53 protein-coding genes (2 of these 53 cut by a window edge) are annotated in these 56,804 nt (G+C 70.6%); 27 read left to right on the plus strand and 26 right to left on the minus strand.

Annotated features, from left to right (window positions below):
- The 4 genes from Vau01_RS27485 to Vau01_RS27500 all read left to right on the plus strand — a co-directional run.
- A protein-coding gene (locus Vau01_RS27485; protein WP_203998060.1) for an MFS transporter crosses the window boundary here: on the plus strand, window positions 1-63 show its 3' end. Its footprint begins 1,140 nt before the window's first position; only the last 63 of its 1,203 coding nucleotides appear in the window; the start codon falls outside the window, past its left edge; it ends in the stop codon at window positions 61-63.
- Window positions 64-79: 16 nt separating this feature from the next.
- Window positions 80-2,368 (plus strand): Hsp70 family protein, encoded by a 2,289-nt coding sequence (locus tag Vau01_RS27490; RefSeq protein ID WP_203998063.1) that lies wholly within the window; start codon window positions 80-82, stop codon window positions 2,366-2,368.
- 87 nt (window positions 2,369-2,455) lie between these two features.
- Window positions 2,456-3,913: an amino acid permease gene (locus Vau01_RS27495; RefSeq protein WP_239151883.1), complete on the plus strand. Its 1,458-nt coding sequence runs from the start codon at window positions 2,456-2,458 to the stop codon at window positions 3,911-3,913.
- On the plus strand, window positions 3,910-4,803 hold the full coding sequence (locus Vau01_RS27500; RefSeq protein WP_203998067.1) for a universal stress protein: 894 nt from the start codon (window positions 3,910-3,912) through the stop codon (window positions 4,801-4,803). Before Vau01_RS27495 ends, Vau01_RS27500 begins: the two co-directional genes overlap by 4 nt.
- A gap of 5 nt (window positions 4,804-4,808) precedes the next feature.
- Here Vau01_RS27500 and Vau01_RS27505 read toward each other — a convergent pair whose 3' ends face one another.
- Both Vau01_RS27505 and Vau01_RS27510 read right to left on the minus strand, forming a co-directional pair.
- On the minus strand, window positions 4,809-5,234 hold the full coding sequence (locus Vau01_RS27505; protein WP_203998069.1) for a hypothetical protein: 426 nt from the start codon (window positions 5,232-5,234) through the stop codon (window positions 4,809-4,811).
- Between the two features lie 270 nt (window positions 5,235-5,504).
- Window positions 5,505-6,362, minus strand: coding sequence for an alpha/beta hydrolase family protein (locus Vau01_RS27510; protein ID WP_308440485.1), 858 nt, complete (start codon window positions 6,360-6,362; stop codon window positions 5,505-5,507).
- Between the two features lie 180 nt (window positions 6,363-6,542).
- Between Vau01_RS27510 and lon the strand changes: the two genes are divergently transcribed.
- Window positions 6,543-8,876, plus strand: a complete 2,334-nt coding sequence (lon, locus tag Vau01_RS27515) for an endopeptidase La (protein ID WP_203998075.1) — start codon at window positions 6,543-6,545, stop codon at window positions 8,874-8,876.
- 20 nt (window positions 8,877-8,896) lie between these two features.
- Here the strand turns inward: lon and Vau01_RS27520 are convergent, their stop codons facing one another.
- Complete coding sequence (locus Vau01_RS27520; protein ID WP_506019077.1) at window positions 8,897-9,790, minus strand: Sco1979 family transcriptional regulator; 894 nt, start codon at window positions 9,788-9,790, stop codon at window positions 8,897-8,899.
- 132 nt (window positions 9,791-9,922) lie between these two features.
- Here Vau01_RS27520 and Vau01_RS27525 point away from each other — a divergent pair, with 132 nt between their 5' ends.
- Window positions 9,923-10,828, plus strand: coding sequence for a TIGR03619 family F420-dependent LLM class oxidoreductase (locus Vau01_RS27525; protein WP_203998078.1), 906 nt, complete (start codon window positions 9,923-9,925; stop codon window positions 10,826-10,828).
- Between the two features lie 174 nt (window positions 10,829-11,002).
- Window positions 11,003-12,184, plus strand: a complete 1,182-nt coding sequence (locus tag Vau01_RS27530; RefSeq protein WP_203998081.1) for an alanine--tRNA ligase-related protein — start codon at window positions 11,003-11,005, stop codon at window positions 12,182-12,184.
- Here Vau01_RS27530 and aroA read toward each other — a convergent pair.
- A complete protein-coding gene (aroA, locus tag Vau01_RS27535; protein ID WP_373320325.1) occupies window positions 12,181-13,416 on the minus strand; it encodes a 3-phosphoshikimate 1-carboxyvinyltransferase in 1,236 nt (411 codons plus the stop codon). The genes Vau01_RS27530 and aroA overlap by 4 nt on opposite strands.
- Before the next feature lie 87 nt (window positions 13,417-13,503).
- Window positions 13,504-15,072, minus strand: a complete 1,569-nt coding sequence (locus tag Vau01_RS27540; protein ID WP_239151885.1) for an MFS transporter — start codon at window positions 15,070-15,072, stop codon at window positions 13,504-13,506.
- A 114-nt stretch (window positions 15,073-15,186) separates the two neighbouring features.
- Here Vau01_RS27540 and Vau01_RS27545 point away from each other — a divergent pair, with 114 nt between their 5' ends.
- Together Vau01_RS27545 and Vau01_RS27550 are read left to right on the plus strand one after the other, a co-directional pair.
- Window positions 15,187-15,798, plus strand: a complete 612-nt coding sequence (locus Vau01_RS27545) for a TetR/AcrR family transcriptional regulator (protein ID WP_203998087.1) — start codon at window positions 15,187-15,189, stop codon at window positions 15,796-15,798.
- Complete coding sequence (locus tag Vau01_RS27550; RefSeq protein WP_203998089.1) at window positions 15,795-16,304, plus strand: GNAT family N-acetyltransferase; 510 nt, start codon at window positions 15,795-15,797, stop codon at window positions 16,302-16,304. Before Vau01_RS27545 ends, Vau01_RS27550 begins: the two co-directional genes overlap by 4 nt.
- Here the strand turns inward: Vau01_RS27550 and Vau01_RS27555 are convergent.
- Both Vau01_RS27555 and dinB read right to left on the minus strand, forming a co-directional pair.
- Window positions 16,301-17,536, minus strand: a complete 1,236-nt coding sequence (locus tag Vau01_RS27555; protein WP_239151886.1) for a winged helix-turn-helix domain-containing protein — start codon at window positions 17,534-17,536, stop codon at window positions 16,301-16,303. The two genes, Vau01_RS27550 and Vau01_RS27555, sit on opposite strands and share 4 nt — an antisense overlap.
- Before the next feature lie 4 nt (window positions 17,537-17,540).
- Window positions 17,541-18,746, minus strand: coding sequence for a DNA polymerase IV (gene dinB, locus Vau01_RS27560; protein ID WP_373320321.1), 1,206 nt, complete (start codon window positions 18,744-18,746; stop codon window positions 17,541-17,543).
- 144 nt (window positions 18,747-18,890) lie between these two features.
- On the opposite strand from dinB, the gene Vau01_RS27565 reads away from it, so the two are divergent.
- From Vau01_RS27565 to Vau01_RS27575, 3 genes are all read left to right on the plus strand, one after another.
- Window positions 18,891-19,895, plus strand: coding sequence for a pectate lyase family protein (locus Vau01_RS27565; RefSeq protein ID WP_203998091.1), 1,005 nt, complete (start codon window positions 18,891-18,893; stop codon window positions 19,893-19,895).
- A 1-nt stretch (window position 19,896) separates the two neighbouring features.
- Window positions 19,897-20,856, plus strand: a complete 960-nt coding sequence (locus Vau01_RS27570) for a pectate lyase family protein (RefSeq protein WP_203998093.1) — start codon at window positions 19,897-19,899, stop codon at window positions 20,854-20,856.
- 70 nt (window positions 20,857-20,926) lie between these two features.
- Complete coding sequence (locus Vau01_RS27575; RefSeq protein WP_203998313.1) at window positions 20,927-21,370, plus strand: GNAT family N-acetyltransferase; 444 nt, start codon at window positions 20,927-20,929, stop codon at window positions 21,368-21,370.
- On the opposite strand, the gene Vau01_RS27580 is transcribed toward Vau01_RS27575, so the two are convergent.
- The gene (locus Vau01_RS27580; RefSeq protein ID WP_239151887.1) at window positions 21,361-22,944 is read right to left on the minus strand and encodes a pectate lyase family protein; all 1,584 of its coding nucleotides are present in this window, start codon (window positions 22,942-22,944) and stop codon (window positions 21,361-21,363) included. The genes Vau01_RS27575 and Vau01_RS27580 overlap by 10 nt on opposite strands.
- Window positions 22,945-23,155: 211 nt before the next feature.
- Between Vau01_RS27580 and Vau01_RS27585 the strand changes: the two genes are divergently transcribed.
- A complete protein-coding gene (locus Vau01_RS27585; protein WP_239151888.1) occupies window positions 23,156-24,136 on the plus strand; it encodes a pectate lyase family protein in 981 nt (326 codons plus the stop codon).
- Here Vau01_RS27585 and Vau01_RS27590 read toward each other — a convergent pair.
- Window positions 24,133-25,956 carry a bifunctional sugar phosphate isomerase/epimerase/4-hydroxyphenylpyruvate dioxygenase family protein gene (locus Vau01_RS27590; RefSeq protein WP_203998098.1) on the minus strand — a complete coding sequence of 608 codons (1,824 nt, stop codon included), beginning with the start codon at window positions 25,954-25,956 and terminating at the stop codon, window positions 24,133-24,135. The genes Vau01_RS27585 and Vau01_RS27590 overlap by 4 nt on opposite strands.
- Window positions 25,953-26,621 (minus strand): TetR/AcrR family transcriptional regulator, encoded by a 669-nt coding sequence (locus Vau01_RS27595; protein WP_239151889.1) that lies wholly within the window; start codon window positions 26,619-26,621, stop codon window positions 25,953-25,955. The genes Vau01_RS27590 and Vau01_RS27595 overlap by 4 nt, the downstream gene beginning before the upstream one ends.
- A gap of 109 nt (window positions 26,622-26,730) precedes the next feature.
- Between Vau01_RS27595 and Vau01_RS27600 the strand changes: the two genes are divergently transcribed.
- Both Vau01_RS27600 and Vau01_RS27605 read left to right on the plus strand, forming a co-directional pair.
- The gene (locus tag Vau01_RS27600) at window positions 26,731-27,594 is read left to right on the plus strand and encodes a shikimate dehydrogenase (protein ID WP_203998101.1); all 864 of its coding nucleotides are present in this window, start codon (window positions 26,731-26,733) and stop codon (window positions 27,592-27,594) included.
- Window positions 27,594-28,988, plus strand: a complete 1,395-nt coding sequence (locus Vau01_RS27605; protein WP_203998104.1) for an Nramp family divalent metal transporter — start codon at window positions 27,594-27,596, stop codon at window positions 28,986-28,988. The genes Vau01_RS27600 and Vau01_RS27605 overlap by 1 nt, the downstream gene beginning before the upstream one ends.
- Here the strand turns inward: Vau01_RS27605 and Vau01_RS27610 are convergent.
- From Vau01_RS27610 to Vau01_RS27620, 3 genes are read right to left on the minus strand one after another with little or no spacing between them, the layout of a single operon-like run.
- Window positions 28,983-31,217, minus strand: a complete 2,235-nt coding sequence (locus tag Vau01_RS27610; protein WP_203998107.1) for a heavy metal translocating P-type ATPase — start codon at window positions 31,215-31,217, stop codon at window positions 28,983-28,985. The two genes, Vau01_RS27605 and Vau01_RS27610, sit on opposite strands and share 6 nt — an antisense overlap.
- The gene (locus tag Vau01_RS27615) at window positions 31,214-32,080 is read right to left on the minus strand and encodes a DUF8832 domain-containing protein (RefSeq protein ID WP_203998110.1); all 867 of its coding nucleotides are present in this window, start codon (window positions 32,078-32,080) and stop codon (window positions 31,214-31,216) included. The genes Vau01_RS27610 and Vau01_RS27615 overlap by 4 nt, the downstream gene beginning before the upstream one ends.
- Window positions 32,077-32,286, minus strand: a complete 210-nt coding sequence (locus tag Vau01_RS27620) for a heavy-metal-associated domain-containing protein (RefSeq protein ID WP_203998113.1) — start codon at window positions 32,284-32,286, stop codon at window positions 32,077-32,079. The genes Vau01_RS27615 and Vau01_RS27620 overlap by 4 nt, the downstream gene beginning before the upstream one ends.
- A gap of 127 nt (window positions 32,287-32,413) precedes the next feature.
- On the opposite strand from Vau01_RS27620, the gene Vau01_RS27625 reads away from it, so the two are divergent.
- The gene (locus tag Vau01_RS27625; protein WP_203998115.1) at window positions 32,414-32,704 is read left to right on the plus strand and encodes a metal-sensitive transcriptional regulator; all 291 of its coding nucleotides are present in this window, start codon (window positions 32,414-32,416) and stop codon (window positions 32,702-32,704) included.
- Here the strand turns inward: Vau01_RS27625 and Vau01_RS27630 are convergent.
- On the minus strand, window positions 32,688-33,707 hold the full coding sequence (locus Vau01_RS27630) for a lysylphosphatidylglycerol synthase transmembrane domain-containing protein (protein WP_203998118.1): 1,020 nt from the start codon (window positions 33,705-33,707) through the stop codon (window positions 32,688-32,690). The two genes, Vau01_RS27625 and Vau01_RS27630, sit on opposite strands and share 17 nt — an antisense overlap.
- 26 nt (window positions 33,708-33,733) lie before the next feature.
- Window positions 33,734-34,534 (minus strand): endonuclease/exonuclease/phosphatase family protein, encoded by an 801-nt coding sequence (locus Vau01_RS27635; RefSeq protein WP_203998121.1) that lies wholly within the window; start codon window positions 34,532-34,534, stop codon window positions 33,734-33,736.
- Window positions 34,535-34,713: 179 nt separating this feature from the next.
- On the opposite strand from Vau01_RS27635, the gene Vau01_RS27640 reads away from it, so the two are divergent.
- Window positions 34,714-36,258, plus strand: a complete 1,545-nt coding sequence (locus Vau01_RS27640; protein ID WP_203998322.1) for a cellulase family glycosylhydrolase — start codon at window positions 34,714-34,716, stop codon at window positions 36,256-36,258.
- Between the two features lie 96 nt (window positions 36,259-36,354).
- On the opposite strand, the gene Vau01_RS27645 is transcribed toward Vau01_RS27640, so the two are convergent.
- Entirely contained in the window at window positions 36,355-36,627 is a 273-nt protein-coding gene (locus Vau01_RS27645) for a hypothetical protein (protein ID WP_203998124.1), read from the minus strand.
- Window positions 36,628-36,768: 141 nt separating this feature from the next.
- Between Vau01_RS27645 and Vau01_RS27650 the strand changes: the two genes are divergently transcribed.
- From Vau01_RS27650 to Vau01_RS27660, 3 genes are all read left to right on the plus strand, one after another.
- Entirely contained in the window at window positions 36,769-39,309 is a 2,541-nt protein-coding gene (locus Vau01_RS27650) for a tetratricopeptide repeat protein (protein WP_203998127.1), read from the plus strand.
- Between the two features lie 53 nt (window positions 39,310-39,362).
- Window positions 39,363-41,051: a lysine--tRNA ligase gene (gene lysS, locus Vau01_RS27655; RefSeq protein ID WP_203998130.1), complete on the plus strand. Its 1,689-nt coding sequence runs from the start codon at window positions 39,363-39,365 to the stop codon at window positions 41,049-41,051.
- 85 nt (window positions 41,052-41,136) lie between these two features.
- Window positions 41,137-42,042 (plus strand): hypothetical protein, encoded by a 906-nt coding sequence (locus Vau01_RS27660; protein WP_203998133.1) that lies wholly within the window; start codon window positions 41,137-41,139, stop codon window positions 42,040-42,042.
- Here Vau01_RS27660 and Vau01_RS27665 read toward each other — a convergent pair.
- From Vau01_RS27665 to Vau01_RS27685, 5 genes are all read right to left on the minus strand, one after another.
- Window positions 42,039-42,413 (minus strand): PPOX class F420-dependent oxidoreductase, encoded by a 375-nt coding sequence (locus Vau01_RS27665; protein ID WP_203998136.1) that lies wholly within the window; start codon window positions 42,411-42,413, stop codon window positions 42,039-42,041. The two genes, Vau01_RS27660 and Vau01_RS27665, sit on opposite strands and share 4 nt — an antisense overlap.
- A gap of 5 nt (window positions 42,414-42,418) precedes the next feature.
- Window positions 42,419-43,630: a DUF1501 domain-containing protein gene (locus tag Vau01_RS27670; RefSeq protein WP_203998139.1), complete on the minus strand. Its 1,212-nt coding sequence runs from the start codon at window positions 43,628-43,630 to the stop codon at window positions 42,419-42,421.
- Window positions 43,631-43,632: 2 nt separating this feature from the next.
- Window positions 43,633-45,213, minus strand: a complete 1,581-nt coding sequence (locus Vau01_RS27675) for a DUF1800 domain-containing protein (RefSeq protein ID WP_239151892.1) — start codon at window positions 45,211-45,213, stop codon at window positions 43,633-43,635.
- A gap of 82 nt (window positions 45,214-45,295) precedes the next feature.
- Window positions 45,296-45,541 (minus strand): DUF2630 family protein, encoded by a 246-nt coding sequence (locus Vau01_RS27680; protein ID WP_203998141.1) that lies wholly within the window; start codon window positions 45,539-45,541, stop codon window positions 45,296-45,298.
- Between the two features lie 10 nt (window positions 45,542-45,551).
- Window positions 45,552-45,992 (minus strand): MarR family winged helix-turn-helix transcriptional regulator, encoded by a 441-nt coding sequence (locus Vau01_RS27685; protein WP_203998144.1) that lies wholly within the window; start codon window positions 45,990-45,992, stop codon window positions 45,552-45,554.
- Between the two features lie 49 nt (window positions 45,993-46,041).
- Here Vau01_RS27685 and Vau01_RS27690 point away from each other — a divergent pair, with 49 nt between their 5' ends.
- Window positions 46,042-46,518 (plus strand): hypothetical protein, encoded by a 477-nt coding sequence (locus Vau01_RS27690; RefSeq protein ID WP_203998148.1) that lies wholly within the window; start codon window positions 46,042-46,044, stop codon window positions 46,516-46,518.
- Between the two features lie 22 nt (window positions 46,519-46,540).
- Here Vau01_RS27690 and acnA read toward each other — a convergent pair whose 3' ends face one another.
- Window positions 46,541-49,300, minus strand: a complete 2,760-nt coding sequence (acnA, locus tag Vau01_RS27695; RefSeq protein ID WP_203998151.1) for an aconitate hydratase AcnA — start codon at window positions 49,298-49,300, stop codon at window positions 46,541-46,543.
- 257 nt (window positions 49,301-49,557) lie between these two features.
- Between acnA and Vau01_RS27700 the strand changes: the two genes are divergently transcribed.
- From Vau01_RS27700 to Vau01_RS27715, 4 genes are all read left to right on the plus strand, one after another.
- Window positions 49,558-50,637, plus strand: a complete 1,080-nt coding sequence (locus Vau01_RS27700; protein ID WP_203998154.1) for a hypothetical protein — start codon at window positions 49,558-49,560, stop codon at window positions 50,635-50,637.
- 1,629 nt (window positions 50,638-52,266) lie between these two features.
- On the plus strand, window positions 52,267-52,668 hold the full coding sequence (locus Vau01_RS27705; RefSeq protein WP_203998157.1) for a hypothetical protein: 402 nt from the start codon (window positions 52,267-52,269) through the stop codon (window positions 52,666-52,668).
- A 74-nt stretch (window positions 52,669-52,742) separates the two neighbouring features.
- Window positions 52,743-53,318, plus strand: coding sequence for a hypothetical protein (locus tag Vau01_RS27710; RefSeq protein WP_203998160.1), 576 nt, complete (start codon window positions 52,743-52,745; stop codon window positions 53,316-53,318).
- A gap of 43 nt (window positions 53,319-53,361) precedes the next feature.
- Complete coding sequence (locus tag Vau01_RS27715) at window positions 53,362-53,583, plus strand: hypothetical protein (protein ID WP_203998163.1); 222 nt, start codon at window positions 53,362-53,364, stop codon at window positions 53,581-53,583.
- Here the strand turns inward: Vau01_RS27715 and Vau01_RS27720 are convergent.
- Both Vau01_RS27720 and Vau01_RS27725 read right to left on the minus strand, forming a co-directional pair.
- Window positions 53,565-54,059 carry a YbaK/EbsC family protein gene (locus tag Vau01_RS27720; RefSeq protein WP_239151894.1) on the minus strand — a complete coding sequence of 165 codons (495 nt, stop codon included), beginning with the start codon at window positions 54,057-54,059 and terminating at the stop codon, window positions 53,565-53,567. The two genes, Vau01_RS27715 and Vau01_RS27720, sit on opposite strands and share 19 nt — an antisense overlap.
- Window position 54,060: 1 nt before the next feature.
- The gene (locus tag Vau01_RS27725) at window positions 54,061-54,363 is read right to left on the minus strand and encodes an ArsR/SmtB family transcription factor (protein ID WP_203998165.1); all 303 of its coding nucleotides are present in this window, start codon (window positions 54,361-54,363) and stop codon (window positions 54,061-54,063) included.
- A gap of 115 nt (window positions 54,364-54,478) precedes the next feature.
- Here Vau01_RS27725 and Vau01_RS27730 point away from each other — a divergent pair, with 115 nt between their 5' ends.
- Together Vau01_RS27730 and Vau01_RS27735 are read left to right on the plus strand one after the other, a co-directional pair.
- Window positions 54,479-55,240: a metallophosphoesterase family protein gene (locus Vau01_RS27730; protein WP_239151895.1), complete on the plus strand. Its 762-nt coding sequence runs from the start codon at window positions 54,479-54,481 to the stop codon at window positions 55,238-55,240.
- Window positions 55,237-55,563, plus strand: a complete 327-nt coding sequence (locus Vau01_RS27735; protein WP_239151896.1) for a hypothetical protein — start codon at window positions 55,237-55,239, stop codon at window positions 55,561-55,563. The genes Vau01_RS27730 and Vau01_RS27735 overlap by 4 nt, the downstream gene beginning before the upstream one ends.
- Here Vau01_RS27735 and mug read toward each other — a convergent pair.
- Window positions 55,530-56,087: a G/U mismatch-specific DNA glycosylase gene (gene mug / locus Vau01_RS27740; protein ID WP_203998173.1), complete on the minus strand. Its 558-nt coding sequence runs from the start codon at window positions 56,085-56,087 to the stop codon at window positions 55,530-55,532. The genes Vau01_RS27735 and mug overlap by 34 nt on opposite strands.
- 1 nt (window position 56,088) lies before the next feature.
- A protein-coding gene (locus Vau01_RS27745; protein ID WP_203998176.1) for a class I SAM-dependent methyltransferase crosses the window boundary here: on the minus strand, window positions 56,089-56,804 show its 3' portion. Its footprint extends 88 nt past the window's final position; the window shows 716 of its 804 coding nt (coding positions 89-804); its start codon lies beyond the right edge, outside the window; the stop codon is at window positions 56,089-56,091.

Below are 56,804 nucleotides of genomic sequence, written 5' to 3' on the forward strand. Positions count from 1 at the left end.
TTCCTTTTGGGCCGGTCAACCTCCTCTCCTTACCGGGTCGGCCGATCGGACGTGACCTTGTGATCCGTATCCTGGCGCTGTGAACGCGCCTGGTTACCGCCTCGGGATCGACTTCGGAACCTCGAACACGGTCGCGATGCTGGCCTGGCCCGACGGTCAGGTGCGTCCCCTGCTCTTCGACGGTTCGCCGGCGCTGCCCTCGGCCGTCTACGCCGACGCGAGTTCGGGCCTCCTGATCGGCCGCGACGCCGCGCACGCCGCCCGGGTGAGCCCGGAGCGCTACGAGCCGAACCCGAAGCGGCGCATCGACGAGCCCGCCGTGCTGCTCGGCGACGTCGAGGTCAGCACCGTCGACCTGATCGCCGCCGTGCTCGGCCGGGTCACGACCGAGGCGCGGCGGGTGGCCGGCGGCTCGGTCGGCGGCGGCCCGGTCGCCGCCACGATCACGTTCCCGGCGGCGTGGGCGCAGACGCGGCGCGGCATCCTGGTCGCGGCCGCCGAGCGGGCAGGACTGGGCCCGGTGACGCTGGTGCCCGAACCGGTGGCGGCGGCGAGCGTATTCGTGGGCCTCAACTCCCTTTCCGCCGGCGCCTTCGTGGTCTACGACCTGGGCGCCGGCACGTTCGACGCCACGGTGGTGCGGCGGACGCCGAACGGCGGCTTCGACGTCCTGGCCACCGAGGGCCTGCCCCAGAGCGGCGGCCTGGACATCGACGCGGCGATCGTCGGCTACCTGGGCGCCGTGTACTCGACCCGCGACCCGAACCTGTGGGCCCGCCTGCTGCGCCCCACCACCAGCGCCGAGCGGCGGGCCAACCGCCTGCTGTGGGAGGACGTACGGTCGGCGAAGGAGATGCTGTCGCGGTCCGCGTCCACCATGATCCACATCCCCATGGCCGACGAGGACGCCCCACTGGGCCGCGACCAGTTCGAGCAACTGGCCCGCCCCATCCTCGACGCGACCGTCACCGCCACGAGGGCCGCGATCGCGGCGGCCGGCCTTCCCGCCGGTGGCCTCGGCGGCGTGTTCCTGGTCGGCGGCGGCAGCCGGATCCCCCTGGTGGCGACGCTGCTCCACCAGGCGTTCGGCGTGGCGCCCACGGTGGTGGAGCAGCCGGAACTGGTGGTCGCCCAGGGCAGCCTTGGCGCGGCGGCCGCCACCCCACCACCGTCCGGCGGCCCGGCGTCGGCGCCCGTCTCCGGCGGGTTCCCGGCACCCGTGTCCGCGGCACCCGTCTCGGGGGGATTCGCCAACCCCGCGTCGCCGGTGTCGGGTGGCTTCGCCAACCCCGCGTCGCCGGTGTCGGGCGGATTCGCCAACCCCGCGTCGCCGGTGTCGGGCGGTTTCACCAACCCCGCGTCGCCGGTGTCGGGGACGGCCTCCGCCTCGATGCCGGTGTCCGGCGTTCCCGCCGCCGGCCCCTACCCGCCCGCTTTCGGCCCGGCCGGCCAGGTCTCGGCTCCGCCCGGATCGGTCTACGGCGCGGCATCGGTGTCGGCGCCGCCCGGGGCGGTATCCGGTCCGCCCGCGTCCGGTCCGCCCGGTCTTGCGTCCGGTCCGCCCGCGCCGGCGTCCGGTCCGCCGGCGTCCGGTCAGGCCGGCTTTGCGTCCGGTCCGGCTTCCGGTCCGCCCGGCTTTGGGTCCGGTCCGCCGGCGTCCGGTCCGCCGGGCCCCGGGTCCGGTCCGGCCGGTTTTGCGTCCGGTCCGCCCGGGGCGGTGTACGGCGGGGGACCGGCGCCCGGCCGTGCCTCCGTGCCCGCCGGCCATCCTGGCGCGGGGCATTCGGGCGCGGGGCATCCTGGCGCGGGCGGCGGTCGGCCGGCGGGGCGTTCGCCGAAGGTCGGGATTCTCGTGGCCGTCGCGGTCGTGGCGGCGCTGGTGCTCGGCATCGGCGGGTACGCGATCGCCCAGCTCACCAACGATGACGGCAAGAAGACGGCGCAGAACGGCGGCGACACCGGCGGTGGCGAAACCACCGACAGCGGCAGCGGCTCCGACAGCGGCTCCGACAGCGGCGGCACCAACAGTGGCGGCGGGGCCGAGCGGCCGGCATCGGCCGATTTCTACCACGACGACGCGGACTGGAGCACCACCGCCGAGGAGCACAACGACGATATCGGCAAGACAGTCGCCTACAAGTGTCCGGCCGGCGGGTCGCCGAACACGGTGTGGGGGTCGGAGCCGTTCACGTCGGACTCGTCGGTGTGCACGGCGGCCGTGCATGCGGGGTGGATCAGCCTGGCCGACGGTGGCTGGGTGAAACTCCAGATGCAGGCCGGTGTCGACTCCTACCAGGGTACGGAGCAGTACGGCATCAGCACCACCGACTACGGCCCGTTCCGGTGGGCCTTCTCGTTCACCGGCTGAACCGCGGCTCCGCGTCATCTGGCGCGTCATCGAGGGATCTCCTAGTCTCGATGAACGTGACGTGACGTGAACGGCAGGTGATGCCCCGTGACCACTCCGAACGTCAAGAAGCCCGGGATCTTCGCTGTCCGGGATGTGTCGTCCCTTCTCACCGAGACGCGCGAGGTGGGGCACGAGCTGAAACGCTCGGTCAGCGCGTTGCACCTCACCGCCATGGGCGTCGGCGCGATCATCGGCACCGGCATCTTCGTGGTGATCGGTGAGGGTGCGGGAATCGCCGGGCCGGCGGTGATCCTGGCGTTCGTGCTGGCGGCGGTGGCCTGCGTGTTCTCGGCCCTTTCGTACGCCGAACTGGCGTCGTCGATCCCGGTGTCGGGCAGCGCCTACACCTACGCGTACGCCACGCTGGGCGAGATCGTCGCCTGGATCATCGGCTGGGACCTCATCCTCGAGTACGGCGTCTCGGTAGCCGCGGTCGCGGTCGGCTGGGGCGGGAACTTCAACGTGTTCCTCGACGCGGCGTTCGGCGTCAAACTGCCCGACGCGATCTCCCAACCGCCTGAGGAAGGCGGGGTGTTCAACCTGCCCGCGGTGCTGGTGGTGCTGGCGATCACGGCGCTGCTGGTGCGGGGCGTGCGGGAGAGCGCCCGGGCCAACCTGGTCATGGTCGGGATCAAGCTGCTGGCGCTGGTGTTCTTCATCGTGATCGCGCTGACGTCGTTCAGCACGAAGAATTTCACGCCGTTCTTCTCCGAGGGGACGGGCAGCGTCACCACCGCGGCGGCGATCATCTTCTTCGCCTACATCGGGTTCGACGCGGTCTCCACCGGCAGCGAGGAGGCGATGAAGCCGCAGCGCGACCTGCCGCTCGCGATCATCGGCTCGCTGATCATCTGCACGGTCTTCTACGTGCTCACCGCCGTCGGCGCGATCGGGATCGCCACGCCCGCACAGCTCAAGGAGAGCGAGGCGCCGCTGGCCACCGCGCTCAACGACGGCGCGGGCATCAGCTGGGCGGCGTGGGTGCTGGCGTTCGGCGCGCTGGTCGCGATCACGAGCGTCATCCTCGTGATCATGTACGGCCAGACGCGCATCTTCTTCGCGATGTGCCGCGACGGCCTGATGCCGGAGAAGCTGGCCAAGGTGCACCCGCGATTCGGGACGCCCGCACTGCTCACGATCGGCCTCGGTGGCCTGATCGCGGTGCTGGCGGCGCTGGTTCCGCTGAGCGAGATCGTGCAACTGGTCAACATCGGCACGCTGTTCGCGTTCGTCCTCGTGAACATCGGCGTGATCATCCTGCGCCGCACCCGTCCCGACATGCCCCGGCCGTACCGGGTGCCGTGGTCGCCGGTGCTGCCGCTGCTCGGCATCGCGTTCGCCATCTACCTGATGACCGACCTGCCGCTCAGCACCTGGATCCGGTTCGTGGTGTGGCTGATCCTGGGCCTGCTCATCTACGTCCTCTACGGGTACCGCAACTCGCGACTCCGCAAGGAACATGCGCGGCCCGCGCCCGACGCGGACGCGGATCCGGCGTCATGACAGCCGCGACGGTCGGCCCGGTCGTCGTCGGATTCGACGCGAGCCCGGCGGGCGTCGACGCGGTGACGCTCGCGCAGGCGTACTGCCGCACGAGCGGCGCGCACCTCATCGTGGCCACCGTGCACCCGGCACCGGCCGCGATCAGCCCGGGCCGGGTCGACGCCGAGTGGATCGCCGACCGGCACCGGGCGGCCACCGAGGTGCTCGGCCGGGCGCGCGAACTGATCGGCGAGGACGCCGACTACCGGGTGGTGGCGTCGTCGTCGGCCGCGCACGGGTTGCACGACCTCGCCGAGGAGTCGGGCGCGGCGCTGATCGTGGTCGGATCGCACCGGCAGGGGCCCGAGGAGCGGCTGTTCGCGGGCAGCACCGCGGAGCGCCTGCTCTCCGGTAGCGCGTGCCCGGTCGCGGTGGCGCCGGTCGGGATGCGCGACCGGCCGATCACCGGCCTGTCGCGGATCGGGGTCGCCTACATCGAGGAACCGGAGGCGATCGCGGCCCTGACCGCGGCCGCGACGTTCGCCGAAACCGCGAACACCGCAGCCGCGCGCGCGGGACTGCGGCTGTACACGGTCGTCGCCGCCGAGGCCGAGGTGCTGCCGTTCGGCGTCGGCCGGGACGCCGAGCGGGCGTTCCTCACGGCGGCCCGCGATACCTACCGGTCGGCCCTCGACGCGGCCACGGCCCGATTGCCCGCCGGCCTGCCCGCCAGCGGTCACCTGCGGACCGGGGATGTCGTCGAGGTCCTCGCGGAGCTCGATGCCACCGAGATCGACCTGCTCTACTGCGGCTCGCGGGGGTACGGGCCGCTACGGCGGGTGCTGCTCGGTGGGGTGTCGTCGCGGCTCGTCCGCCGGGCGCGCAGCCCGGTGGTGGTCGTGCCGCGGTAGGTCGGTCAGACGGTGACGTCCAGGTGTTCGCTCTCGAGCACGGGGGCGGCGCGCTCGACCGCGTCGCCGCCCGAGGGCTCGACCTGCCGCTGCTCCTGCCGCTGCTCGACGTACCGCACGATGAAGCCCCACGGCGGCATGCCCTCGGGCGTCACCTTGCCGCCGGCGGTGATGTAGAAGCCGGTCGCACTGGCGATCGCCTGGCGGTCGCTGGTCGACAGGCCGGGCATCATCGGTGCCTGTTGCACCTGCTCGTTCGCCTCGACCGGGCGGGGGACGCCGGTTTCGCCGACCGTGGCCCGGCCCGCCATCTCGGCGGGTGCCGCACCCGTGTTCCTCCCGGCCACCGCTGCCGCGGTCGCTGGTTGGCTGCGGTTGCTGGCGATACCGGCGCTGAGGTCGGTTGCCATCATCGTGCGTTCAACGCGCATGATGCTCTCCGTAGCTAAATTGAGCCTTCCCTGGTGAAGTAAAGACTCCAGGGCCACGGTGGCAGCGAGGGTGCCGTCGGGTTGCGGTTACGGTGCGCGACGGGTGCCGCACGGTTGCGCGACACGGGGAGCACCATATTCCGGGTTTTTCGTCATGAGACCGGACGGCTACCGAACCAATCGGACGACAGACGTTCGGAACAACTACAGAAAGTATGCATCAGCGGCGGCCGCCACGAAGGCGACCGCCGCTGATTTCTCAGGAAACGATCAGCACGCGTTGCTGCGGAAGTCCGAGACCGCCACGCCGCTGAAGCCACAGGTGAACGGTGTGAACCGCGTGTCCTGGTTCAGGTAGCGCTTGAACCACGACACGATCGCGCGGGACAGCGTGGCGTTGGTGCTCTGCGGGAAGAAGTGGCTGGCGCCGGTGAGTTCGACGTAGCCCTTCGGCCCGCGCACGCTGTTGTAGAACGGGATGGAGTGCGACGCCACCGGGGCGATCGTGTCCGCCTGGCCGCCGACGATCATGACGGCCTCGCTGACCTCGGTCCACGACTTGTCCGAGTTCCACGGCGCGATCGGCACCGCCGCCTGGATGTTCGACGACGCCGACAGCGCCTCCAGCGAGCCGCCGCCGCCCATCGAGTGGCCGGCGACGCCGCGCCGCGAGCCGTCGGCCCGGGAGCGGACCGCCGACGGGGCAGACGAGCCGACGGCCCAGTTCAGCGCCGCGATCAGCTGCTGGCCGCGGGAGGCCGGCTGGTCGAGGGTGCTGTTGGTTTCGATGCCGACCACGACGAAGCCCCACGACGCGAGCCGCGGGCCCAGCCAGCTGATGCTCGACCAGCGGGCGGTGAAGCCGGGCGAGATCGAGACCACCGGGTACGTGCCGGCGGTGGTCGGGTAGTACGCGGTGCCGCCGCCGAAGCCGGTGACGAGGCCGGAGATGCTGCTGGAGGAGACGGAGAAGCTGCCGTTGCCGGTGATGTTGGACGCGGTCGGCGCCTGGCCGATCTGGTCGGCCGAAGCGGGTGCGGCCACGGCCAGGCCGCCACCGGTCAGCGCGAGCGACATCGCCGCGGTGGCCAGCCACTTGCCTGGACGGGTACTGAGGAGGGTCTTCACAGTCGGCACTCCCTGGGGGTGGGGGTCGGAACTGCGCACAGTTTCGGCCCGCACCGCGAACGCCCGCATCGGCAGAATTACCTGTCACCGAGAGTGTCCGCCGTCACAGCGGGAACAGATGGCGAAGGCCAGAACTTGAGTCAGTAACACTAAAGTTGAACGCTCAAGAGGTGGTGCACAGTGGCAACACTGCCAGTCCTTCCCCTCACCGATGATGTCCTTCTGCCCGGCATGGTCGTCCCGGTCCTCCTGGACGCCACGACGCAGGCCGCGGTCGACGCTGCCCGCGCCGCCAAGGCCGCCGCCGGAGCCGAACCCAAGCTCCTGGCCGTCCCGCGAATAGACGGCGAGTACGGCCCGGTCGGCACCGTCGCGACGATCCAGAAGGTCGGCCGCCTGCCCAGCGGCGAGCCGGCGGCCCTGGTCCGCGGCGAGGCCCGGGCCCGCATCGGTGCCGGCGTCCCCGGTCCGGGCGCGGCGCTGTGGGTCGAGGCGACCCCGATCGACGAGCCCGAGCCCGCCGGCAAGGCGCGCGAGCTGGCCCGTGAGTACAAGGCGCTGATCACTGCGGTGCTCCAGCAGCGCGGTGCCTGGCAGGTCATCGACGCCGTCGAGCGGATGACCGATCTGTCCGAACTGGCCGACTCGGCGGGCTACGCCCCCTGGCTCACGCTGGAGCAGAAGCTCGAACTGCTCAAGGCGGACGACGTCACGAAGCGGCTGGAACTGCTCACCGGCTGGGTGCGCGAGCACCTCGCCGAGCAGGAGGTCACCGAACGGATCAACACCGACGTCCGCGAGGGCCTGGAGAAGTCGCAGCGCGAGTTCCTGCTGCGGCAGCAGTTGGCCGCGATCCGCAAGGAACTCGGCGAGGACGAGCCCGACGGCTCGGCCGACTACCGCGCCCGCGTCGAGGAGGCCGACCTCCCCGACAACGTCCGCGAGGCCGCGATGCGCGAGGTCAACAAGCTGGAGCGGGCCAGCGACGCGTCGCCCGAGGCCGGCTGGATCCGCACCTGGCTCGACACGGTGCTGGAGATGCCGTGGGCGGTCCGCACCGACGACAACACCGACCTGGAAGCCGCCCGCCGGACGCTCGATCAGGATCACACGGGCCTCGAAGACGTCAAGGACCGCATCCTCGAGTACCTGGCCGTCCGCAACCGGCGGGCGGCGCGCAACCTGCAGGTGGTCGGCGGTCGCGGGTCCGGCGCGGTGCTGGCGCTGGCCGGTCCGCCCGGGGTCGGCAAGACCAGCCTCGGCGAGTCGGTCGCGAAGGCGCTGGGGCGGAAGTTCGTCCGGGTGTCGCTCGGCGGCGTGCGTGACGAGGCGGAGATCCGCGGCCACCGGCGCACCTACGTCGGCGCGCTGCCCGGTCGCATCGTGCGGGCGCTGCGCGAGGCCGGCTCGATGAACCCGGTCGTGCTGCTCGACGAGGTCGACAAGCTGAGCGTCGGCTTCTCCGGCGACCCGGCCGCCGCGCTCCTCGAAGTGCTCGACCCGGCGCAGAACCACACGTTCCGCGACCACTACCTGGAGGTCGACCTCGACCTCAGCGACGTCCTCTTCCTCGCCACGGCGAACGTCATCGACACCATCCCCGGCCCGCTCCTGGACCGCATGGAACTGGTGGCGCTCGACGGCTACACCGAGGAGGAGAAGGTCGCGATCGGCCGCGACCACCTGCTGCCGCGTCAGCTCGACCGCGCCGGCCTCACCGCCGACGAGGTGGTCGTCGACGACGGCGCGCTGCGGTTGATCGCTGCCGAGCACACCCGCGAGGCGGGTGTGCGGCAGCTCGAGCGGGCGATCGCGAAGGTTCTGCGCAAGGCCGCGGTTCGGTTGGCGTCCTCGGTGGAGAAGATCATCGTGGACCGCGAGAGCCTGGCCGATTACCTGGGACGCCCGCGGTTCACGCCCGAGTCGGCCGAGCGCACCGCCGTTCCCGGCGTGGCCACCGGCCTGGCCGTGACCGGCGCCGGCGGCGAGGTGCTGTTCATCGAGGCCACCTCGATGGAGGGCGAACCGGGCCTGACGCTGACCGGCCAGCTCGGCGACGTGATGAAGGAGTCGGCGCACATCGCGCTCTCCTACCTCCGCTCGCACGGGCGCGAGCTCGGGCTCGACCCGAACGCGTTGGCGGGGCGCCGGATCCACCTCCACGTGCCGGCGGGCGCGGTGCCCAAGGACGGGCCGAGCGCGGGCATCACGATGGTGACGGCGTTGGCGTCGCTGGTGACGGGCCGCCCGGTGCGGCCGGAGTTCGGGATGACCGGTGAGGTGACGCTCTCCGGGCGGGTGCTGCCGATCGGTGGCGTCAAGCAGAAGCTGCTGGCGGCGCACCGGGCCGGGCTCACCGAGGTGATCATCCCGGCGCGCAACGAGCCGGACCTCGACGACCTGCCGACGGAGGTGCGCGACGCGTTGACCGTGCACACCCTGGCCGACGTCGCCGACGTCCTCAAGCTCGCCCTGCGCCCGATCGAGGACCGCGCGGAGCTGGTCGCGGCCTGATGTTGAGTGTTGCGGAGCGTCTACCCCTCGGGGTAGGCGCTCCGCTTCAGTTCGGCGAGCCGCCGCACGGTCTCCTCCGGCGGGGCGGCCTCCATGCACAGCCGTTCCATGGTGATGGCGTAGTGGTCGACGTCTTCGCGCTTGTCGAGGTAGAGCGCGCCGGTGAGCTGTTCGATGTAGACGACGTCGGGCAGTTCGCGATCGGGGAAGCGCAGGATCGTGTACGCGCCACCGGCGGCGGCGTGCCCGCCGACCTCGAACGGCAGCAGTTGGATCTGCACGTTGGGCCGCTTCGACGCGGTGATCAACGCATCGATCTGGTCGCGCATCACGTCGGCGCCGCCGATCGGCCGCCGCAGCGCCGCCTCGTCGATCACCGCCCACATCCGGGGCGCGTTCTCGCGGTCCAGTATCTTCTGCCGCTCGATCCGGAGCGCGACGCGACGGTCGATCTCCTCGGTGGACGCCGCGCCGTGGCCGAGCGTGATGACCGCGCGGGCGTACCCGGGCGTCTGCAGCAGGCCGGCGACGAACTGCACCTCGTAGCTGCGGATGATGGTGGCCGCGGTCTCCAGGCCGAGGTAGCTCTGCAGCCAGTTGGGAAGCACGTCGCCGTAGCGGTTCCACCAGTTCGGCTGGTTCGCCTGCCGGGCCAGCGTGACGAGCGCCGTGCGCTCCTCCGCGTCGTCGACGCCGTACAGGGTGAGCAGATCGGCGACGTCGCGCTCCTTGAAGCCGACCCGCCCGAGCTCCATCCGGCTGATTTTCGACTCGGACGAGCGGATCTCGTAACCCGCCTTCTCCCGGGTGATCCCGCGCCGTTCGCGGAGTCGGCGAAGCTGCCCACCGAGCACCATCCGAAGCACGGTCGGATCGTCCGCAGATCCGTTCTCCGGGGATTGAGCAACCGCCACGGTGCCGCCTCCGCAACCACGCTGGTTGCTGCCTCCGCAACCAAACTTGTCCGCCGGTTAGCATGCCATGACTCACAGCGAGAGGTATCACCCGGACGGACAGATGATGAAGCATCACCCAAGGTGATCATGATGGGAGCGCTACCAATGAAGCTCGGTATCGGACTACCTACCGCAGGTGAGTACGCGTCGCCGGCGAACATCGGCCGGGTGGCGCGGGAGGCCGAACAACTCGGGTACGCGTCGGTGTGGACGTTCGAGCGGTTGCTGCGCCCGCTCGCGCCGGTGGCGCAGTTCGGCGGCCCGCCGCAGCCCGTCCCGACGGCCTACCGGCTCGTCTACGAACCGCTGGAGACGCTGGCCTGGGTCGCGGCGCAGACGTCGCGGATCCGGCTCGGCACGAGCGTCATCGACGGGCTGCTGCACCCGCCCGTGGTGCTGGCCCGCCGCTTCGCCACCCTCGACCAGTTGAGCGGCGGCCGGGCGATCGCCGGCCTCGGACAGGGCTGGATGCCGCAGGAGTTCGAGACCGCGAACGTCCCGATGAAGCGGATGGGCGCCGGCATGGACGAGGTGGTCGCGGCGATGCGGGCGTGCTGGGGACCGGATCCGGTGTCGTACCAGGGCCGCTTCTACCGAATCGCCGAGTCGGAGGTCAACCCGAAGCCGGTGCAGAACCCGATCCCGATCCTCCTCGGCTCGGTGACCCCGGCCGGTATCCAGCGGGCGGCGCGCATCGCCGACGGGCTCAACCCGATCGCGATGTCGGCGGAGCAGCTGAAGGAAACCGTTGCGGCGTACCGGTCCCTGGCGCCGGCGTCGGCGACCGTGGTGGTACGGGCCAACACGAAGTTCTCCGTCGAACCGCTCGGCGACGACCGGCCCTACCTCGGCGGCGCACCGGAGCAGATCGCCGAGGACCTGGCCGGCCTCGACGGCGTCGACGAGGTCCTGCTGTCGACGGTCGGACGGGCGCGGCACGACCTCGATACGGAAATCCGACTCATGGAACGACTTCGCGCACTCGTCACGGAGTGAGCTAGTCTTGTTTGTCATGGAGCGCAGTTGCATCCTGGCCGCGGCCGCACGAGCTATCTGCTCGTCGGCCGCCTGACGCTCCCTTCTCAAACCGGCGACCGATTCTTCGGGACCGCCGGTATCTTTCTGCCCTGTGCGGCGGTCTCTCCTTCTCGTGGAAAGGCCCTATCCGCCATGGACACCCAGCAGACCATCGACACGTTCATCGAGTTCTTCCGGTCCCGCGGGCACGAACGCATCACCGGTAGCTCGCTGATTCCACCGCCCGACGATCCGGTGCTGTTCACCACGTCGGGCATGCACCCGTTGACGCCCTACCTCGACGGCGGGCGCCCGCATCCGTTGGGGCGCCGGCTGGTGAACAACCAACGCTGTCTACGCACCACCGACCTCGACGAGGTCGGCGACCCCACCCACCTCACCGTGTTCGAGATGCTCGGCTCGTGGTCGCTCGGCGACTACGACCATCCACAGAGCCTGCGCTGGGGCTACGAACTGCTCCGGGACGGGTTCGGCCTCGATACCGGCCGGTTGCACGTCACCGTGTTCGGGGGCGACGACCAGGTGCCGCCCGACACCGGTTCCATCGAGGTGTGGTCGGAGCTGGGCGTGCCGATCGAGCTGACGATCGAGGACAACTGGTGGTCCAACGGCCCGGTCGGTCCGTGCGGCCCGGACAGCGAGATCTTCGTGTGGACGGGCACCGGCCCGCCGGTCGGCACCCCGACCACCGATCCCCGGTGGGTCGAGGTGTGGAATCACGTGTCGATGCGCTACCGCCGCTTCCCCGACGGGCACCTCCGGCCGCTGCCGATGTCCAATGTGGACACCGGGATGGGCCTGGAACGCATGGTGACCGTGTTGCAGGGCCGCCGCTCGGTGTTCCAGACCGACCTGTTCCGGCCGTGGTCGCTGCTGGTGCCCCGGCTGTGGCCGGGCCTGGACCTGCCGGGGGAGCGGCTGGTGCTCGACCACCTGCGGTCGAGCGTGGTCGTCATCGGCGACGGCGTGCGCCCGTCGAACACGGGCCGGGGTTACGTGCTGCGGCGGCTGATCCGCCGGCTCCTCACCACGCTGTGGCGGCTCGACTCCGGCATCTCCCTGGGCGACCTGCCCGACGACCCGATCCGCCACACGCTGAACCATGTCAGGCAGGACCCGCGGTCTCCCGTACGCGAGATCCTGACCTCGGAGGAGCAACGCTTCCGCGTCCTGTTGAACCGCGGCCGCGACGTGGTGACGCGGCACCTGTCCCGTTCCCACGGTTCCCTGGACGACGACGATTACCGCTACCTCCACGAGACCCACGGCCTGCCGCGGGATCTGGTGGTGTCGCTCCTGAACGATCCCGTCTAGTGATCCGGCCAGGCGGCGCGGAGGTCGGCCAGCGCCCGGTGGAAACCGGGGAAGGTCTTCTTGACGCAGCCGGGGTCGTCGAGCGTGATCCCGGTGGTGCGCAGGCCGGTGATGCTGAACGCCATGGCGATGCGGTGATCGCCGTGGCAGGCGATGTGTGCGGGGCGGGGTGGGGCCGGCCGGATCTCGATCCAGTCCCGCCCCACCTCGACCGGAACGCCGAGGGCACGCAGGTTCTCGGCGCACGCGTCGAGCCGGTCGCACTCCTTGAACCGGATGTTGTGTACGTCTTCGATGCGAACCGGGCCGTCGGCGAACGGCGCGATGGCGGCGAGCGTGGGGACGGTGTCCGAGATGTCGCGCATGTTCACCGTGACGCCGGCCAGCCGCCCGCCCGGTGCGCCGGTGACCGTGACGCGGTCGTCGGCCAGCGCGACGTCGGCGCCCATCCGCCCGAGCACGTCGACGAAGCGCAGGTCGCCCTGTAGGCAGCCGGACCCCAGCCCGGGGACGGTGACGCTGCGCCCGGTGAGCGCGGCCGCCGCCAGGAAGTAGCTGGCCGTGGAGGCGTCGGGCTCGACGGCGTATTCGGTGGCCGTGTAGGGCGTCGCGGGCACCGTGAACGTGTTCCCGGCGCGGTGCACCCGCACCCCGAACCGTTCCATCATCGCCACGGTGATGTCGACGTACGGGGCGGAGACCAGGTCGGTCACGGTGATGGTGAGCCCGTCGGCGGTGAGTGGACCGACGAGCAGCAGAGCGGTGAGAAACTGCGACGAGAGCCCGGCGTCGAGCGTGATGTGGCCGCCCTTGATCCCGTCGGCGTGGACAGTGAGCGGGTGGTGGCCCTCCCGGTCGTGGTGAACGAGGGTGACCCCCAGTTCCCGTAACGCCTGGGTGAGCGGCCCGAGCGGCCGGCGCCGCATCTGCTCCGACGCGTCGAAGTGGAACACCCCGTGACCCGCGGCGGCGAGCACCGGCAGGAACCGCGCCGTCGTCGCCCCGTCGCGGCAGAACACGGACGCCTCCGGAACGGCCGGACCGTCAGCGCGCCCCTCGATGGTCCACCGGTCTGCCTCGCGCACCAACGAATACCCGAGCCTGGTGAGCCCTTCCGAGAACCCCGCGGAGTCGTCCGAGACCAAGGGCCGGTGCAGCACCGTGGTGCCGGGAGCCGCCGCCGCCAGAAACAACGCCCGAGCGGTAATCGACTTCGACCCCGGAATCTCCACAACCGTCACGGCGCCAACCCTACGACAGGGGCCGACGGGGTTTCGGGCGGAGCGAGTTGCTCCACCCGAAACCCCAACCACAACCAACTAGTGGACAGCCGCCGGAGCGGATTCCTGGCCCCGGAGGCGTTCCAGGTCACTGCGCCGAACCTTGATGACCACCGCCGCGATCACGAACGCCACCACGAACAGGCCCACGCCCGCCATGAACGCGCCCGAGATCCCGGAAGCCAGCACCTCGTGCGCCCACGGCGGCGGAAGCTCGTGCGTCTGGGCGAACTGCGCCTGCTGCTCCGGCGACGCGCTGCCCATGAACGCCGGCACCTGCGTCTCCGCCTCGTTGCGACTGGCCGTACCGAACACCGTGACCAGGATCGACAGGCCGAGCGACCCGCCGACCTGCTGGGTGGCGTTGAGGAGGCCGGACGCCGCACCGGAGTCCTCCTGCGCCACGCCGGACACGGCGGTGAGCGTCAGGGTGACGAAGTTCAGGCCCATGCCGAAGCCGAACAGCAGTGTCGGACCGAGCACACCGGTGACGTACGTGGAACCGGTGTCGATGAACGTAAGCCACAGCATCCCCAGGCCGCCCAGGAGCGTGCCGACGATCATGAACGGCTTGGGCCCGAAACGGGGCAGGAACCGGCTGGCGAGGCCCGCCGCGACGAAGATGGCGGCCGACACCGGCAGGAACGACAGGCCGGACTCGATCGGCGTGTAGCCGAGCACGTTCTGCACGAACAGCGTGATGAAGAAGAACATGCCGAACATGGCCGCGGCGACGCTGAGCATGATGGCGTACGACCCCGACCGGTTGCGGTCGGCGAACATGCGCAGCGGCGTGATCGGCTCCTTGGTGCGCGCCTCGATGAGGACGAACGCGGCGAGCAGGATGGCGGCGGCGCCGAACGCGGCGAGCGTCCAGGAGTCGCGCCAGCCCTCGGTGGCCGCCCGGATGAACCCGTAGACCAGCGACGCCATGCCCAGCGTGGAGGTGAGCGCGCCGGCGACGTCGGGACGGCCGGTGTGCCGGTCGGACTCGTCGACGAACATCGGTGCCAGCACCATGATCAGCACCCCGATGGGCACGTTGACGAAGAAGACCCAGCGCCAGTCGAGCCACTCGGTGAGCATGCCGCCCGCGAGCAGGCCGATCGCCGAGCCGCCGACCGAGACGGCGGCGAACACGCCGAACGCCCGGTTGCGCTCCGGACCCTCCTTGAACGTGGTGGTGACCAGCGCGAGCGCCGTCGGTGAGGCGATCGCCCCGCCGATGCCCTGCAGCACCCGGGCCGCGAGCAACTGCCACGACTCCTGTGCGAACCCGCCGAGCAGCGAGGCCAGGATGAACAGGGCGATGCCGAACATCAGCACCCGGCGCCGGCCGAGCAGGTCGCCGGCGCGGCCGCCCAGCAGCAGGAGGCCGCCGAACGTGAGCGTGTATGCGTTGAGGACCCAGGACAGGCCCGTGGTCGAGAAGTCGAGCGCGGTCTGGATGTGCGGCAACGCGATGTTCACGATGGTCGCGTCGAGCACCACCATGAGCTGCGTGGTGGCGATGACGACGAGGGCGATGCGTTTGCGCCGCTCGCTCGCCTCGGCGTTGGGTTTTTGCGCCGGCGCGGGTGTTGGCGCGGCGAGTTGCGAGGTAGACACTGGAAACCCCCCGGTCGTACGGTAGTGAACGATCGCGTTCACAACGGGGGCGACGCTATCCTGGGGTTCATAGTGAACGCAAGCGTCTTTTAAGAAGGTGTGACGGAGGATACGATGACGGCGCTGCCAGCAGCCGATCATGCGGAGAACAGCGGTTCCCGCCGCCGGGGCGAGGCCCTGCTTCGCGCCATCTTCTCCGCCGCGCTCGACCAGCTCCGCGACGTGGGTTGGCGCCGCCTCACCATGGAGGGCGTGGCCGCCTGCGCGCACACCGGCAAGGCCGCGCTCTACCGCCGGTGGGCGTCCAAGGAAGATCTTGTCGTCGCGGCGATCGAGAGCACGCTGCCGGAACCGCCCGGCGTGCCCGACCTCGGCGACATCCGCGCGGAACTGCTCCACCTCTTCGACCGCATCCACAGCACGATGTACTCGCCGCCCGGCTGCGCGCTGCGCGCGATCATGAACGAGATCGAGCACGACCACGCGAAGGTGTTCCACGAACTGGTGCAGCGCCTGGTGTTCGACCCGAGCCGCGCGGTCACGGCCGAGGTGCTGCGGCGCGGCGTCGCCCGCGGCGAGGTACGCGCCGACACCGACATCGACCTGCTCGCCGACCTCGGTCCGGCGATGCTGATGTACCGGTCGAAGGTGTGCGGCGGCGAGGTCGAGGTCGGGTATCCGAAACGACTTGTCGACAACGCATTGATGCCTATGATCCGTCCGTGACGTTCGAGATCCGCCCGGCCGGTCCCGCCGACGGCCGGGCCATCGCCGAGGTCCACCGGGAGACCTGGGCCGCCACCTACACCCGGTGGATCCCCGACGTCGTCGCCGCGTACGACGTCGATCGCAGCGCCGAGAACTGGGCCAACGAGGCCGCCGCCGACAGCGGGCATCTCATGGTCGCCGAGAGCGACGGCACCGTGCTGGGCTTCGCCTGCAGCGGTCCCGCCCGGGGCGACGACGTCGACGGCGCCGGCGAGGTCTACGCCATCTACGTCAGGCCCGACCGGCACGGCGGCGGCATCGGCCGGGCCCTGATGGCCGACGCGCTCGGCTGGATGGCCGGCCTCGGGCAGCCGGAGTGCATCCTGTGGGTGGTCGAGCAGAGCACCCGGTCACGCGCCTTCTACGAGTCCGTCGGCTTTCGATTGGACGAGGGTCCGGGCGCCACCGAACCCTGGCGCGGCATCATGACCGTCCGCTACCGTCGCCCACTTACCAAGAGTTAGAGGGCCTTCGCGAGGAGCGGGGCGAGGTTGCCGCGAGGGCCGGGCTCGATGTGTTCGAGGTTCAGCCAGCCGGCCAGGATGCGGAGTTCGGCCGCCAGTTCGGCCGCCACCTCCGGGGTGTCGCGGCCCGGTTCGGCGTAGGCGGCCGGCACCAGCAGGGTGGCGCGGGCGCGGTCGGCCTTGACGTCCACCCGGCCGACCAGTTCGTCGCCCAGGAGGAACGGCAGGACGTAGTAGCCGAACGCGCGGTTGGCCGGCTTCACGTACAGCTCGAAACTGTGCCGGAACCCGAACACGCGCTCGACGCGGTCGCGTTCGAACAGCAGGGAGTCGAACGGCGAGAGCAGCGCCCGCGCCCGCACCGGGCCGGTGGCCACGGAAGCAGTCGTGTAGGCCGGGTCGCGCCAGCCCTCGACCCGCACCGTCTGCAGGTCACCGGAGTCGACCAGTTCGGCGATGCGCTTGCGGATGAGCGTGGCCCGCAGGTTCGTCACCGACATCGGGAGGAAGAAGTAGTACCCGATCTCCTTCGCGGTCGCCACGCCGAGCGCGGTCGCGGCGTGCCGGATCATCGCCCGCTGGGCCTCCTCCTCGGTGGGTGTCGGCAGGGCGAGGATGTCGGCCGGAATGACGCGCTCGGACAGGTCGTACCGGCGCTGGCTGTTCTTCCGTCCGGCGGCGGCCAGCCGTCCGCTGTTGAACAGGCCATCGAGCGCCGTCTTTCCGTCGGACCATCGGTACCACAGCAGCGTCGACTCCGCGTAGCCGGCGTGGTCCCGCTCGCGGCGGGCCGGATCGGTGAGCTCCGGGTAGGTCAGCGGCCCGCGTTCGGAAATTTCATTTTGGACCGCGTGCAGGTAGCCCGGCCGCTCCCGGTTCAGCCGCTCCAGGAACGCCAGCCAGTGCTTGCTCTCCGCATAGCGGGCCATCTGCCAGCGCACCAGCGGGTGGAACTCGATCGGCAGGATCGACGCCGCGTGTCCCCAGTACTCGAACGCCTCCCGGCGTTCGTGGACGAGCTCGTCGAGCATGCGCGTGGGGTACGGGCCGAGCCGCGAGTACAGCGTGAGGTACTGCGCGCGGACGAGCACGTTGACCGCGTCGATCTGCACCGCGCCGAGCCGGCGCACCGCGTCCCGTAGATTCTTCATCGTCGGCCGGGCCGGCCGGGCCTTGCCGAAACCCTGTGCGTGCAACGCTATCCGGCGCGCCTGGGGGCTCGAAATCTCCACCCGCCTAGTCTGGCAGCAGCGGCACCGCGGGCGCGAGTTCACGGCCGACCATCGCCGCGCGCGTGAGGGCCCGGGAACCGAAGCGGTCGCGGACCGCGTCGACCGCGGCGTCGAGCGACGTGCCGGCGTAGGCGTCGAAGGGAAGAGCCAATTGGACGGCGCTGTCGTCGTCGAGGTTGCTCACCGCGACGCCCACCAGCGTGATGCCGTGCTCGTCGATGAGCGGACGCGCGGCGACGAGCAGGCGGCGGGCGGCGTCGAGCACGGTCGGCGTGTGCGACGTGGCCTGCGCCAGCGTGTGTGACCGCGTCACCCGCGTGCGGTAGTCGTGGAACCGCAGGCGGATCGTCACCGTGTGGCCGACGCGGTGGGCGGCGCGCATCCGGCGCGTCACCCGGTCGACCAACGCGGCCAGGATCGCCTCCAGCTCGGCCTGGCTGCGCGGACGCCGGCCGATCGCGGACTGCGCGCCCATCGACCGCCGTCGCCGGCCGACCTCGACGCGGCGCGGGTCCATTCCCGTTGCCAGCGCGTGGATGTGCCGGCCGGACGCCACGCCGAGCATCGACACCAGCGCCGGCAGCCCCACCTTGGCGACCCGGCCGACCGTGAGGATGCCGCGCTCGCGCAGCTTTCCCGCCGTGACCGGGCCGACGCCCCACAGCCGCTCGACCGGCAACGGGTGCAGGAACTCCATTTCCGCGTCGGGCGGGACGAGCAGCAGCCCGTCGGGCTTGGCCACGCCGCTGGCCACCTTCGCCAGGAACTTGGTGCGCGCGACGCCGACCGTGATGGCGAGGCCGACCTGCTCGCGCACGTCTTTCCGGAGCTTCTCCGCGATACCGAGCGGCGGGCCGGCGATGCGGCGCAGGCCGCCCACGTCGAGGAACGCCTCGTCGATGGAGATCCCCTCGACGATCGGCGTGGTGTTGCGGAACACCTCGAACACCGCCCTGCTCGCGGCGGAGTAGGCCGACATGCGTGGCGGCACCACGACGGCGTGCGGGCACAGCGCCATCGCCAGCCGGCCGCCCATCGCCGTGCGGACACCGCGCGCCTTCGCCTCGTAACTGCACGCGAGCACCACGCCGCCGCCGACGATCACCGGCCGCCCGCGGAGCCGGGGATCGTCGCGCTGCTCGACGGACGCATAGAACGCGTCGAGGTCGGCGTGCAGGATCGTGGCCCCGGGCGTCACGGCGCCGATCATCGCACACATGTTCGAATCCTGTCACCAAGATCTGCAACATTCCTGCACATCGATGTCTATTGACTTGCCGTACGGCCCTTTCTACGGTCCAGGAAAGGGCTTTCCTCAGGCATTACCGCCGAAAGTGCCCATGGGGAGGACGATATGAAACGGCCTCTGGCCGCGCTCGCGCTTGCGCTCACACTGGCGAACCTGGCCGTCAACTCGGCCCCGGCTGCTGCCGCCGACGCCGCGCCGATCGGCTTCGCCGCCGTGAACGCGTTGGGGCAGAACGGAACCACCGGCGGCGCCGGCGGACCGACCAGCACCGTCACCAACGCCGCCGACTTCATCGCCGCGATCGCCGCCACCGGCCCGCGCGTCGTGCGCGTGCAGGGCACGATCACGTTGCCGACCGGCAGCAGCGACGGCATGTACACCGTGTCGTCCGACAAGACGATCATCGGAATCGGTGCCACCGCCCGGATCGAGGGCGGCGGGCTGAACATCGGGGTGCCGGTCGACGACGACGTGACGTCGCCGCCCGCGAACGCGGTGCACAACGTCATCGTCCGCAACCTGTCGTTCTCCGGTGCGGCCGACGACGCCATCAACGTCCAGATGTTCTCGCACCACATCTGGATCGACCACAACGACCTGTGCTGCGGCGACGACGGCCTGGTCGACATCAAGCGCGGCTCCGACTACGTGACCGTGAGCTGGAACCGCACCCACGACCACGACAAGACGTTCCTGCTCGGCCACGACGACGACAACGCGGCGCAGGACGTCGGGCGGTTGCGCGTCACGTACCACCACAACTTCTTCGACGGATCGGACCAGCGCAACCCGCGCGTGCGGTTCGGCGAGCCGGTGCACGTCTACAACAACTACTGCCGCAACGCGAGCTACTGCATCGTGTCGGCGATGAACGCCGGACTCGTGGTGGAGAACAACGTCTTCGAGAACGTCAACAACCCCGGGCGGGTGGACTTCAGCGGCGATCTCGGCCGGCTCGTGGCGCGCGGCAACGTCCTCGTGAACACGCACCACCCGATCGAGACCCGGGGAACGGTCGTGGAGCCGCGGACCTACTACCCGTACACCCTCGACGCGGCGTCCGCCGTGCCGACCGTCGTACCGGCCGGTGCCGGAGTGGGGAAGATCTGAGATGAAGCGTAGGACGTTCGGGACGCTGGCCCTGCTGTCGACGGCGGCCGGGGTGACCGTGGAGCCGGCGGCAGCGCTCGCGGCAGACACCGCGCCGATCGGGTTCGCCTCGCTCAACGCGTTGGGGCAGAACGGAACCACGGGTGGCGCCGGCGGCCGCACGGTCACCGTGTCGACCACCGACCAGTTGCTCACCGCGATCGACAGCCTGGAGAAGCTCGTCATCCAGGTGCAGGGCCGCATCCAGATCGAGAGCAAGAAGGGCGTCCGTCCGAACAAGACGGTCATCGGGCTCCCCGGCGCCGAGATCACCGGCGGCGGCCTGGACTTCTACCGGTCCTACAACGTGATCGTGCGGAACATCCTCTTCACCGACGCCGAGGACGACGCGATCAACGTCGGCCAGAACTCGCACCACATCTGGATCGACCACAACACGTTCCGCGGCGCGATCGACGGCTCGGTCGACATCGTGCGCGGCGCCGACTACGTGACCGTGTCGTGGAACCACTTCGACCACTCCGACAAGAGCATGCTGATCAGCCACTCCGACGGGGCGGCCGGCACCGACGTCGGCCACCTGAAGGTGACCATCCACCACAACTTCTTCGACCACAGCCGCCAGCGGCACCCGCGCGTGCGGTTCGGCGAGCCGGTGCACGTCTACAACAACTACTTCCTCGCCAACGACCTGTACGCGGTGGCGTCGACAGAGAACGCGGGCGTACTCGTGGAGGGAAACTACTTCGAGGACGTGCCGTTCACCGTCTACTCGGCCAGCGGCTACGCCGACAGCGGACCGGGGCGGGCGGTCGCCCGCAACAACGTCTTCGTACGGTCGGGGACGCCGGAGGTCTCGGGCACGGTCGTCGAGCCGCGCACCTACTACGCGTACACAGTGGACAGTCCCGCCGGCATCCCGGCCGCGGTACGCGCCGGCGCCGGCGTGGGCCGGATCTGACCATCCACGCGAAGGGGTACCTTCTCCACGACGAGGAGGTACCCCTTTGCTTGCGGAACTCGACGGTGGCGTGGTGCTGCGCCGGGCCGAACGTGAGGATCTGCCGCGGTTGCTGGAACTACTGGCCGCCGACCAGCTCGGCGCGCGCCGCGAGCGCACCGACGACCTCTCGCCGTACGAGGCGGCGTTCGCGGCCATCGACGCCGATCCGGCGCAGCTGCTGGTGGTCGCCGCCGACGGCGACCGGGTCGTCGGGACGTTCCAGCTGACGTTCATCCCCGGGCTCGCGCGGCGGGGCGCGCTCCGCGCCCAGCTCGAGGCGGTCCGGGTCGCGGCGGAGTACCGGAACCGCGGGCTCGGCGCCGCGATGATGCGGTGGGCGATCGACGAAGCGCGCAGCCGGGGCTGCGCGCTCGTCCAGTTGACGTCGGACCGGACCCGGGAGGACGCGCACCGCTTCTACGAACGGCTGGGCTTCGTCGCGTCCCATGAGGGTTTCAAGCTTCAGATGTGACCCGTGCCCGCGCCGGCGAGCACCGACGCCTGCACGGTGCTGGCGCTCTCCAGCGTGTAGGAGTAGTAGGTGCTGGGTTCCTGCACCGTGCCGCCGATCGTGCCGGGCGCGCTCTCGCCGATGAACACGTTGCCGCGCGCGACGATCCGGCCGCGTGGGCCGGCGTAGTCGATCGCGTACGCCTCCTCGGTGTTCTCGAAGACGTTGTTCTCGATGACGCAGCCGGCGTTGGCCTGGCACGCCACGCCGATGTCGGTGTTGTAGACGAAGTAGTTGTTGAAGACGTGCACCGGCTCGCCGAAGCGCACGCGCGGATTGCGTTGCGGCGTGCGGTCGAAGAAGTTGTGGTGGTAGGTGACCTTCAGGTTGCCGATGTCCTGCGCGCCGGCGCCGTCGTCGTGGCCCAGCAGCATGTTCTTGGTGTGGTGGTGGGTGTGGTTCCACGACACGGTGATGTAGCTCGATCCGCGCTTGATGTCGACGAGCCCGTCGTAGCCGTTGGACAGGTCGTTGTGGTCGATCCAGACGTGGTGCGAGAACATCTGCACGTTGATCGCGTCGTCGGGCGTGCCGGTGAAGTTCAGGTTCCGGACGATGACGTTGTGCACGGCGTTCGCGGGCACGCTGGTGGTCGCGTCGTTCACGGGCAGGCCGATGTTGAGCCCGCCGCCGGTGATCCCGGAGCCCGCGCCCACACCGACGATCGTCTTGTGCGACGTGACGTCGTGCATCGGGCCCGGCAGCGTGATGACGCCGTTCACCTGGATGATGAGCGAGCCCGGCCGGGCGATGGCGGCGAGGAACGACGACGCGTCCGACACCGTGACCACCGGTCCGCCGCAGCCGCCGGTGGTGCCGTTCTGGCCCCACGCGTTCACCGACGCGAAGCCGATGATGCGCGGCGGAGTGCTGCAGTCGACCGGCGGCGGCTCCGAGGTGGGCGGCTGGGAACTGGGCGGGGTCACCGCGACGAGGTCGGCGGTGACGTCGTCGAACGACGCGCTCGCCGAGGTGGCGAGCAGCCCGAGCCGTCCGCTCGTGAACGTGGCGTCGGTGGCCGTCACCACCAGCGTGCCGTTCACGAAGCCGCGCAGCGTGTTGCCGCTCGTCTCCAACCGCACGGTGGCCCAGGTGTTCACCGGCACCGACACCGCACCGGTCGCGATTGTGGTGACGGTGCCGTTGACGCGCTTCAGCAACCGGCCCTGCGACCCGGTGATGCTGAAGCCGTAGTAGTTGGTGCTGCTGCTCGCCCGGGCGATGACGCCGACCGCGTTGCCGTTGTACACCAACGGTTTCACGCGCGCCTGCGCCGCGTAGTTGGTCCACGAGTTCTGGCCGGCGAGCGCGCGGGCGTCGCTGCTGGTGCTCGTCTGGCGGAACACGTTCGAACCATCGGCGACGACCGACCAGCTACCGCCCGACCTCGTCCAGCCGGTGGTGTTGCCGTCTTCGAAGTCGTCGGTGTAGAGCGGCGCGGCGCTCGCCGTGCCGGTGACGCTGATCAGTGCGGCCGCCGCGGCGGCGGCGACGGCCGCGAACGCGGACAGGGTTCTACGGGGTGGGAAACGCACGGGGGTGCCTCCGGTGTCCGGCGGGTGGGAGCGCCCCGGGAAAGGCCTTTCCTCAGACGTTATGGTCGCGTGACGAAGGGTGTCAACGCGTTGCCTTTGCAGGTTTGTTGCAGGAATCCCGTAGTGATTGACGTCGATCAAAGCGGCCTCGTAGAGTCCGCGTAAGCCCCGGGAAGGCCGCGCCGCCGCAGTCTGCTTTCCAGGAGTATCCATGCGCCATCGATTCCTGACCGCGGGGATCATCGCCGCGATCGTCACCATTCCCACGCTCGTCGTCGTTCGGGCCGCCGCCGCCGTTCCCTCGGTGAGCGCCGCCGTCGCCGACGGGTTCGCCTCCGTGAACGCGCTCGGGCAGAACGGAACCACCGGGGGAGCGGCCGGCCCGACGGTCACCGTCACCACCGCCGCCCAGCTCGCGGACTACGCCGGCCGGAACACGCCGTACACGATCCTCGTCGCGGGCACGATCACGTTCGACGACATGATCACGGTGGTCGCGAACAAGAGCATCATCGGTGTCGGCTCGACCGCCCGGATCAGCGGTGGCGGCCTGCAGATGGGCTCCACCACCCGGCCGGGCAACAACGTCATCATCCGGAACATCACGTTCGTCGACGCGTCCGACGACTCGATCAGCGTCACCAACGGCGCGCACCACGTGTGGATCGACCACAACAACCTGTCCAACGGCTTCGACGGGCTGCTCGACATCAAGCGCAGGTCGACGTTCGTCACCGTGTCGTGGAACCACTTCCACCACCACAGCAAGTCGACCTTGGTGGGCCACAGCGACACCTGGACGCAGGACGTCGGCTACCTGAAGGTGACCTACCACCACAACTTCTTCGACAACACCGACCAGCGGCACCCGCGCGTCCGCTTCGGCGACCCGGTGCACGTCTACAACAACTACTACCTGAACAACAGCCTGTACGGTGTGGCGTCCACAGAGGACGCCGGCGTTCTGGTGGAGGCCAACTACTTCCGCAACGTCGCCCACCCGATCTACGTCGGCTACGACAAGAGCGGACCGGGCCGCGTGGTCGAGCGTGGCAACGTCTACGAGAACTCGGGCATGCCGCAGACGGCGGGCACCGTTGCCGATCCGCGCCAGTGGTACCAGTACACGCTCGACAACCCGGCCACGCTGCCGACCACGGTTCCGGCCGGCGTGGGAGTCGGAAGAATCTAGGAGACGGTGAGGCGTCGGTGGCGGTGCGCCGCCATTCGAACCGGCGCGTTCACGTCACCGAACCCGTCGTAACCGCCCCGGCGCTGCACCACCTCGAAGAACACCCGCCCGCCGTAGATCGGCGTGTACAACTGGAACAGCTCGCCGCCCGATGCGTCGCGGTCGTACAGGATCCCGTTTCGCCGCAACGCTTCCACGACGTCGTCGGGGAGCGCGAAGCGCGCCCGAAGGTCGGCGTAGTAGTTGTCCGGCACCGGAAGGACTTCGGCGCCGCGGTCCGCCAGGGCCGCCGCCGTCGCCACGATGTCGAGGGTCGTGAACGCGACGTGCTGTGGTTCGGCCACCGCCGGCGCCCATTCGCCGCGGCGCAGCAGCGCGACCGTCGATCCGAGCCGCACCCGCCGGCCCGCGTCGGCGTACGCGCACGACCGCATCAGCCCGAACGGCGCGGCGTACTCCTCGGTGGTGAGCCGGTTCAGGCCGAGCACGCCGCGGTAGAACAGGCCCGCCTCGTCGAAGTGGTCGAACGGCTGGGTGAGGCCGATGTGGTCGACGGCGAGCAGCCCCACGCCGGCACCGGCGTCGTCCCCTGTGGACAGGAAGTCGGCCCGCCACGCGTCCCCACGCGACGTGAAGAAGACCGAGGTGCCGTCGGGTGCGGCGACCGCGGTGAGGTCGACCTCGCGCGGCCCGTGCTCGCGCGGCAGCGCCGGCGCCAGCAACGCGTCGGCGCGCTCCACCGACCGCTTCGGGTCGGCCGAGGTGACCGCGACCGCGCTCATCGCGGCGGTTCCGGTTTCTTGTGGACGGGTGACCGCGCTGTTCAGGACGATCCGGCAGTCGCCCTGCTCCCACAGTTGCACCGGCTTCGACCGGTGCTGCCCGACGAGCGCGAACCCGAGCCCGGACAGGGCCTTCCCCAGGCTGGAGCCGGCCGGCCCGTCGACCCCGAACTCGGTGAACGCGTAGCCGGCAAGCTCGGGCGCGGCGGGCAGGCGCTGCCCGCGTCCCAGCTGATCTTCCAACGCGACCAGGGAGCGCATCGCGTCGACGGCCGTGCGGTCCGGATCGGCCTGGCGGAACACGTCGTTGAACACCTCGAGCGAGAGCGGCCCGGTGTAGCCGGCGTCGAGCACGAGGTTGACGAAACCGGGCAGGTCGAACGAGCCCTGGCCGGGGAACAGCCGGTGGTGGCGGCTCCACTGGAGGACGTCCATGCGCATCCGGGGCGCGTCGGCCAGTTGCAGGAAGAAGATCCGACCCGGCGTGATGTCGGCGATTCCCTCGACCGGCGCGTCGCCGAGCCGCGACAGGATGTGGAAGGAGTCGAGGCACAGACCGAGCGCCGGATGGTCGGCCTGCCGCACGATCCGCCACGAGTGCTCCCAGGTGGACACGTGCCGTCCCCAGGCCAGCGCCTCGTACGCGATCCGCATCCCGTGGTCGGACGCCCGCTCGGCCAGCAGGCGCAGCTGTTCCGCCGCGAGCTCGTCGTCGTCGACGGCCGCGTCGGAGACCGACGAGCACACCAGCACGGTGTCGACACCGAGTTCGGCCATCACGTCGAACTTGTGCCCGGCGCGCGTGAGGTTGGCGTCGAGGAGCTCGGGCGGCACCGCCTCGAAGTCGCGGAACGGTTGGTAGAGGTCGATGCTCAGGCCGAGATCGGCGCAGCGGTCGCGGACCTCGGCCGGCGACCACGGCGCCACCACGAGGTCGTTCTCGAAGAGCTCGATGCCGTCGAAACCGGCCGACGCCGCGGCGGCGAGCTTGTCGTCGAGCGTGCCGGACAGGCAGACCGTGGCGATCGACCGTCTCATGAGGAACGCCGCAGGTAACCGATGACCATCTCGCCGAGCATCGAGCGGTAGTGCTCGCGGCTGGCCGGGTCGAGCAGGTCGCGGTCGAACAGCGCGCCGAACGTGTGCCGGTTGGCGACGCGGAAGAAGCAGAACGCGCTGATCATCATGTGGACGTCGAGCGCGTCGACGTCGGACCGGAACGTTCCGTCGTGCTGGCCGCGCTGGAGTGCGTTCGAGAGCAGGTCGACCGCGGAACTGTTCAGGTCGACCAGCCGGGCCACGTGCGACATGTGCTGCGCCTGCTGCGCGTTCTCGACGCCGACCAGCTTGATGAACGCCGGGTGCGCCTCGTGGTGGTCGAACGTGACCTCGGCGAGCCGGCGGATCGCGGCGACCGGGTCGAGCTGGTCGACGTCGACGGTGCGCTCGGCCGCGCGGATCTCGGCGTAGGCGCGCTCCAGCACCGCGAGGTACAGCTGCTCCTTGCCGCCGAAGTAGTAGTAGATCATCCGCTTGGTCGTGCGGGTGCGGGCCGCGATCTCGTCGACGCGGGCGCCGCTGTACCCGTTGGTGGCGAACTCGTCGGTGGCGACGTCGAGAATGTCGGCCCGGGTTCGCTCGGAGTCACGCATCCGATCGGGAGCTGAGACGGCCATCGACTCGTCCTTCCGCGTGCGCGCCATCGAACCAGTGTGCCGGTGCGAGGTCTTGACACGCCCGTGCACCCCGGCGGATAACTAACGTACCAGTTCGTACATTAGCGCTCGTGCATGAGTGGGGGAGCGGGATTCCATGCCGACTTGCCGGTGCGGCCTGATCGGAGCGGGCATCGCGATGTCACTGTCGCCCGCGTTGCATCAGGAGGAGGGGCGCCGGCACGGGCTCGACCTGACCTACACGCTGATGGACGCCGAGGCCGGCCTGGCGGCGCTGGTCGACCGGGCCGAGGCGGACGGGTTCGCCGGCGTCAACATCACCCACCCGTTCAAGCAGCAGGCGAACGCGCTCGTCGACGCGCTCTCGCCGCAGGCGCAGGCGATCGGCGCCGTCAACACGATCGTCTTCGAAAACGGCCGCCGCACCGGCCACAACACCGACGTCCACGGGTTCACCGAGGCGTTCCGCAAGGGCCTGCCCGGCGCCGCGACCGACCGGGTCGTGCTGCTCGGCGCCGGCGGTGCCGGTGCGGCCTGCGGGTACGCGCTGCTCGGGCTCGGCGTCGGCCACCTGACGATCGTCGATCCCGACCCGGACCGGCTCGGCACCCTCGGCGAGCTGCTCGCCGCCCGCTTCGACACCGATCGGATCGCCCTCACGGCGCCGGGCCGGATCGCGAAGGCGCTCGCCGCGGCCGACGGGCTGGTGAACGCCAGCCCGGTCGGCATGGCGGCGCATCCCGGCCTGCCGTTGCCGGTGCACCTGCTGCACCGCGGCCTGTGGGTGAAGGACGTCATCTACCTGCCGGTCGACACCGACCTGCTGATCGCCGCGCGGGCCCGCGGCCTGCGGGCGGTCGGCGGCGCCGCGATGTGCGTGTTCCAGGCCGCCGCCGCCTTCGAGCTGTTCACCGGACGCATCCCCGACCCGTCCCGGATGCTCCAGCACGCCGAGCTGCTGCTCCGGGACCGCACGCCGACCCCCTTATGGAGCACGTGATGAGCCAACAGACCGCCGCCAAGTCCCTGGACCTGCCGGAGCCGATGCCGCTGCGCCGAATGGTCGGCCCCGGCGTGGTCGCCGTCGGGATCGGCATGGCGGCCGGCGAGATCATCCTGTGGCCGTACCTGACCGCGATCGGCGGGCTCGGCCTGCTCTGGCTGGCGTTCGCCACGCTGGCCGTCCAGTTCGTGATCAACATGGAGATCGAGCGCTACACCCTGGCCACCGGGCAGACCGCGGTCGCCGGGTTCTCCCGGTGGTGGAAGGGCTGGGGCGTCGTCATCTGCCTCGCCGGCGTGTTCCAGTACGCGTGGCCGGGCTGGGCCACCAGCGGTTCGACCGTCCTCACCTACCTCGTCGGGGGCGGCGATCCGGTGTGGATCACCGTCGGGGTGCTGGCCGCCGTCGGTCTCCTGCTCACGTTCTCCCGGGTCATCTACCGGACGGTCGAGCTGGTCGAGGCCGTGAAGGTCGGGCTGACGCTGTTCTTCCTGGCCGTGGTCGTGGTCTTCGTCATCTCGCTGTCCACCTGGGGCGAAGCCGCGTCCGAGACGGTGACCGGCTTCGCCCGGATCCCGGCCGGCATCACGTTCACGCTCCTGCTCAGCGCGATCGGTGCCGCGGGCGCCGGTGGCGTCCACAACCTGGTGCTGAGCAACTGGATCCGCGACAAGCGCTACGGCATGGGCGCGCACGTGCCGCGGCTCACCTCGCCGATCACCGGCCAGGAAGAGGCCGCCGGCGGCGACGACCGCTACACGTTCCCGACCGACGAGGCGAACCTCGGCCGCTGGCGGGTGTGGTGGAAGCGGGCCAACGTCGAGCACGCCGCCACGTTCGCGCTGGTCTGCTTCGTGACGATCACCGTCATGTGTCTGCTCGCCTACGAGACGCTGTTCGGCCGCGAGGAGCTGAAGAACGACCCGTCGTTCCTGCGCATCGAGGCCGACGTGCTCGCCGGCCGGGTCGGCGAGTGGCTCAAGCTGCTGTTCCTCTCGATCGCCGTCGTCTCGCTGTGGGCGGCCGCGATGGGCCTGCTCGACGTGATCGGACGGCTCGCGTCGGACTTCCTGCGCCGCAACTACCTCGCCGGCTCGGCCCGGTGGACCGAGCCCCGCCTGTACCTCGCCGTGATCTGGACCGAGATCGGGCTCGGTTCGGCGATCCTGCTGGCCGGCTTCACCCAGCCGCTGGGCCTGCTGATCGTGTCGACGTGCGCCGCGTCGGTGGTGACGCTGCTGTACTCGATCCTCCTGGTGCGGCTGAACACCGCCGACCTGCCGGCCGCCATCCGGCTGGGTGGATGGCGGCTCGGCGGCATGCTGGTCGCGATCGGCTTCTACGGCTTCTTCGCGGTGGCGATGGTGGTGACCCAGCTCCAGCGCCTATGAGAAGCGGCGCAGGCGCAGGCTGTTGGACACCACGAACACCGAGGACAGCGCCATCGCCGCGCCGGCGATCATCGGGTTCAGGAGGCCGGCCGCCGCCAGGGGGAGGGCCGCCACGTTGTAGGCGAAGGCCCAGAACAGGTTGCCCTTGATCACGCGCAGCGTGCGGCGGGACAGGCGGATCGCGTCGGCGGCCGCGGTGAGGTCGCCGCGGACCAGGGTCAGGTCGCTGGCCTCGATGGCCGCGTCGGTACCGGTGCCCATGGCCAGGCCCAGGTCGGCCTGTGCCAGCGCGGCGGCGTCGTTCACGCCGTCGCCGACCATCGCGACCACCCTGCCCTCGCCCTGCAGGCGCTTGACCACGTCGACCTTGTCGGCCGGCAGCACCTCGGCGATCACCTCGTCGGTGCCCGCTCCGACGCCGACCCCGATGCCCACCTCGGCGGCCACCGCCGCGGCGACCGTCCGGTTGTCGCCGGTGAGCAGCACCGGCGTCAGCCCGAGGCGGCGGAGTTCCGCCACGGCCGCGCGGCTGTCGGGCTTCACCGCGTCGGCGACGGCGAACATCGCTCGCGCCCGGCCGTCCCAGCCGGCCAGGACGGCGGTCTGGCCGGCGGCCGACGCGTCGTCGAACGCCCGGCGCAGGTCCGGCGGCACGGTGAGCCCGTGGTCGTCGAGGAGACGCGGGCGGCCGGCCACGATCGTGCGGCCCTCCACCACGCCGGTCACGCCGAGGCCCTCGACGTTGCGGAAGTCGGTCACCGGCGGGAAGGCGCCCACCGCGATCGCCTTGGCGACCGGATGCTCCGAGGCCGACTCGACGGCACCCACCAGGCGACGGGCCAGCGGCTCGTCGGAAGCCACGACGGAGATCAGCGTCATCCGGCCCGTGGTCACCGTGCCGGTCTTGTCCAGCACCACCGTGTCGACCCGCCGGGTCGACTCCAGGACCTCCGGACCCTTGATCAGCAGGCCCAACTGGGCGCCCCGGCCGGTGCCCACGAGCAGCGCGGTCGGCGTCGCCAGGCCCAGCGCGCACGGGCAGGCGATGATCAGCACCGCCACCGTGGCGGTGAACGCGGCCGTCAAGCCGTTTCCGTCGCCTCCCTCGGCGACAGACCAGCTGCTGCCCGTGCCGATCCAGTAGCCGAGGGTGGCCACCGCCAGCGCGATCACGATCGGGACGAACACGCCCGCCACCCGGTCGGCCAGCCGCTGCACGTCGGCCTTGCCGGCCTGCGCCTGCTCGACCAGCCGCGCCATCTGCGCCAACTGGGTGTCGGCACCGACCCGGGTGGCCCGCACGACCAGCCGCCCGCCGGCGTTCACGGTCGCGCCCACCACGGCGTCACCGACCGACACCTCGACCGGCACCGACTCGCCCGTCACCAGGCTGGTGTCCACGGCCGACGAGCCCTCGTCGACGACCCCGTCGGTGGCGATCTTCTCGCCGGGCCGCACCACGAACCGGTCACCGACAAGCAGCTGGTCGACGGGAATGCGCTGCTCACGTGCGTCCCGAAGGACCGAGACCTCCTTGGCGCCGAGCGCGAGCAGCGCGCGCAACGCCGACCCCGCCCGGCGCTTGGCCCTCGCCTCGAAATAGCGGCCGGCCAGGATGAACATCGTGACGCCCGCGGCCACCTCGAGGTAGATCGCGTCGGTGCCGGCGCCGCGCTCGATCGTCAGCCGGAACGGGTGGGTCATGCCGGGCATGCCGGCGTCGCCGAGGAACAGCGCCCACAGCGACCACCCGAACGCGGCCAGCGTCCCCATCGACACCAGCGTGTCCATGGTGGCCGCGCCGTGCCGCAGGTTCACCGCGGCCGCCCGGTGGAACGGCCAGCCGCCGTAGACGATCACCGGAGCGGCCAGCGTCAGCGACGCCCACTGCCAGTAGTCGAACTGCCAGGCCGGCACCATGGCCAGCACGATCACGGGCACGGTCAGCGCCACGGTCACCCAGAGCCGGGTGCCATGTCCGTCCGTTGGTTGCGGCTTTTTTTCGGACCGCGTGCGCGCGGCCGTGTAGCCCGTCTTCTCCACGGTGGCGATGAGATCGTCGACGCTGACCTGTGAATCGTTGACGGCGACCGTCGCCTTCTCGGTGGCGTAGTTGACGCTCGCGGTGACGCCGTCGAGCTTGTTGAGCTTCTTCTCGATGCGCGACGCGCAGGAGGCGCAGGTCATCCCGCCGATGGCCAGCTCGATGCTGGTGGTCGCGCGCATCATGACGTCACCGCCGTGAACTCCGCCGTACGGACCTTTCCGGCGTGCTGGAAGTCGAGATACAGCCGGTACGCGCCGGCGCTGGGCACCTCGGCGTAGAACGTGACGTCGGGGCCGGCGGTCGTCGCTTCCTCGGGGTGGACGTGGAGGTAGGCCAGGTCGCCGTCCCGCAACGCCACCAGGTGGCCGTAGGCGCCCAGGTAGGGCTGGAGATCGGTCACCGGTCGGCCGTCCTTCGTCACGGTGAGCGTGAGCTTGCTCGACGTGCCGGGTTGCAGCGTGCCGGCCAGCTCGACGCGGTAGCCGTCGACGTCGAACGCGCGGCCGGGCGCGGGCAGCGGCCGGACCCGGTAGTCGCCGGCCGCCGGAACGTCGACGCCCAGCGTCAGACCTTTGTCGCGGCCGGCGGGCTGGAAGTCGGCGAACACCCGGTACTGGCCGGGGTCGGCGACCGTCAGCGGGATCGACCACAGGCCGTCCGCCGTCCGGCTCGGGTGGACGTGCTGGAAGCCGGACAGGTCGCGCCGCACGACGATCAGGTGCAGGTCCTTCTCGTGGGTCGGGGTGTAGCCGGTGACGGGTGCGCCGTCGGGGCCGAGGATCCGGAAGCGGAACTCGGCGGTGGTGCCGGCGGGGAGGGCGGTGGTCTCCGGGACGAGGCGGTACCCGGCCTCGCTCACCTGCAGACCGCCGGGGAACTCCTCGATACCCTCGTGACCCTCGGTTTCCGCGTGACCGCCGGCTTCGGCGTGGCCGGCCGGCGGCGGTTCCTCGCTGGGGCCGACCAGGCGGCCGGCGCCCAGCGCGCCGGTGAACGCCACCACCAGGCCGACGCCGTACAGGCCGAGCTTCGTCGCGGTTCTCACGGGACCACCTCGTAGTCGCCGGCCTCGTCGACGGCGTCGCGGACGGCCTGCGGGTCGAGCGGCTGGTCGCTGGTGACGGTCGCGGTGCCGGAGCCGAGGTCGACCTTCACCTCGCGGACGCCCGCGAGCTGACCGATCTCCGAACTCACCGCGCCGACGCAGTGGCCGCACGTCATGCCCTTGATCGTGTAGGTCGTGGTGGTCATGTCCGCGGCTCCTTCTACGATGAGATTACCCCCGTGGGGTACCGGTCGACGCCCACCGTAACATACCCCCTGGGGGTACTCCAGCATTGTGGCGTTGAATACCCCCGGGGGGTTGTAGGATGGGGGCATGACCGCACCGACCCGTGGCTACACATCCACCAAAGACCAGCTGCAGGCCCGGCTGCGGCGCATCGAGGGCCAGGTGCGCGGCATCGAGCGCATGGTCGACGAGGACCGGTACTGCATCGACGTCCTCACCCAGATCTCGGCGATCCAGGCCGCGCTCGACAAGGTGGCGCTCGGCCTGCTCGACGGGCACGCCCGGCACTGCATGCACGAGGGTGCCGCGGAGGGCCGGGCCGACGAGATGGCCAGCGAGATGATGGCCGCCGTCGGTCGCCTCATGAAGCGGGGCTGAACTCCCTGGTGGTGCGGCGTCGCATCAGGATCCACATGATCCAGCCGGCGCCCACGATGAAGCCGAGGCTGATGAGGCGGTACAGCACCACCGCCGCGATCGCGGTGCTGCCGGCCAGCCCGCCGGCCACCAGCCCGAGGATCAGCGCGCTGTCGATCACGCCCAGCCCGCCCGGCACCACCGGGATGCTGGCGGCGGCCATGCCGGCGCAGTAGGCGACCAGCAACTGCGTGGTGGTGATCGACTCGGCGCCGACGGCCAGGCAGCACATCCACAGGCACACGGCGTCGAGCAGCCAGTTCGCCACCGCGTAGGCGACCGCGACCGTGGCGTTCGCCGGCCCGAGCCGCACGGCCCGGAGCTGGTCGAGGAATCCGGCGATGCGGTCGACGCCGTGCTCCGGCGGCCGCCGGCGGACCTTGTTGACCCCGGCCATGCCACCCCGGGTGATCCGGTGCAGCGTCTGCGGGTTGCGGGCGATCCGCGTCACCCCGATCGTGATCAGCACGACGGCGGTGAGCAGGCCGGCGAGCGTCGGCCAGGCCGGCGTGCCGCCGGCCGCGATCCCGGCGGCGGCGCTGATCAGGGCCAGCGCGGTGGCCGAGAGGATGCCGCTGAGCGCGATGCACCACGACGCGATCCCGGCCGAGGCGCCGAACCGCCGCATCTGCTTGTAGTTGAACGAGGTGGAGAACGCCGGCCCGCCCGGGAGCGTGACGCTCAGCGAGTGCGCCGCGTAGGCCAGCTGGATGTGCCGCACCAGCGGCACCCGGATGCCGGCGCTGGCCAGCAGCCGGCGTTGCATCCGCGCGTACGCCCGCATCGACGTGATCGCGGCGAACACCGCGACCAGTACCAGGCCCGGATGCGGCGAGCGGAGCTCCGACAGCGCCTCGACCAGGTCGGACCAGGCCCACACGGCCTCGCCCACCAGGACGGCGACGACCGCACCGACGACGATCAGTCGCCACCGGCGCGTTCTGGTCCGCGTCGTCTCGATCATGTGCCCCCCGGAACATGATCGTACTTTCATCTTCCGGGCGCGGACCGCACCGCCACATTGAGGGTCGCCCGGATACCGAGGTGGTCGGAGACGTACGCGGGGCCGGTGGGGAACGGGTGCTTCGCGGTGAGAATCAGCGCCCGGTCGGCGACCGTGACCGACGGGGTGGTGAACACGAAGTCGATCCGGTGTCCGGGGATTCCGGGGCCGAGGAACTCCTCCGCCCGGTACGTCGGCGTGGGGTCGCCGGCGAACGCGTCGACGAGACCGGTGGCCGCCTCGAACGCCGGGAGGAACGTGCTGCCGGCGGCGATGTTGAAGTCGCCGCACACCGCTTGTGGGCCGTCGAGCCGCGCGACCACGGCGGCCAGGTGGGCCAGCTGCTGGCGGTGCATCGCGGCGTGCCGGTTGGTGCCCGACCAGTCGCCGTCCCGGTTCGGCATCGGGTGGGTGTTGACCACCCACAGGTCCGCCAGCCGGGTCACCAGCGAACCCTTCAACACCGACTTGGCCTGGTCGACCCGCCCCATCCCGGCCGCCGGCACGGGGAACCGGTGGTACCGCGCCGGGCCCAGCGGCCGGCGCGACATCGTGACCAGCCCACCGGCCGGCCCGGCGATTCCCCGACCCGTCCGGACGTGCCGGAACGACGGCATCCCGGGCCGGAGCCGGCGCAGGTGCCAGCGGGTGAGCACCTCCTGGAAGCAGACCACGTCGATGTCGGACGTTTCGAAGAACCGGGCGATCGCGCCGTACCGGGCGGGCAGGTCGGACGCGCGCAACGGCAGCCCGAGCGTGTTCAGCGAGGCGACGGTGACCTGATCCATCGGCCGTGATCGTACCGGCGGCCTTTCATAAATTGCGTAACTTTCGGCCGTGGGAGCGCTTCCATGGGACGCTGACATCGACCTAGACTGATGTCCCGCCACCACCCCCGGAGGTACCCGTCGTGCGATCACGACTCGGCGCGGCATGCGTCGTCACCTTACTTTTGTCCGTGTTCTTCATGGCCGAGCCGGCCCAGGCCGCCACCGGCATCCGGATCAGCAGCGGTCGGCTGGTCGAGGCGAACGGCACCGAACTGGTGCTCCGCGGCATCAACCACGCGCACGTCTGGTACCAGCAGCAGACCAGTTCGTTCGCCAACATCAAGGCCACCGGCGCCAACTCGGTGCGGGTCGTGCTGGGCAGCGGCCAGCGGGGTTGGGGCACCAGCCCGGCCAGCGACGTGGCCAACGTGATCTCGCTGTGCAAGCAGAACCGCCTGATCTGCGTGCTCGAGGTGCACGACACCACCGGCTACGGCGAGCAGAGCGGTGCCGCGACGCTCGCGCAGGCCGTCGACTACTGGATCAGCGTGCAGAGCGCGCTGACCGGCCAGGAGAACTACGTCATCCTGAACATCGGCAACGAACCGTTCGGCAACCAGGGCTATGCCGCCTGGACGACCGACACGGCCAACGCCATCCGGCGGCTGCGGTCGGCCGGCTTCCAGCACACGATCATGGTCGACGCCCCGAACTGGGGCCAGGACTGGACGTTCACCATGCGCGACAACGCGCCGACGGTCTACGCCGCCGACACCACCGGTAACACAATCTTCAGCATCCACATGTACGGGGTGTTCGACACGTCGGCCGAGGTGTCGGCGTACCTGTCGTCGTTCACCAGCCGGGGGCTGCCGATCGTGGTCGGCGAGTTCGGCAACAACCACTCCGACGGCAATCCCGACGAGGACGCGATCATGTCCTACGCGCAGGCCAACCGGATCGGCTACCTGGGCTGGTCGTGGAGCGGCAACGGGGGCGGCGTCGAGTACCTGGACATGGTGCTGAACTTCAACCCGGCCACCCGCAGCGAGTGGGGCACCCGGTTCATCGCCGGCGCCAACGGCATCGCGGCCACGTCGCGCGAGGCGTCGATCTACGGCGGCACCGGCACCCCCGACACCCAGGCGCCCACCACGCCCGGCACGCCGACCGCCAGCAACGTCACCTCGACCGGCGCGAACCTCGCCTGGACGGCGTCGACCGACAACGTCGGCGTCAGCGGGTACACGGTCGTGCGGGTGCAGGGCAGCACCGAGACCACCGTCACGAGCACCGCGACCAACTCGGCCGCGCTCACCGGGCTCACGCCGTCGACCGCGTACACGTTCGCGGTGTACGCGCGGGACGCGGCGGGCAACCGGTCGACGCGGTCGGGCACCGTCAACGTCACCACGCCGGCCGGCGGGGGTGGCGGCAACAACGGCTGCACCGCCACGTACCGGATCGCCGGCAGCTGGTCGGGCAACTTCCAGGGCGAGGTGACCGTGACCAACGGCACCACGGCGAGCACCGGCTGGACCGTCACGTGGACCTACGCCAACGGCCAGACCATCACGCAGATGTGGAGCGGCCAGGACACCCCGAGCGGCGCCAGCCACTCGGTGCGCAACGTCAACTACAACGGCAACCTCGGCCCGAACGCCAGCACGATGTTCGGGTTCCTGGGCACCTGGAACAACACCACCAACTCCGTGCCGACGCTTTCCTGCACGCGGAGCTGATCACGCGGAGCTGAACAAGGTCACAGAACGACGGCGCCGGCCTCCACCCACGGTGAGGCCGGTGCCGCTGTTTCAATGCTGTTTTTTAGAGCCCGCTCAGGCCCGGAGTTCCGCTGTCCACACGTTCCCGATGCGGTACCAGTGACCGACCGAGACCGTCCGGAAGCGCCGGGACAACGCGCCCTCGGCAAGATCGTGGACGCGACGCACCTCGCTGGCTGTCGTCGCGTGCTCGACAAGACCGACAAATATCTGCCGCCCGGCCGCGGTGACCTCGAGCCGCCACAGGACCCCGAGTGTTCGCAATGTTGCTCGCAACCGCTCGTTGTCCCGTGACCGCTCGGCCGGGTCGGCGAGTGATTCCCGCAAGCTGGCCACCCCCGTGCGTTCCATAGCCAGATCGTTGGACACGCCGGGTTTCACTATGAGTTGGACCGCGGTCGACTCACATCGATCCCGACCGAATCCGAACGGGATAACCTGTACCTTCCCGACCTCGCGGAGTGACGCATGCCATCCCAGGAGCCCGTCGAGCTTCCCGACCCCGGGCAGGCCCGCACGATCGACTCGCTGGTGGGGCGGCTGCGCCAGTTGAAGGTGTACGCGGGCGACCCGTCGTTCGAGACCGTGAAGGAACGGGTCAACGCCGCCTGGACCGCCGCGGGCCGGCCGGCCGGCGAACTGGCCGGCAAGACCACCGTCGTCGACTGCTTCCGGCCGGGCCGGCGCCGGCTCAACATCGACCTGGTCACGGCCGTGGTCGAGGCGCTGCATCCCGACCCGGGGTACGTGGCGCAGTGGCGGCAGGCGCTGCGGGTGGTGGCCGGTTCGGGGCAGGCCGCGTCGCAGGTGCGGGTCCAGGAGAACCTGCCCAGCCACGAAGACGGGTTCACCGGGCGGGTCAACGAGCAGGGCACGCTGCTCACGGCGCTGCGCGGCGCGGCGGTGCCGGTCGCGGTCATCGCGGGGATGGCCGGCGTCGGCAAGACCCGGCTCGCGGTGGAGGTCGGGCGGCAGCTCGGCCCGTTCGACCGGACGCTGTTCGTCGACCTGCGCGGGTTCCACCCCGACCAGCCGCCGGCCGAACCGGCCGCGGTGCTCGACGGCTTCCTGCGCCTGCTCGGGGTGCCCGGCCAGCAGATGCCGCACGAGCTCGCCGCCCGCTCCGCCGCGTTCCGGCAGCGGCTGGCGGGTCAGCGGGTGCTGGTGGTGCTCGACAACGCCGCCGACGAGAACCAGGTGCTCCCGCTGCTGCCCGGCACCGCCGACGCGGTCACGCTGGTCACCAGCCGGCGCACCCTCACCGGGCTACGCACGGTGGCGCACGTGATGCTCGGCATCTTCACCTCCGACGAGGCCCACCGGCTGCTGCTCCAGGCCGCACCCGACGGTCCGGTCGGCGGCGACCCGCTGGCCGCCACCCGGATCGCCGAGCGCTGCGGCCACCTGCCGCTGGCCCTCGGCCTCATCGCCGGTCACATCCGGGCCAAGCCCGGCTGGACGCTCACCGACCACGCCGACCGGCTCGACGAGCGGCACCGCCTCCGCCGCATCGACACCGGCGTCGAGCTGGCCTTCGACCTCTCCTACCGGCACCTGCCGCCGGAGGCCCAGCGGCTGCTGCGCTTCCTCGCCCTGCACCCCGGCCAGCAGCCCGACCTCTACGCCGCGGCCGCGCTGGCCGGTACCGACGTGGCCGGCGCCGCCGAACTGGTGCGCGTGCTGCGGCACAACCACCTGGTGCTCACCACCGCACCCGGCCGGTACGCGCTGCACGACCTGGTGCGCGCCTACGCCGCCGGCCGGGCCAGCGACGAGGACCCGCCGCCCGAGCACCGGGCCGCCCTGGCCCGGCTGTTCGGCTACTACCTCGCGACCGCCGCGGCCGCGATGGACCTGCTGTTCCCCGGCGAGGCCGCGTGGCGGCCGAAGATCGAACCGCCGGAGACGCCGTTGCCGCAGCTCGCCGACCCGGACGCGGCGCTCGGCTGGCTGGAGGCCGAACGGCCCACGGTGATCGCGATGGCGGTGTACGCCGCCGACAACGGGTGGCCCCAGGTCGTCAACCCACTGTCGGCGCTGCTGTACCGGTACCTGCTCGGCGGCAACACGGGCGACGCGCTGATCGTGTACGGCGCGGCCCGGGAGTCGGCCCGGCGGGTCGGCGACCGGGCGGCGGAGGCCTACGCGCTGCGCGGCATCGGGGTGACGCACCTGGTGCTCGGCGGGTTCGAGCCGGGCAGCGAGTACCTGGAGCAGGCGCTCGCCCTGTTCCAGAGCGTCGGTGACGTCCCCGGGCAGGCCCGCACGCTCACCAACCTTGGCATGGCCGAGGAGCGGCTCGGCATGGCGTCGGCGATCGAACGGCACAAGCAGGCGCTGGCGCTGTTCCAGGAGCTGGGTGACGCCACCAACGAGGCCCGGTCGCTGCTCAACATCGGCCTCACCGAGGAGCGGCTGGGCCAGGTCGACGCGGCGGTCGAGCGGTACTCGCAGGCGCTGGAGATGTTCCGGCAGGGCGGCGACCGGCACGGCGTCGCCGCCGCGGCCCGGGATCTCGGCACCATCGAGGTGAAGCTCGGTCGGTTCGACGCGGCCGAGGAGCACCTCGACGAGGCGCTCGCCGGGTTCCGTTACCTGAGCAACCGGGAGGCGGAGGCGTGGACGCTGGCCAGCATCGGCAACCTCGACGTCGCCCGGGGTCGCGCCGCCGCCGCCGTCGAGCGGTTCGAGCGGGCGCTCGACATGCACCAGGAGATCGGTAGCCGGCACGGGCAGGCCTGGACGCTGAACGCGCTCGGCGAGTCGGAACTGGCGGCCGGGCGGCCGGCCGCCGCCGTCTCGCTGCACTCCACCGCGCACGACATCGCCGTGGAGATCGGCGTCGGCGACGAGCAGGCCCGGGCGAACGCCGGCCTCGGGCACGCACACCGGGAACTCGGCGAGCCCGACGTGGCCCGGCGCCGGTTCGAGCGGGCCCTCGACCTCTTCACCGAACTCGGCATGCCCGACGCCGACGGGGTGCGGGCGGCCCTACGCAAACTGCGTTGAGGGTCGTAATACCGTTGAGTCATCCCCAACGGTGTTACGGAAGGTAGACGATCATGGTCGAGGCCGACTGGGTCTCCCGATTCGCCGACGAGGTCATCGCAGAGGCGGAGCGGCGGGCACCGGGTAAGCCGATCGTCTGCGCGTCCGGGCTGAGCCCGTCGGGGCCGATCCACCTGGGCAACCTCCGCGAGGTCATGACCCCGCACCTGGTCGCCGACGAGATCAAGCGTCGCGGCGTCGCCTGCGAGCACATCCTCTCGTGGGACGACTACGACCGGCTGCGCCGCGTGCCGGCCGGTATCGACCAGTCGTGGACGGAGCACATCGGCAAGCCGCTCAGCGCGGTGCCGGCACCGCCCGGCAGCGACCATCTCAACTGGGCCGAGCACTTCAAGGCGCCGCTCGTCACCGCGCTGGCCGAGCTCGGTATCGAGGTCCGGGCGATCAGCCAGACCGAGATGTACACCTCCGGCGCCTACCGCGACCAGATCCTGCTGGCGATGCGCGAGCGGGCGACGATCGACGGCATCCTCGGCCGGTACCGCACCAAGAAGAAGACTGCGGTCAAGACCGACGACGAGGACGAAGCGGCCGCCGCCGAGGGCTCCGGCGCCGCGGAGGAAGAGGACGGGACGGTCGCGGCCGGCTACTTCCCGTACAAGCCGTACTGCCCGGTGTGCAACACCGACCTGACGACGGTGACCGCGTACGACGACGAGACCACGGTGCTGTCGTTCACCTGCGCGTGCGGGCACGCGCACACCGTCCCGCTGACCGAGTACAACCACGGCAAGCTGGTCTGGAAGGTCGACTGGCCGATGCGGTGGGCGTACGAGGGGGTCGTGTTCGAGCCGTCCGGCGTCGACCACACCTCGCCCGGATCGTCGTTCGTCGTCGGGTCGCAGATCATCCGCCCGGTGTTCGGGGCCGAGCCGCCGATCGGGCCGATGTACGCGTTCGTCGGCGTCAGCGGCATGGCGAAGATGAGCAGCTCGAAGGGCGGCGTGCCGATCCCGGCCGACGCCCTGCGGATCATGGAACCGCCGCTGCTGCGCTGGCTGTACGCCCGGCGCCGGCCGAACCAGGCCTTCAAGGTGGCCTTCGACCAGGAGATCCAGCGGCTCTACGACGAGTGGGACTCGCTGGAGCGCAAGATCCCCGCGGGCACCGCCGCGCCGGCCGACGTCACGTCGCACGCCCGGGCCGTCGAGACGGCCGCCGGCCGGCTGCCGCTCACGGCCAAGGTGGTTCCGTACCGCACGCTCGCGTCGGTGGTCGACGTCACGACCGGAGACGCCGAGCAGACCCTGCGCATCCTGCGCGACCTCGACCCGAGCGACCCGGTGACCAGCCTCGACGAGGTTCGGCCGCGCCTCGACTGCGCGCAGCACTGGGTTACCACCCAGGTGCCCGCCGACCAGCGGACGCAGGTGCGCGCGGAGCCCGATGTGGCGCTCCTCACATCCCTCGGTCCGGCGGAGGCGGAGTCGCTGCGGCTGCTGCTCGACGGGCTCGACTCGCACTGGTCGCTCGACGGGCTGACCACGCTCGTCTACGGCGTCCCGAAGACCCAGCTCGGTCTGCCGCTCGACACCAGGCCCACGCCCGAACTGAAGGTGGCGCAGCGCACGTTCTTCGCGCTGCTCTACAAGCTCCTGGTCGGGCGCGACACCGGGCCGCGGCTGCCCACGCTGCTCCTGGCCGTCGGCGCCGACCGGGTCCGGAAACTGCTCAGCGCGTAGCAATGTCACCCGATCGTGGCACGGGTGACGATCGCCCATCGGACCGTATCGACACGTACGTGCGCCGATACCGGACACTGGAGCCATGGCGACTGCGACCATGGCACAACCCGGTCAAACCGCCGAGCAGGTCACGTACCTTCGGCGGCTCCTGCGGCAGCGGGAGTACCGGCGAGCCGTTGAACTGATCGACCGGCACCTGCTCGACGTCACCGGCACGCCCGTGCCCATCGACGACGTGCGCACCTACGCATACGAACTACTGGGCCGGCGCGGCCCGTCGGCACTGCGGCGGGTGCCGGTCAACCTGCGTCGGGGCGCGCCGGTGAGCCTGCGCCGGCCGGTCACCGTCGACCTGCGCCGGCTCACCCGGGCCGAGCTCGAACGGGTGCTGCGCTGGCTGCTCGCCGCCGAGATCCGGGCCGCCGACGACGCCCTGCGGGCCGACGAGTACGCCGACGCGGTGGCCGCCGCCGAGGCCGCCGGGCGGATCGACAACCGCTCGACGCACATCGCGATGGTGCACGCCCGCGCGCTCTACGAGCTGGCGGTGCTGGCCCTGAACGGCAAGTCACCCGACCTCGACGAGGTCTCCCAGCGGCTGCAGAAGGCCGGCTGGCTGACCATGCGGGCGGCCCACGACCCCACCGTGCGCGACGCCCACAAGAAGCTGTCGGCGGCGATCGACGACGTGAGCGCGATCGTCGAGCGCCGGCGCGCCCGCACCGCCCGGGCCGACGCCGTCACCGCCGTGGTGCAGCGGTTCAACCGCCTGGTGCAGCACTACAACGACCAGGACCAGTTGATCAGCCATATCCAGCTGGGCAACGCGCTGGCGTCGTTGGCGCAGGTCCGGGTCGACGTCGACCGGCTGCTGCAGCACCACGCCCCCGAATCGCCGGCGGGCGTGATCCTCGTCGACCTCCGGGGCCAGTGCGTCCGGTACAAGGTGCACCTGGAGCGGCAGGGACGGCGGATCCGGGCCGACTAAAGGCCCAGCATGCGGGTGATCGTCACCTCGATCACGACCCGTTCCGGGTTGGGTTGCGGGACGCGGTAGCGCTGGCCGTACCGGCGCTCCGCGTCCGCGACCGACTCCGGGTCCTCCCGGACCACCGCGGTTCCCTCGGCCGTGCTCCAGCGCCGGCCGTCGACCTGGCAGATCGCCGCCCGACCGGTGGCGCGCACGTTGCGCACCTTCACCGAGCCGCGCCGGGTGATCACCCGCACGATCCCGGCCGCCGCGTCGAGGGTCGCGCCGACCGCGACCACGTGTGGTGACCCGTCGGGGCGCAGCGTCGTCAACGTGCACAGGTGCCGTTCGGTCCAGAACTCGAGCAGTTCGCTTCGGGAGAGATCCACGCTCCCTAGTTTCGGGCCACCGCCAGCCCGGACGTGGTCGGGGTGACGTTCGGGAACACCGTGCCGAGCGAGCCCACGCCGCACCGCTTCTGCAGCACCTCGCCGATCACCGAGCGGTAGTCGGTGGTGGCGGCGAGGTCACCGGCCACCAGTTTCGCGGGGGCCAGCCCCGGCCACGTCCCGTAGACCTTGCCGCCGCGGACGCCGCCGCCCAGCACGAACATCGCGTTGCCGTGGCCGTGATCGACCCCGCGCGAGCCGTTCTCCGCCACGCGGCGGCCGAACTCGCTCAGCGTCACCAGCGTGACGTTCTTCATGCCGTCGGCGCCGAGGTCGGCGGCGAACGCGGCCAGCGCGGCGGCGAACTCGCCGAGGTGGGTGTGCATGCGCTGGCCGGTCTCGGCCGTGCCGAGGCCCTCGTGCATGTCCCAGTCACCGAAGTCGACGCACGCGGCGCGCAGGCCGAGGCCCGCCTTGATCAGCCGGGCCACGTCCTTGAGGGCCGTCGCGAGCGGCGTCGCCGGGTAGACCGCGCCGTTCGCGGGGGTGTAGGCGGGCAGCTTCGCGACCGTCGCCACGGCGCCGGTCGCGGCAAGAGCCGGCGTGGCCAGGGCCGCGGGGGCGTCCCGGTAGAGGGCCTGCAAGGTCAGACCCATCGGGACGGACGCGGAGTCGCCGGCCAGCGTGAACCCGTCGAGCGACGCGATCCCCAGGTCGGGCCCCGGGCCGGCGAGGGCCCGCGCGGGCTTGGTGCTGCCGACGGAGACGCCGGACCACGGGTTCGTCGAGACCCCGAGCATGCGGTCGAGCCAGCCGGTGCGGATCGACGTGCCGGCGGCGGCCCGCTCCATCTCCTCCATCGCGGCGAAGTGCGAGCGGGTCGGGTTCGGCTGCCCGACCGCGTGCACGGCGGCCAACTGCCCCTGCGTCCACAGCGGGAGCAGCGGGGCGAGCGCCGGGTGCAGGCCGAACATGGCGTCGCCGCCGATCACCTTCGCCTTGGGGACGGCGATGGTCGGACGGGCCTTGTAGTAGTCGGGGTCACCATGCGGGATCACGGCCGAGAGCCCGTCGAATCCGCCCCGCAGCGAGAGGACGACCAGGGTGTCACCGGTGCTGTCGGCGGCGAACGCGTAGCGGGCCGCGACGCCCTCGGTGACGACGGTGGCCGCGGCCGCCGCCGCGGCGGTCTTGAGCAGACTGCGTCGGGTGCACATCGCTACCTCACCTGGAACATCGGGGCGTCGAGCACCAGCGCCACCAGGTGCGGGAACTTGCCGGTGACGGCCTGGTCCTTGGCCTTCAACGGGTCGATCGGCTTCTTCCCGAAGAACTGGGTGAGCGCCGCGGTGTGCTCCGGCTTCGGTGCGGTTCCGACGAGGCTCTTCACGACGGTCTCGACCAGTGCGCCGTACGTGGCCGGCAGCGCGCCGGGCACGAGCCGGTTGAGCAGCGGCGTCGTGCGGGTGAGCTGCTTCGGGTACCAGCCGGCGGCCAGGTTCAGGTGGGCGTTCCACCGCACCAGGAACCCGGACGGCGACGCCCACGCCGCCGCGACGTCGGGGTAGCCGTTCGGCGGCTCCCAGCGCATCGGGCCGTGGCCGGTCTTCTCCAGGATCTGGTACAGCGCCCGGATCCCGTCGGTGCCCGCCCCATTGGTGCCAGCGGCGTCGGGGCCGAGGCCGAGGATCCGGACGGTGCCGGCGATGTCCTCCAGCGGGGTCTTCACCTTGGCGTTGGCGGCCTTGGCGAACTCGGCACTGGTGAACAGCGCCCGGAGCACCGGCGCGATCGCGGTCCGGTTGTCGAGGTACACCTTGGCGAGCGTGGTGACGAGGCCGGCCGGCGGCTCGTCGGCGACGAACCGGATGCACAGCTTGGTGGCGATGCGCTCGGCGGTCTTCGGGTGCATGGCGAGGTGGTCGAGGAACGCGGTGCCGGCCTTCTCGCCGTCGGCGGCCGTGGCGTTGGCGCTCTGGAAACCCAGGATGGCGACGGCGCCGGTCGCGTGCTTCGCGGCGTCGTACCGGTACAGGCCGGTGGCGGCGTCGACGGTGCGGCCGGTCAGCAGGATCGCGGCCTGCTTCACGTCGGCCTCGGTGTAGTTGAGCCCGACGGTGTGCAACTCCATGAGCTCGCGGCCGTAGTTCTCGTTCGGCTTGTCCTTGGTGGAGACGCGGTTGTCGAGGTAGCTGAGCATCGCCGGGTGCGTGGCGCTGGCCTTGAGCATGTCCGCGAAGCGGCCGAGGGCGTGCGCGCGGATCACCGTGCGGTCGTAGTCCGGGCGGCTGTCCCAGACGTCGCTGGAGGGGCAGGTGACGTTGAGGTGGTTCGACCAGAAGTCCACCATGACCTCGAACAGCTGCCGCCGGCTCCAGCACGCCCGGGCGACCGCGGCGGTGCCCAGCTGCTGCATGGCGTCCCAGGCACCCTTCTTGACGGCCTTCCGCACGCCGGTGATGTCGAGGCTGACCAGCGGAAACCGCGCGACGATGGCGTCGCAGGCGGAGTCGTCGATGCTCCTGGGATCGAGCTGGCGGTCGAGCCAGGCGCTGACGCCGAGCGAGCGCAGTTCCGCCTCATTGTCCGGAGTGCGGCCGTAGGTGGCCCGCCGCAGCAGGTGCAGGGGATCGGGCGACGAGGTGGGGGTGGCCACGGTGCTCGTCGTGGTGGTGAAGCTCCGCGGCGCGGCGAGTGCCGTCCCCGGCTCGACGAGGGCGACGCCGGCACCCGCGACCGCCGCCGTGGCGAGCAGCCGTCGCCGGCCGACCATGTTCCGCTGAGCCTCGGGTGTACGCACATCCCCCGAGGTCGACCGCCGGCCGCGCCTTCTGAGCCCGGTAACCCGCCTACACCGCCCCGGCAACGGGCTCGCCCCGGGACTACTGGATGTAGCCCTCCACCTCGTCCGCCGGGCGTTCCTCCACCGCGTCGGGGTCGGTGCCGTTGGCGCGGGCGGCGCGGCGGCGGCGGAGCAGGTCCCAGAGGCGGTCGAGTTCGATCTCGGCCTCGGCGAGCCTGCTGCGCTCCTCGTCGGGCGTCAGGGTGCCGCTCTGCACCTGGGCGCGAAGGGCGTGCTCGTTGTCGACGAGTTCGTGGATGCGGGCCAGGATCGCCTTGTCGTCCATGCCCGTCACCCTAGTCATTGAGCAGGCGGGTCTGCTCGCGGAGGATCTCGATCGTGCGCTGGACGAAGTCGGCGATCGCGGCGGCCTCTTTCTCGTCGTAGCGCGACGTCATCGCGCTCATCGCCGCGCTCAGGCGGGCAAAGGCAGCGCCGATGCCGGTACCGGTGGCCGGGGTGGGTGCGGCGCTGATCACGATGCGGCGGCGGTCGGCGGGGTCGGCGGCCCGGGTGACGTGGCCGCCGCGTTCCAGGCGGTCGACGAGGCCGGTGACCGCGCCGGGGCTCAGGCCGGTGAGCTGGGCCAGCGTTCCGGCGGTGAGCGGGCCGCGGCCGGCGATGATGCGCAGCGCCCGCTGGTCGGCGGCGCTCAGGCCGAGGCGGTGACCGATCGCCTCGTGGAACAGGATCACGGCCGTGCTCAGCTCCGCGCCCAGGGCCGAACCGTCCTCCACGCCCCCAGCCTTTCTTTCGGTTCGCCAAACATTTTAGTAAACTGAACTAATGCGGACCCAATTCGCCACCTCGTGGGAATCCCTGCGCTGGGCGCTGGCCTTCCACGGACGGCACTTCCTGATCGTCTCGGCTCTCATGGTGCTTCCGGGCGTCCAGCGGTTCGTGATCATGAGTTGGGAGCTGCCCGGGCCGGTGGCCACCCTGTCGGAGATTCTGGTGCTGGCGGCGCGCATCGGGCTGGTCGTCTACGTGGTGAGCAAGGTCGGGCCGGCGCCGCACGCATGGGCGTCCACCAGGATGTTTTTCCGTGAACGCTGGCCCAGCCTGCTCATCACGCTGGGCCTGCTCGCCCTTGCGTTCGCGATCTTCGACCTCGCCCTCGAAGGGCTGAGCGACGACGACACGTACCGGTCGGTGCTGTTCGCGGTCAAGAATCTCACGGTCATCCCGTTCACGGTGATCTGGATGATCTCGGTCGCGCGCACGTGCGTCCAATATGAACTTACGACCGCGGCCTCGCGTTGAGGCCGCGGTCGCGATCACCGATCTATGACTCGAGCATCCGCCGCAGCACGTACTGCAGGATGCCGCCGTGCCGGTAGTAGTCGGCCTCGCCGGGGGTGTCGATGCGGACGACCGCGTCGAACTCCTTGCCGTTGTCGGTGGTGACGCGCACCGTGCGCGGCGTCGACCCCTCGTTGAGCGCCTCGACGCCCGTGATCGTGTACGTCTCCGTGCCGTCGAGACCCAGTGACTCGGCGTTCTCGCCCTGGGGGAACTGCAGCGGCAGCACGCCCATGCCGATCAGGTTCGACCGGTGGATGCGCTCGAAGCTCTCCGCGATCACCGCGCGGGCGCCCAGCAGCGCCGTGCCCTTGGCGGCCCAGTCGCGCGACGAGCCCGAGCCGTACTCCTTGCCGGCCAGGATGATCAACGGGACGCCCGCCTCAATGTAGGCGGCCGACGCGTCGTAGATCGTGGCCTGGTCGCCCGTGAGGTGGTTGACCGTGAAGCCGCCCTCGACGCCCGGCACCAGCTTGTTGCGCAGCCGGATGTTGGCGAACGTGCCGCGGATCATCACCTCGTGGTTGCCGCGGCGCGAGCCGTACGAGTTGAAGTCGCGCTTCTCGATGCCGTGCTCGCTGAGGTACCTCCCGGCGGGGGAGTCGGCCTTGATCGCGCCGGCGGGGGAAATGTGGTCGGTGGTCACCGAGTCGCCGAGCGACGCCAGCACGCGGGCGCCCGCGATGTCGGTGACCGGCGACGGCTCGGTCGCCATGCCCTCGAAGTACGGAGGCTTGCGTACGTAGGTCGAGTCGTCGGCCCACTCGAAGGTCTGGCCCTCCGGCGTGGGCAGGCCCTGCCAGCGCTCGTCGCCCGCGAACACGTCGGCGTAGTCGCGCTGGAACATCTCGCTGGCAATGGCGCTCGCGACGACCTCTTCGATCTCCTGACCGGTGGGCCAGATGTCGCGCAGGTACACCGGCTTGCCCTGGGTGTCTTCGCCGAGCGGGTCGTTGACCAGGTCGATGTCCATCGTGCCGGCCAGCGCGTACGCGACCACCAGCGGCGGCGACGCCAGGTAGTTCATCTTGACGTCGGGGTTGATGCGACCCTCGAAGTTCCGGTTGCCGGAGAGGACGCTCACGACGCTCAGGTCGTTCTCCTGCACCGCCGCGCTGACCTCCTCCGGCAGCGGGCCGGAGTTGCCGATGCACGTGGTGCAGCCGTAGCCGACCAGGTGGAAGCCCAGCTTCTCCAGGTAGGGCGTGAGGCCGGCGCGCTCGTAGTAGTCCATGACCACCTTGGAGCCGGGCGCCAGCGTCGTCTTCACCCAGGGCTTGCGGTTGAGGCCGCGGTCGACGGCGTTGCGGGCGAGCAGTGCGGCACCGACCATCACGTGCGGGTTCGACGTGTTGGTGCAGGAGGTGATCGCCGCGATGACGACGGCGCCGTGGTCGAGTTCGTAGTCGCCGACCTTGACCGGGTTCGACGGCCGCCCTTCCGCGTTCGCCGCCGCCGAGACGAGGTGCGGCTTGTCGGCCGGGTCGTCGTGGTGGCCGACCGGCGGGTCGCTGGCCGGGAAGCTCTCCCGGCTGGCCTCGTCGGCGGTGCCGTTCTCCGACTTCACGTAGTCGGTGAGCGAGTTGCGGAACATCGGCTTGGCGCTGCGCAGCGGCACCCGGTCCTGCGGGCGCTTCGGCCCGGCGAGGCTCGGCTCCACGGTGGACAGGTCGAGTTCGAGCCGCTCGGAGTACGCCGGCTCGCGGTCGGGGTCGTGCCAGAGCCCCTGCTCCTTGGCGTACGCCTCGACCAGGTTCACTTCCGCTTCGCCGCGGCCGGTGAGCCGCATGTACTTGGTGGTCTCGTCGTCGATCGGGAAGATCGCGATCGTGGACCCGTACTCGGGGCTCATGTTGCCGATCGTCGCCCGGTTGGCCAGCGGCACCGCGCCGACGCCCGGCCCGTAGAACTCGACGAACTTGCCGACCACGCCGTGCTTGCGCAGCATCTCGGTGATCGTGAGCACCAGGTCGGTAGCGGTGGCGCCCTCGGGCAGCGACCCGTTCAACTTGAACCCGACCACCCGCGGGATCAGCATCGACACCGGCTGGCCGAGCATGGCCGCCTCGGCCTCGATGCCGCCGACGCCCCAGCCGACCACGCCGAGCCCGTTGACCATCGTGGTGTGCGAGTCGGTGCCCACCAGCGTGTCGGGGTAGGCCTGGCCGTTCCGCTGGAAGATCACCTGGGCCAGGTACTCGATGTTCACCTGGTGCACGATGCCGGTGCCCGGCGGTACGACCTGGAACTCGTTGAACGCGCCCTGGCCCCAGCGCAGGAACTGGTACCGCTCGCGGTTGCGCTCGTACTCCAGCTCGACGTTGCGCACGAACGCGTCCGCGCGCCCGAACAGGTCGGCGACCACGGAGTGGTCGATCACCAGCTGCGCCGGCGCCAACGGGTTCACCTTGCTCGGATCGCCGCCGAGGTCGCGCACCGCCTCGCGCATCGTGGCCAGGTCGACCACGCACGGGACGCCGGTGAAGTCCTGCATCAGCACCCGGGCGGGCGTGAACTGGATCTCGACGCTCGGATCGGCGTCGGGGTCCCAGCCCGCCAGGGCCCGGATGTGACCTTCGGTGATGTTCGCGCCGTCTTCGGTGCGCAGCAGGTTCTCGAGCAGGATCTTCAGGCTGTAGGGCAGGCGCTCCTGCCCGTCGACCTTGCTGAGCCGGAAGATCTCGTAGCTCGCGTCGCCGACGCGGAGTTCGCTCCTGGCACCGAACGTGTCGAGGCTCGCCACGGTGTACTCCTCAGGTATTCAAGGGTCCGCCAAAGTCTCCCGCAGCCGGGGCAGCGCCGCAGCGCCGGGTGGATTCTGTTCTAGCAAACCGTACGTCCGTCTTGCTAAGCCAGGCTACCCTAAGTTTCTGTCACTGGTACCGTTCGACTTTTGGCCGTGTTCCAGGCCGGGAGGACGCAATCATGAGCGAGCCACCGTCCGTCGTGGGCAGGCGGTCGCGGGGTGCAAGGTCCGCGTCACCATCACTAGGAGACGGTGTGCCTACCCCTGCGTCCCCCACGAGTGCGGACATCCTCCGGCTGCTCCGCGGCTACCCGCCGGTGCTGGGCGCGATGCTCCTGGTCGACGGCGTCATCACCCTGATCATGGGCGGCGACGCCACGGTCACCCTCGGCGAGGTCGTGGCCTATCTGCTGCTGCCCCCGCTGGCGATGTTCCTGGTCACCCAGACCACGGGCGGCCGCCGCCCGAACGCCGTCACCCTGGGTGTGGCCGTCGCCGGTGCGGCCGTGCTGCTGGCGTCGCTGTTCCTGCTCGGTGGGGTCCACCTGGTGACGCTGCCGCCCTGGGTGCTGGCCCTGGTGGGAGCGGTGCTGCTGGGGGTCGCGTTGTTCGTGATGCGGTTGACCGCCCCCACCCAGGACGATGAGCGGCCGGCCCCGCCACTGTTGAGCCCGTCGGAACGCGAAGGCTTCGAAACCGACGAGTTCGGTTCCGCGCCGCGCGAGGAGTTCGGTTCTGGCGGGTACGGCTCCGCCGCCCGCGACGAGTACGCCTCCGCGACCCGCGACTACGACCGCCCCGCCGAGCCCGAGTGGCCCCCCTCCCGCCGCGACGAGGCGGGCCCCTCCGCCGACGAGACCGTGCACGGCCTGCCCCGGGTCCCCGGCCACTCCGCCGGACCGCCCGAGCCCGAGTGGCCCCCACGCCGCGAGCCGATCGGCGCCCCCTGGGCCGCCGAATCCCGCCCCGAGCCCGCCGCCACCTGGTCCGCCGAGTCCCGCCCGGACCCCGAGCCGACCTGGTCCGCCGAGTCCCGCCCGGCGCCCGAGCCGACCTGGTCCGACAACGACTCCGGGAGCACCGCGCAGCCGGGCTGGTCGGCCGGGCCGGCCGACCGCGAGTGGCCGCCCGCTCCCGCCGCCGAGTGGCCACCCCGCCGCGATCCCGAACCGGCCCCGGCCCCGGCCGCTGAGCAGCGCTCCTGGTTCGACACCGACGAGGCAGACCAGCCGGCCGCCGAGTCCTCCTGGTCCGCGGGGCCGCCGGACGGCGAGTGGCCCCCGTCCGAGCGCTCCTACCAGTCCGGCCGCCGGTCCCGTCACCCCGACCAGTAACGGCATTCGGGCACCTTTACCGCGGCGGCTCCCGTGGCACTGGCGCTCGAACGGGTGGCGCTCGAACGGACTCGGCGTCGGCTGTCCGACTCTGCCACCCGCCTAGAGTGTGGGCTCGTAACCAATCGCCTACACTCCGTAGGACCGTCAATGCGGACGGAGGCTCAGCAGCGATGCCAGGGAATCGAACGGAATCGGGGACGCCTGCCCCGGCGCCGAGAATGCGCCGCGTTCGCGTCACCGTGGACCTGGAGCCGGAGGACCACGTGAAACTGCGGCGATGGTGCAATGACGCCGCCGATCAACTGGGCCGCACGTCCGTTACCCAGGTCGACGTGGTGCGCGCACTCCTCGATCGTCTTCACCGTGATCAGGAGTTGGCCCGGCACGTGATGAATGCCATCGATAGACAGCGATGACCCGTACTGCACGCAGTATTTACTGCAAAAATGTGCCGGGATCCTAGCTCACGATCTTTCCGGAAAGCGCTCCACCAATGGCGTGTCGCAATCATTTGAATGATTCAAAATCACCTCCGGTATATACCACGCCCGTTGCCGGGTCAATCACTTCAGAGGGCAACCGACCCACCACCGATCGTGCCGTGAAACACCAACTCAAGGGATTATTTTGAACCCCGGACGTACATTCCGTCCGACGACTGTGCGGTCTGGATCGTTAATGTGCTCCGGCCCGGTCGACATAGCGAATGGTATTCCGACACGCGGAGGATATTCTTGTTCTCCGCCATTGCCGCAACGCTTATTGTTGGTTGAAACAATGGTCGATCGCTCGTTCTGCCTATTCTTGGCCGGTCGTTACTCTCCGAAGTATCCCGTGATCACGCAGCGAGATCAACCTGACGTTGTCAGAGCCTGTTTACCGAACAATGTCACAGGTTTCTCAAGAACCTCATCGCGAGGCATCAAGAAAGCTCGCTACATGAGGTAACTGTTCTCGCACCTAGCGTGTCGACTTTCCTCCACATATCCCCCTGAAGCCGGCTTTATAGCACCGTGTCAAGGCGCATCGAAGTGGTGCAGCCGCGTTGCATAAGCGAACGGGGGGTGTCGTTAACCGCCACTCAGCCCTCAATCTAAGTACGCATCCCGGGTCCGTGATCACCGGATGTCGAGGCCGTATACCCAACGGATCATGGCCTCTCCTGTTGCTGTCTGCTGGTCCAGCTGGCTGCCAGGAAAGCACACCGAAGCCCCCCGTGCAGCCGGGGGGCTTTGTGGTTTCCGGGGAAATTCGCGATCACCGGGCGGTCGTGCGGTGGCTTGAATTGAGCCGGCCATTTACCTGTTATTTAGCGGTTGAATGCCGGTTACCTATCGCGGACGGCCGAAAGAGATCATCGCTGCCGCACCCTGTTGCAACTGGTGCCCGCATGCTTCCGGAATCGGCACCGGTGGGGCAACATGTACGGCGCGATGCTCCCGGCTGCACGGGGGTTAAGCGTCGAGTTGGTGGCCACAAGCACAGCTCTCGGCAGAAGCCGACGGCTCAACACCGCAGCAGCCGTCAATGGACCAGCAACGGGCGGCAGGAGGTTCCCTCCCTCCTGCCCCCACCAATTCCAGGCGGGAAACGCACCTGGAATCAGCAACAGAGAAAGGTTTCTTGATGTCCCGGATCGACCCGGAGGTGCGCGAGAATGCGCACCCTCCGAAAGACGATCTTCCCCCCGACAGGAACGCGTGGATCCCGGTGGCGATCGCCGTGGTCGTCGTACTCGGCAGCACCAGCGTGTTCCTGGTGACCGGGCACGACCTGTTCGACGCGATGCTCGGCGGCAGCGGCATGGCCCTGGTGGGCAACCAGGCCGCTCGCCGCATCATCGCCGACGGCGGCCCACTGCCGTCCGTGATCGTCGGTGCGGCGGTGACGGTGTTCGCGGCGATCCTCATCGCCAAGGGTTACGACCTTCCCAAGGCGCTGATGGGAGCCGGTGTCGCGGGCCTGCTCGCCGGCGAGGTCGCCGGTCGGATGCTCGGCACCGCCCCCCAGTTGCGGCGGGGGGTGTAGCGCGAGACCGTCGGACCGGCGTCGCGGCCGCCCCTTGCGACGTCTTCGGCGCCGGTCCGACCGCGCGAACGATCATGGGACTACGGAACCTCATCACGCGTCACACTGAGGACGACCTCGAACTGCTGGCCGTCGACGGCGCGGATCCGGCCGTCGAGGACCCGGCCAACGAGGACCTGGCCAAGCTGTTGAACGACCTCCGGGTCGCCCACCGGAACGCGGGAGAGCCATCGTTCCGGAACCTCGCGATGCTGACCAACCGGCAACTGTCGGCGTCGACGATCAGCCGGATGTTCAAGGCAACAACCCCACCGAAGTGGAAGAGCCTGGCGGTGGTGTTGCGCGCGCTCAACGTTCCCAAACAGGACACCGCGCGCTGGCACGCCCAGTGGGCGAAGGCGGTCAACAAGATCAAGCCGATCGTCGACCCGGATCACCCGCCCGATCTGCAGACCTCCGCGCCGGCCCCCGCCACGCCCTGCCTGCAGTGCGGGGCGCTGGTGGCCGAGGCCGACATCCACACCGAGTGGCACCGGAAACTCGCCCACGCGGAAGGGCTCCTGGGAGCGTTGGCGCAGAACTCCAAGCGCACCTCGCAACTGTCCACCGCCGCCGGTCCGCTCGCGGCGACCCGGCATCGCCAGGGATGACCCGAACCCCTCCAGTCACACGCTCGGAACAGGAGATCTCGTCATGCTCAAGCCAGTTGACCTTCTGCACGTCCAAGACTCCGACGCTGCGGTCACGCCGTCACAGGCCGACTTTCAGCAGGCCGCACAGGAACTCGCACCGCTCATCGACCGGGTCGCCAACGGCGAGGACCTGACGCTCAGGCAACTGGCCGACATCGGCCTGAACGGCTGGCGGCTGCTCGACGGCCTGCTCAACACGCCCTATCACACCGAGGTCGGCTGAGCGGGTGACGTGATCGGGTGGATCTTGGGGTCGGCGAGGCGGACGTAGTCCTCCGTGTTCAGGGCCAGTGACCGGTCGAGGCGGGCGGCGTTGAAGTAGATCTCCGGGTGGGTGAGCAGCGCCGGGTCGGCGACCAGTTCGAGGTCGGCGTGGAAGCTGAACGGCAGGATCGTGCCGCTGATGCTGCCGGCCAACTGCTCGGCGCGGTCGGTCGAGGCGAACGCGACGTACGTTCCGCCGGCGAGTGCCTTCAGCGCGTTGAGGTCGACGCGGGCGTCGCCGGGGACGACGGCCAGGTAGTAGCGGCTCGTCTTCTTGCCGAGCTTCACCATGACCACGATGCACTTCGCCGCGCTGGCGATCGGGTTGCCGCGGTAGGCGCTGACGACCTCGGTGCGGCCCTCGGGCTCGTGGTCGATCACCCGGTAACGGGCGCCGCCCTCGTCCAGCGCGGACATCAGCCGCTCGTACGACATGTCACCACCCTTCCTGAAGCGCCCGTTTGACCTCGGCGATGCGGGCCTCGTCGCGCTGGTAGAACGTCCACTGTTTGATGCGTTTCGACCGGAGCAGTCCGCTCGCGGTGAGCAGGCGCAGGTGCTCGCTGGCCGTCGGCGCGCTGACGCCGAGCTTGTCGGCGATGAACACCGAGCACACCCCGTCGGCGACGAGGTCTCCGTCGCGCTGCGGCGGGAAGTGCGCCACCGGGTCGGAGAGCCATTCGAGGACGGCGAGGCGCTTGTCGTTGGCGAGAACCTTCAGGACGTCCACGTCGAGCACTGAGGGAGTTTGCCAACTGCCTAACTAACCTGTCAACCTACCCGGTCAGACCCGTTCGCCGTGAGCGAACGGCCGCAACTTGCGCACCGGCCGGGGCCATCGACAGGGTGTGCGGATGCGTATCGCGGTGTTGTCCGACATTCACGGGGTGTTGCCGGCGTTGGAGGCGGTGCTCGCGGAGCCGGCGGTCCGTTCGGCCGACCGGATCGTGCTCACCGGCGATCACGCGGCCGGCCCGATGCCGGTGGAGACCATCGACGCGCTGGCCGACCTCGGGGACCGGGCGGTGTGGGTCCGCGGCAACGCCGACCGCGAACTCGTGCAACTGCGCGACGGTGGCGAGACGAACATCCCGGATCCGGTGGCGCCGTGGGCGGCCGGGCAGTTGCGCCCCGATCAGGTCGCCCGCCTGGACTCGCTCCCGCTGACCGTGACCCTCGACCTCGGCCGGTTCGGTCGCACCGTGTTCTGCCACGCCACCCCGCGCGACGACGAGGAGGTCGTCCTGGTCGACAGCCGCCCGGACCGGTGGACGGACGTGCTGTCCACAGTGGACGCCTCGGTGCGCACCATGGTCTGCGGGCACACCCACATGCCGTTCGTGCGCCTCGTCGACCGGCGGCTGGTGGTGAACCCGGGCAGCGTGGGGATGCCGTACGGCGGCGCCGGCGCGCACTGGGCGCTGCTCGACACGACGGATGCCGCGGTGACGCTGCGCGTGACGCCGTTCGACCTCGACGCCGCGTGCCGCCGCCTCGTCGCCGAGTCGAGCTACCCGAAGGTCGCCGAGTTCGCCGACTACTACGTCCGGTCCAAGGCCTCCGACTTCGACGCGATCCGGGTCTTCGGCCCGCGCGACGGTAGGGTCCCCTCATGATCGACGACGACCTGGCGGCCGCGCTGCGGCAGTTCGCGGCGCGGATCGCGGCGCTCGACCCGCCCGGGTCGCCCACGGTCGTCGAGGTGACGGTCGGCGGCACGCCGGTCGCGCTGACCGGGTCGGCGGCGCGGGCCCTCGTCGAGGCCGCCCTCGCCTACCACGACCCGCGCGACCGTGGTGCCTGCGACCACTGCGGCAGCCGTCGCCTCGACGACAACTTCCTCTGCGCCGACTGCCGGCAGCCCAGCGGCGTGTTCGGCCAGTTGATCCGCGAACGGGCTGCCCGCTACGAGGGCCCGCCCCCGGCACTGGACGCGTAACCACGCAGTTCGGCGAATGCCTCCGCCAGCTTGGGAAGCGTGTAGTGGGCGTTCAACCCGCTCGGGTTGGGCAAAACCCAGATCCGGGTGGTGCCGATCGCGTGCTCCTGGCGTCCCATAACGGCTTTTGGCTTTTCGAAGGCATCGCGGTAGGCGGTGATTCCGAGGACGGCCAGCCACCGCGGCGCGTGCCGGGCGACCTTCGCGGCCAGGGCGGTGCCGCCGGACCGCAACTCGGCGCGGCTCAGTTCGTCGGCGCGGGCGCTGCCGCGGTCGACGACGTTGGTGATGCCCAGGCCGAGGCCGAGGAGTTCGGCCTGTTCGTCGGGGCGGAACTGGCGCGGCGTGAAGCCGGAGCGGTGCAGCGCCGGCCAGAACCGATTTCCGGGACGCGCGAAGTGGTGCCCGCTCCACGCCGACCACAGCCCCGGGTTGATGCCGCAGAACAGCACGGTCAGCCCGGGCCCGATGACGTCGGGGATGGTGCGGCCGTTCGCCGCGAGAAGCTCGGTCGGGGTGGGCACGCTATTCCGGACGGTCGGCGATCAGGGTGTAGAGCAGGGGGACGGGGTGGCCGTCGAGCAGGCGACGGAAGACCCCGTCGTCACCCTTCGGCGCGCCGAAGCCGGCGACCTCGATCGGCGTGTCGAGGTGCTCGGTGAGCTTACGGACGCGCAGGCCGGCGTCGGCGGCGGCGGTGACGATCTCGCCCAGCGCGTGCGCGTACTGGACGTTCGACGTATTGATCTCCACCGCGTACGACGAGCCCGACTCGTAGTGGTGCGGGCCGTCGTTGGCGTAGGGAAACTGGAACGTGGGCGGGTCGCCGCCGATCATGCCGCCGAACGGGTGGCCGTCGATCAGCAGGAGGGTGCCGCCGGGCCGGAGGGTGCCGGCGACCGACCGCATCCACGCGCCGACGTCGGCGATCCAGCAGAGGATGCCGATCGTGGCGTAGGCGAGGTCGAACCGGTTGTGCAGGCCGGCCGGCAGGTCGGTGACGTCGGCCTCGACCAGGTCGAGGTGCACCTTGCAGAGTCCGGCGAGGTCGCGGGCCTTGGCGAGGGCGGTCGGCGAGAAGTCGACGCCGGTGACGCGGGCGCCCCGCCGGGCCATCGTGATGCCGTCGAACGCCAGATGGCACTGGACGTGGAGAACGTCCTTGTCGGCGACGTCGCCGACCGCCTCGGCGACGCCGGCCCGCTCGATGCCGGTGAGCGAGTCACCGCCGGCGATGAGGC

Source organism: Virgisporangium aurantiacum (assembly GCF_016863635.1).
Classification (GTDB): Bacteria; Actinomycetota; Actinomycetes; order Mycobacteriales; family Micromonosporaceae; genus Virgisporangium; species Virgisporangium aurantiacum.

What these genes read in the sequence shown, in the direction of transcription:
- Vau01_RS27590 (WP_203998098.1), bottom strand. Translation starts at nt 25,956, where the DNA reads ATGAGACGGTCGATCGCCACGGTCTGCCTGTCCGGCACGCTCGACGAC.
- Vau01_RS27595 (WP_239151889.1), bottom strand. Translation starts at nt 26,621, where the DNA reads ATGGCGCGCACGCGGAAGGACGAGTCGATGGCCGTCTCAGCTCCCGAT.
- Vau01_RS27625 (WP_203998115.1), top strand. Translation starts at nt 32,414, where the DNA reads ATGACCGCACCGACCCGTGGCTACACATCCACCAAAGACCAGCTGCAG.
- Vau01_RS27640 (WP_203998322.1), top strand. Translation starts at nt 34,714, where the DNA reads ATGGCCGAGCCGGCCCAGGCCGCCACCGGCATCCGGATCAGCAGCGGT.
- Vau01_RS27570 (WP_203998093.1), top strand. Translation starts at nt 19,897, where the DNA reads ATGAAGCGTAGGACGTTCGGGACGCTGGCCCTGCTGTCGACGGCGGCC.
- Vau01_RS27600 (WP_203998101.1), top strand. Translation starts at nt 26,731, where the DNA reads ATGCCGACTTGCCGGTGCGGCCTGATCGGAGCGGGCATCGCGATGTCA.
- Vau01_RS27610 (WP_203998107.1), bottom strand. Translation starts at nt 31,217, where the DNA reads ATGATGCGCGCGACCACCAGCATCGAGCTGGCCATCGGCGGGATGACC.
- Vau01_RS27605 (WP_203998104.1), top strand. Translation starts at nt 27,594, where the DNA reads ATGAGCCAACAGACCGCCGCCAAGTCCCTGGACCTGCCGGAGCCGATG.
- Vau01_RS27585 (WP_239151888.1), top strand. Translation starts at nt 23,156, where the DNA reads ATGCGCCATCGATTCCTGACCGCGGGGATCATCGCCGCGATCGTCACC.
- Vau01_RS27680 (WP_203998141.1), bottom strand. Translation starts at nt 45,541, where the DNA reads ATGGACGACAAGGCGATCCTGGCCCGCATCCACGAACTCGTCGACAAC.
- Vau01_RS27670 (WP_203998139.1), bottom strand. Translation starts at nt 43,630, where the DNA reads ATGTGCACCCGACGCAGTCTGCTCAAGACCGCCGCGGCGGCGGCCGCG.
- Vau01_RS27715 (WP_203998163.1), top strand. Translation starts at nt 53,362, where the DNA reads ATGCTCAAGCCAGTTGACCTTCTGCACGTCCAAGACTCCGACGCTGCG.
- Vau01_RS27530 (WP_203998081.1), top strand. Translation starts at nt 11,003, where the DNA reads ATGGACACCCAGCAGACCATCGACACGTTCATCGAGTTCTTCCGGTCC.
- lysS (WP_203998130.1), top strand. Translation starts at nt 39,363, where the DNA reads ATGGTCGAGGCCGACTGGGTCTCCCGATTCGCCGACGAGGTCATCGCA.
- Vau01_RS27710 (WP_203998160.1), top strand. Translation starts at nt 52,743, where the DNA reads ATGGGACTACGGAACCTCATCACGCGTCACACTGAGGACGACCTCGAA.
- Vau01_RS27735 (WP_239151896.1), top strand. Translation starts at nt 55,237, where the DNA reads ATGATCGACGACGACCTGGCGGCCGCGCTGCGGCAGTTCGCGGCGCGG.
- Vau01_RS27630 (WP_203998118.1), bottom strand. Translation starts at nt 33,707, where the DNA reads ATGATCGAGACGACGCGGACCAGAACGCGCCGGTGGCGACTGATCGTC.
- Vau01_RS27690 (WP_203998148.1), top strand. Translation starts at nt 46,042, where the DNA reads ATGCGGACCCAATTCGCCACCTCGTGGGAATCCCTGCGCTGGGCGCTG.
- Vau01_RS27500 (WP_203998067.1), top strand. Translation starts at nt 3,910, where the DNA reads ATGACAGCCGCGACGGTCGGCCCGGTCGTCGTCGGATTCGACGCGAGC.
- Vau01_RS27650 (WP_203998127.1), top strand. Translation starts at nt 36,769, where the DNA reads ATGCCATCCCAGGAGCCCGTCGAGCTTCCCGACCCCGGGCAGGCCCGC.
- Vau01_RS27525 (WP_203998078.1), top strand. Translation starts at nt 9,923, where the DNA reads ATGGGAGCGCTACCAATGAAGCTCGGTATCGGACTACCTACCGCAGGT.
- Vau01_RS27620 (WP_203998113.1), bottom strand. Translation starts at nt 32,286, where the DNA reads ATGACCACCACGACCTACACGATCAAGGGCATGACGTGCGGCCACTGC.
- Vau01_RS27730 (WP_239151895.1), top strand. Translation starts at nt 54,479, where the DNA reads ATGCGTATCGCGGTGTTGTCCGACATTCACGGGGTGTTGCCGGCGTTG.
- Vau01_RS27545 (WP_203998087.1), top strand. Translation starts at nt 15,187, where the DNA reads ATGACGGCGCTGCCAGCAGCCGATCATGCGGAGAACAGCGGTTCCCGC.
- Vau01_RS27505 (WP_203998069.1), bottom strand. Translation starts at nt 5,234, where the DNA reads ATGCGCGTTGAACGCACGATGATGGCAACCGACCTCAGCGCCGGTATC.
- Vau01_RS27635 (WP_203998121.1), bottom strand. Translation starts at nt 34,534, where the DNA reads ATGGATCAGGTCACCGTCGCCTCGCTGAACACGCTCGGGCTGCCGTTG.
- Vau01_RS27660 (WP_203998133.1), top strand. Translation starts at nt 41,137, where the DNA reads ATGGCGACTGCGACCATGGCACAACCCGGTCAAACCGCCGAGCAGGTC.
- Vau01_RS27720 (WP_239151894.1), bottom strand. Translation starts at nt 54,059, where the DNA reads ATGTCGTACGAGCGGCTGATGTCCGCGCTGGACGAGGGCGGCGCCCGT.
- dinB (WP_373320321.1), bottom strand. Translation starts at nt 18,746, where the DNA reads ATGATCGGCGCCGTGACGCCCGGGGCCACGATCCTGCACGCCGACCTC.
- Vau01_RS27705 (WP_203998157.1), top strand. Translation starts at nt 52,267, where the DNA reads ATGTCCCGGATCGACCCGGAGGTGCGCGAGAATGCGCACCCTCCGAAA.
- Vau01_RS27565 (WP_203998091.1), top strand. Translation starts at nt 18,891, where the DNA reads ATGAAACGGCCTCTGGCCGCGCTCGCGCTTGCGCTCACACTGGCGAAC.